This is a genomic window from Ruminococcus sp. BSD2780120874_150323_B10 (assembly GCF_015553695.1).
Lineage (GTDB): Bacteria > Bacillota > Clostridia > Oscillospirales > Acutalibacteraceae > Ruminococcoides > Ruminococcoides intestinale_A.
In genome coordinates this window covers 64,581-107,245 of sequence record NZ_JADNHD010000009.1, presented here as the reverse complement: position 1 = coordinate 107,245, position 42,665 = coordinate 64,581, and the positions used below count along the sequence as shown (strand labels likewise).

General features: G+C 36.6%; 36 protein-coding genes. 23 read left to right on the top strand and 13 right to left on the bottom strand.

The features are described from left to right. Nucleotides 1-594: 594 nt before the first annotated feature. Complete coding sequence (gene spoVAC / locus I2E21_RS07485) at nucleotides 595-1,050, bottom strand: stage V sporulation protein AC (RefSeq protein WP_195410894.1); 456 nt, start codon at nucleotides 1,048-1,050, stop codon at nucleotides 595-597. A gap of 169 nt (nucleotides 1,051-1,219) precedes the next feature. Between spoVAC and I2E21_RS07480 the strand changes: the two genes are divergently transcribed. From I2E21_RS07480 to I2E21_RS07460, 5 genes are read left to right on the top strand one after another with little or no spacing between them, the layout of a single operon-like run. Next, on the top strand, nucleotides 1,220-2,347 hold the full coding sequence (locus I2E21_RS07480) for a cysteine desulfurase family protein (RefSeq protein ID WP_195410893.1): 1,128 nt from the start codon (nucleotides 1,220-1,222) through the stop codon (nucleotides 2,345-2,347). A 19-nt stretch (nucleotides 2,348-2,366) separates the two neighbouring features. After that, nucleotides 2,367-3,551 (top strand): tRNA uracil 4-sulfurtransferase ThiI, encoded by a 1,185-nt coding sequence (gene thiI / locus I2E21_RS07475; protein ID WP_022234010.1) that lies wholly within the window; start codon nucleotides 2,367-2,369, stop codon nucleotides 3,549-3,551. Between the two features lie 48 nt (nucleotides 3,552-3,599). Further along, nucleotides 3,600-5,582, top strand: coding sequence for a class B sortase (gene srtB, locus I2E21_RS12290; RefSeq protein WP_195410892.1), 1,983 nt, complete (start codon nucleotides 3,600-3,602; stop codon nucleotides 5,580-5,582). After that, nucleotides 5,579-6,001 carry a hypothetical protein gene (locus tag I2E21_RS07465; protein ID WP_022234012.1) on the top strand — a complete coding sequence of 141 codons (423 nt, stop codon included), beginning with the start codon at nucleotides 5,579-5,581 and terminating at the stop codon, nucleotides 5,999-6,001. The genes srtB and I2E21_RS07465 overlap by 4 nt, the downstream gene beginning before the upstream one ends. A gap of 30 nt (nucleotides 6,002-6,031) precedes the next feature. Next, complete coding sequence (locus I2E21_RS07460) at nucleotides 6,032-7,291, top strand: aspartate aminotransferase family protein (RefSeq protein WP_022234013.1); 1,260 nt, start codon at nucleotides 6,032-6,034, stop codon at nucleotides 7,289-7,291. 614 nt (nucleotides 7,292-7,905) lie between these two features. Here I2E21_RS07460 and pulA read toward each other — a convergent pair. The 4 genes from pulA to I2E21_RS07440 all read right to left on the bottom strand — a co-directional run bounded on the left by pulA (nucleotide 7,906) and on the right by I2E21_RS07440 (nucleotide 14,449). Continuing rightward, nucleotides 7,906-11,616 (bottom strand): type I pullulanase, encoded by a 3,711-nt coding sequence (gene pulA / locus I2E21_RS07455; RefSeq protein WP_195410891.1) that lies wholly within the window; start codon nucleotides 11,614-11,616, stop codon nucleotides 7,906-7,908. Nucleotides 11,617-11,819: 203 nt separating this feature from the next. Further along, the gene (locus I2E21_RS07450; protein WP_195410890.1) at nucleotides 11,820-12,620 is read right to left on the bottom strand and encodes an ABC-2 family transporter protein; all 801 of its coding nucleotides are present in this window, start codon (nucleotides 12,618-12,620) and stop codon (nucleotides 11,820-11,822) included. A gap of 4 nt (nucleotides 12,621-12,624) precedes the next feature. Then, nucleotides 12,625-13,443, bottom strand: coding sequence for an ABC-2 family transporter protein (locus I2E21_RS07445; RefSeq protein ID WP_022233948.1), 819 nt, complete (start codon nucleotides 13,441-13,443; stop codon nucleotides 12,625-12,627). Then, a complete protein-coding gene (locus I2E21_RS07440) occupies nucleotides 13,436-14,449 on the bottom strand; it encodes an ATP-binding cassette domain-containing protein (RefSeq protein ID WP_195410897.1) in 1,014 nt (337 codons plus the stop codon). The genes I2E21_RS07445 and I2E21_RS07440 overlap by 8 nt, the downstream gene beginning before the upstream one ends. 570 nt (nucleotides 14,450-15,019) lie before the next feature. On the opposite strand from I2E21_RS07440, the gene I2E21_RS07435 reads away from it, so the two are divergent. The 13 genes from I2E21_RS07435 (at nucleotide 15,020) to I2E21_RS07375 (ending at nucleotide 28,024) form a co-directional block, all read left to right on the top strand. Beyond that, nucleotides 15,020-15,238 (top strand): DUF6514 family protein, encoded by a 219-nt coding sequence (locus tag I2E21_RS07435; protein ID WP_117705419.1) that lies wholly within the window; start codon nucleotides 15,020-15,022, stop codon nucleotides 15,236-15,238. Between the two features lie 59 nt (nucleotides 15,239-15,297). Next, nucleotides 15,298-16,164 (top strand): radical SAM protein, encoded by an 867-nt coding sequence (locus I2E21_RS07430; RefSeq protein WP_195410889.1) that lies wholly within the window; start codon nucleotides 15,298-15,300, stop codon nucleotides 16,162-16,164. Nucleotides 16,165-16,335: 171 nt separating this feature from the next. Beyond that, the gene (locus tag I2E21_RS07425) at nucleotides 16,336-18,027 is read left to right on the top strand and encodes a histidine kinase N-terminal 7TM domain-containing protein (protein WP_195410888.1); all 1,692 of its coding nucleotides are present in this window, start codon (nucleotides 16,336-16,338) and stop codon (nucleotides 18,025-18,027) included. Next, nucleotides 18,020-18,643 carry a response regulator transcription factor gene (locus I2E21_RS07420; RefSeq protein WP_195410887.1) on the top strand — a complete coding sequence of 208 codons (624 nt, stop codon included), beginning with the start codon at nucleotides 18,020-18,022 and terminating at the stop codon, nucleotides 18,641-18,643. Before I2E21_RS07425 ends, I2E21_RS07420 begins: the two co-directional genes overlap by 8 nt. 371 nt (nucleotides 18,644-19,014) lie before the next feature. After that, nucleotides 19,015-19,632, top strand: coding sequence for a BtrH N-terminal domain-containing protein (locus I2E21_RS07415; RefSeq protein WP_195410886.1), 618 nt, complete (start codon nucleotides 19,015-19,017; stop codon nucleotides 19,630-19,632). A 16-nt stretch (nucleotides 19,633-19,648) separates the two neighbouring features. Next, nucleotides 19,649-20,788, top strand: a complete 1,140-nt coding sequence (locus tag I2E21_RS07410; RefSeq protein WP_195410885.1) for a hypothetical protein — start codon at nucleotides 19,649-19,651, stop codon at nucleotides 20,786-20,788. Between the two features lie 150 nt (nucleotides 20,789-20,938). Further along, nucleotides 20,939-21,391, top strand: a complete 453-nt coding sequence (locus tag I2E21_RS07405; protein WP_195410884.1) for a peptidoglycan-binding domain-containing protein — start codon at nucleotides 20,939-20,941, stop codon at nucleotides 21,389-21,391. A 1-nt stretch (nucleotide 21,392) separates the two neighbouring features. Then, the gene (locus tag I2E21_RS07400) at nucleotides 21,393-22,250 is read left to right on the top strand and encodes a leucine-rich repeat domain-containing protein (RefSeq protein WP_195410883.1); all 858 of its coding nucleotides are present in this window, start codon (nucleotides 21,393-21,395) and stop codon (nucleotides 22,248-22,250) included. An 8-nt stretch (nucleotides 22,251-22,258) separates the two neighbouring features. Next, entirely contained in the window at nucleotides 22,259-22,684 is a 426-nt protein-coding gene (locus I2E21_RS07395) for a hypothetical protein (protein ID WP_022234029.1), read from the top strand. 153 nt (nucleotides 22,685-22,837) lie between these two features. After that, a complete protein-coding gene (locus I2E21_RS07390) occupies nucleotides 22,838-24,193 on the top strand; it encodes a sodium-dependent transporter (protein WP_195410882.1) in 1,356 nt (451 codons plus the stop codon). Nucleotides 24,194-24,487: 294 nt separating this feature from the next. Further along, nucleotides 24,488-24,865, top strand: a complete 378-nt coding sequence (locus I2E21_RS07385) for a heavy metal-associated domain-containing protein (protein WP_195410881.1) — start codon at nucleotides 24,488-24,490, stop codon at nucleotides 24,863-24,865. A 198-nt stretch (nucleotides 24,866-25,063) separates the two neighbouring features. After that, a complete protein-coding gene (locus tag I2E21_RS07380) occupies nucleotides 25,064-25,762 on the top strand; it encodes an ABC transporter ATP-binding protein (protein WP_195410880.1) in 699 nt (232 codons plus the stop codon). A 12-nt stretch (nucleotides 25,763-25,774) separates the two neighbouring features. After that, nucleotides 25,775-28,024, top strand: coding sequence for an ABC transporter permease (locus I2E21_RS07375; RefSeq protein WP_195410879.1), 2,250 nt, complete (start codon nucleotides 25,775-25,777; stop codon nucleotides 28,022-28,024). Nucleotides 28,025-28,064: 40 nt separating this feature from the next. On the opposite strand, the gene bsh is transcribed toward I2E21_RS07375, so the two are convergent. The 5 genes from bsh to mgtE all read right to left on the bottom strand — a co-directional run bounded on the left by bsh (nucleotide 28,065) and on the right by mgtE (nucleotide 33,254). Continuing rightward, nucleotides 28,065-29,039 carry a choloylglycine hydrolase gene (bsh, locus tag I2E21_RS07370; RefSeq protein ID WP_195410878.1) on the bottom strand — a complete coding sequence of 325 codons (975 nt, stop codon included), beginning with the start codon at nucleotides 29,037-29,039 and terminating at the stop codon, nucleotides 28,065-28,067. A gap of 115 nt (nucleotides 29,040-29,154) precedes the next feature. Beyond that, nucleotides 29,155-29,583 (bottom strand): RNHCP domain-containing protein, encoded by a 429-nt coding sequence (locus I2E21_RS07365; protein ID WP_195410877.1) that lies wholly within the window; start codon nucleotides 29,581-29,583, stop codon nucleotides 29,155-29,157. 231 nt (nucleotides 29,584-29,814) lie between these two features. Further along, nucleotides 29,815-30,057: a hypothetical protein gene (locus tag I2E21_RS07360; RefSeq protein WP_243240606.1), complete on the bottom strand. Its 243-nt coding sequence runs from the start codon at nucleotides 30,055-30,057 to the stop codon at nucleotides 29,815-29,817. A 173-nt stretch (nucleotides 30,058-30,230) separates the two neighbouring features. After that, nucleotides 30,231-31,589: an MATE family efflux transporter gene (locus I2E21_RS07355; protein WP_195410876.1), complete on the bottom strand. Its 1,359-nt coding sequence runs from the start codon at nucleotides 31,587-31,589 to the stop codon at nucleotides 30,231-30,233. A 270-nt stretch (nucleotides 31,590-31,859) separates the two neighbouring features. Further along, nucleotides 31,860-33,254: a magnesium transporter gene (gene mgtE / locus I2E21_RS07350; protein ID WP_195410875.1), complete on the bottom strand. Its 1,395-nt coding sequence runs from the start codon at nucleotides 33,252-33,254 to the stop codon at nucleotides 31,860-31,862. A gap of 585 nt (nucleotides 33,255-33,839) precedes the next feature. On the opposite strand from mgtE, the gene I2E21_RS07345 reads away from it, so the two are divergent. From I2E21_RS07345 to I2E21_RS07335, 3 genes are read left to right on the top strand one after another with little or no spacing between them, the layout of a single operon-like run. Next, nucleotides 33,840-35,165, top strand: coding sequence for an aminotransferase class III-fold pyridoxal phosphate-dependent enzyme (locus I2E21_RS07345; protein WP_195410874.1), 1,326 nt, complete (start codon nucleotides 33,840-33,842; stop codon nucleotides 35,163-35,165). Between the two features lie 41 nt (nucleotides 35,166-35,206). Next, nucleotides 35,207-35,380, top strand: a complete 174-nt coding sequence (locus tag I2E21_RS07340; protein WP_186935214.1) for an iron-containing alcohol dehydrogenase — start codon at nucleotides 35,207-35,209, stop codon at nucleotides 35,378-35,380. 1 nt (nucleotide 35,381) lies between these two features. Continuing rightward, nucleotides 35,382-35,906: a helix-turn-helix domain-containing protein gene (locus I2E21_RS07335; protein ID WP_195410873.1), complete on the top strand. Its 525-nt coding sequence runs from the start codon at nucleotides 35,382-35,384 to the stop codon at nucleotides 35,904-35,906. An 84-nt stretch (nucleotides 35,907-35,990) separates the two neighbouring features. Here the strand turns inward: I2E21_RS07335 and I2E21_RS07330 are convergent, their stop codons facing one another. Beyond that, entirely contained in the window at nucleotides 35,991-37,013 is a 1,023-nt protein-coding gene (locus tag I2E21_RS07330; protein ID WP_195410872.1) for an acyltransferase family protein, read from the bottom strand. Nucleotides 37,014-37,228: 215 nt separating this feature from the next. On the opposite strand from I2E21_RS07330, the gene ade reads away from it, so the two are divergent. After that, nucleotides 37,229-38,965, top strand: coding sequence for an adenine deaminase (ade, locus tag I2E21_RS07325; RefSeq protein ID WP_195410871.1), 1,737 nt, complete (start codon nucleotides 37,229-37,231; stop codon nucleotides 38,963-38,965). Between the two features lie 76 nt (nucleotides 38,966-39,041). On the opposite strand, the gene I2E21_RS07320 is transcribed toward ade, so the two are convergent. Next, on the bottom strand, nucleotides 39,042-39,929 hold the full coding sequence (locus I2E21_RS07320; RefSeq protein WP_195410870.1) for a LysR family transcriptional regulator: 888 nt from the start codon (nucleotides 39,927-39,929) through the stop codon (nucleotides 39,042-39,044). Nucleotides 39,930-40,053: 124 nt separating this feature from the next. On the opposite strand from I2E21_RS07320, the gene I2E21_RS07315 reads away from it, so the two are divergent. After that, nucleotides 40,054-41,388, top strand: a complete 1,335-nt coding sequence (locus tag I2E21_RS07315; protein WP_195410869.1) for a sodium-dependent transporter — start codon at nucleotides 40,054-40,056, stop codon at nucleotides 41,386-41,388. A gap of 300 nt (nucleotides 41,389-41,688) precedes the next feature. Here I2E21_RS07315 and I2E21_RS07310 read toward each other — a convergent pair whose 3' ends face one another. Continuing rightward, nucleotides 41,689-42,141, bottom strand: coding sequence for a hypothetical protein (locus I2E21_RS07310; protein WP_195410868.1), 453 nt, complete (start codon nucleotides 42,139-42,141; stop codon nucleotides 41,689-41,691). Between the last annotated feature and the right edge of the window lie 524 nt (nucleotides 42,142-42,665).

Sequence of the window (42,665 nt, the reverse complement as noted above, 5' to 3'; positions counted from 1 at the left end):
TTCCATTTATGTAGTCCATTACTACCTTCTTCTTGAATTCATAACTGTATTTTGACATAAAAATACCGACCTCCAAAATTAGATTTTTTAGGTCTAACTTTTGGGGGTCGGGTCATTTGTGTCATTGAGCGGTTTTGTTGTGTTTAAATTTAAAATTATGGTTTAGCGGAGTGTCGGTCGGGCATTGAAAATTAGCTAACGCTAAATTATCCTCCCAAAAAGCAAAAAGGTTTACTCAATTTTTTCAAAAATTGCGGGTTTGGGCAGCGCCCATAAAATTTTCCGATACTACAATTCTTCGGGCGCAAACAGCCACGCTGTTTGCGTGCTAAAACTAAGTTTGTTAAAACAGGCGACAGCCATTAAAAAAATATATTTTATTAATGAAATAACGAATTTCTTTTCTTGTTGCTATCGCATTTTTAAAGGCTAACGCCGTTGTGTTCAAGCCGCCAAACAGCGAGCTGTTCGGCTATCGTTAGATTGCGTAAACGGAAAGTATTTGTGGGCTTTGCCCACACCCACGACCTTTGAAAAGGTCGACCAACCTTTTATAATTGCTTGATAAAGCAATCAGCTAAACCATAATTTTTGCTAAAACAGCCGTACTCCGAACAAACTCAAAATCCAGAGAACAAATCCGTAAATTATTGATGCAGAAACTCCGTATACTATTACCGGACCTGCAATTATAAATAATTTAGCACCGAGTCCCGCTATATATCCCTCTGACTTAAATTCAATTGCAGGTGAAGATACTGCATTGGCAAAACCTGTTATCGGTACAAGAGTTCCTGCTCCTCCGTGTTTTGCTATTTTGTCATACACGCCAATTGCCGTCAGTAAAATGCCTATGAATATCAGCGTTACGGAACACAATGTTTTACTGTCTTTTTCTGCCGCACCGAGCATTGCGTATAAATCCGTAAATCCCTGCCCGATTGTGCATATTGTTCCGCCTATTAAAAAGGCTTTTATGCAGTTCACAAAAAGTTTACTTTTCGGTGAATTTTTCGTCACAATTTTATTGTATTCTTTTGGTGAAATCATATATACATTAACTCCGTTTCGTTTATAACTTGCTGATTAAATGTACTAATATTATGTGTTAAAAATTTGTTCTTATGTAAGATTAGTTTATGTAAAATAACAGTTTATTTTTGATGAAATATGATGTATAATGTTAAATGTATATTTATGTATTGTGAGGTGGAGTATCGTGGAGCATTATCTTGATAACAGCGCAACAACCGTTGCATCGCTTGCGGCGGCTAAAAAAGCGTTTGAGATGATGACGGAAAATTACGCAAACCCATCTTCACTTCATTACAGAGGAATGCTTGCGGAACAGGAGCTTGAAAAGGCGAGAAAGGCGGTTGCTAAGCAGCTTTTTGCCCAAACCGAAGAAATCATCTTTACAAGCGGCGGTACGGAGGCAAATAACCTTGCTCTTTTCGGCACTGCATATGCAAAAAAACGCAGAGGTACTAAGATTGTTACGACTTCCGTTGAGCACAGCAGTATTATGGAGTCTTGCAAAAGACTTGAGCAAGAGGGCTTTGAGATTGCATATGTAAGCCCAAGACAAGACGGAGTTGTGCATACCGAGGATATTCTTGCGGAAGTAAACGACAATACAGTTCTTGTTTCTGTTATGTATGTAAATAACGAAACGGGTGCTATTATGCCTGTTGCAGAGATTTTTGATGCGGTAAAGGGAAAAAAATCGGATATTATCTGCCATACAGACGCAGTTCAGGCTTTCGGCAAAATAGCCGTTAATCCTAAAAAACTCGGTGCAGACCTTGTAAGCGTGTCGGCTCACAAAGTACATTCTCCAAAGGGATGCGGCGCAATATATATAAAAAAAGGTGTGCGACTTGTACCGAGGACTTACGGCGGCGAACAGGAAAAGAAAATCCGCCCGGGTACAGAACCGTTGCCGTTGATTGCGGCATTCGGAGTTGCCTGTAATGAATTTGCAATAGAAAAGAATTACGAAAAAGTTGCCGAACTTTGCGAATACGCAAAAAATCAGCTTACAAAAATAGACGGAGTGGTTATAAATTCACCGCAGAACGCTTTGCCGTATGTTCTGAATTTTTCGGCGGGCAAGGTTAGAAGTGAAACTATGCTCCATTTCCTTGAGGAATACGAAATTTATGTTTCCTCGGGCAGTGCTTGTGCAAAGGGCGCACCGAGTTATGTGTTAAGCTCAATGGGATACGGAAGTTACAGAGCAGACAGCGCATTGCGTGTAAGCTTTTCAAAGCTGAATACAAAAGAAGATGTTGACGCACTGTGCACAACGCTTGCGCAGGGATTAAAAGTTCTTGTTCACAGATAAACTGAAAGGTAAAGAATTAATGAAAGAAATCATACTTTTAAAAGACGGCGAAATTGTACTTAAGGGTCTTAACCGTCGTACATTTGAGGATGTTCTCAAAAAGAATATCAGACACGCAATTTCACATTTGGGCAGTTTTGAAATAAAATCCGCTCAATCAATTATATATGTAAAACCGCTTTCGGACGATATTGACCTTGACGAGGCTTGTCTGAAAATTTCAAGAGTATTCGGCATTGTGTCATATTCGAGAGCGGCAATCTGCGAAGAAAAAACACTTGAATCAATTATTGCTACCGCACCTGTTTATCTTGAAAAAGAGTTAAAGGCTGTGAAAACCTTTAAGGTTGAGGCAAGAAGAAGTGACAAACGCTTTCCGTATAAGTCGCCCGAAATATGCGCAGAACTCGGCGGAGTTATTCTTGATAAATTCCCACATCTTAGCGTTGATGTTCATAATCCGGATCTTATCGTAAATGTAGAGGTTCGTGATTTTGGCGCTTATGTTCACGGTGCGGCGCATAAAGGTGCGGGCGGTATTCCTGTAGGTACAAGCGGCAATGCTGCTATTCTTATAAGCGGCGGTATTGATTCTCCTGTTGCCGCATATATGATGGCAAAAAGAGGTTTGAAACTTACAGCCGTTCACTTTGCAAGTCCGCCTTACACAAGCAAAAGAGCAGAAGATAAGGTAGTAAGACTTTTAAGACGAGTAAGCCGTTATGCAGGCAAAATGACAATGTACACAGTTCCTTTTACAAAGATTCAGAAAACTATAAAAAATGAATGTCCGGAAGAATTGTTTACAATCATTATGCGCAGACTTATGATGCAGATTTCTTCAAGAATTGCAGCGGATAACGATTGCACGGCGCTTATTACAGGCGAGAGCTTGGGTCAGGTTGCAAGTCAGACTATAGGTGCTTTAAGCTGTACAGATGATGCGGCAGACTTGCTTGTGTTCAGACCTCTTATCGGTATGGATAAGCAGGAGATTATTGACATTTCATATAAAATCGACACTTATGATATTTCAATCGAGCCTTACGAGGATTGCTGTACGGTATTTACTCCAAAGCACCCGAGAACAAGACCTGTTTTGAAGTATGTAAAAGAGGCACAGGAAAAAGCAAATTTTGAACCGATGATTGAAGAGGCTCTTGCAAATCTCAAGGTAACAGAGATTTCAGCAAAAGACGAATAACATATATACCAAAACAAAAATTACTGTGACACGAAAGGATGGACCTGCGTGGATATTGAAATTTTATTGGTAAACCAAAACGATACCCCTGCATTAGACAGCGGCGAACTTTCGGACAAACTTGCCGAAAACGGTTTTACGCTTACCTATATAACACCTGTCGACTTTAAAAGCAAAAAAATTATTTCCGCTCTTGACAAATGTGCGGATAATAATGAAAAGCCTTCTGTTGTAATTTTAGCAAACGCACTTTCGGATAAAGGTGCGGACAGCTTTAAAAAACATTTTTCAGAGGTAGTTGCACAGGCGGAAAAAGCCGAAAAACCCAAAGCTCCGAAAGACTATTGGAAAAAGCGCACAAAAGCACTGAAAAATGCTGAAAAATTGAAATTATCAGACGAAAGAGTGCAGGAGATAAAAGACAGTTTTAAGCTGTACAGAAAGAAATCCAAGATATTTAATCTCGGCGATTTAGGAAACGGCTGCAAAGGCTTTTGCTTTATGTACAAGGGTATGAAAGTCACAGCATTGCCACAGAAAAAATATTCGCTGAACAATATCGACGATATGATTTTGGCGGCGGCTCAAAAAACTGTTGAAGTGTTTGAAAATAACGAGGCGGAGTATCCCGGTGGATTCAGTAAGGTTGAGTATGTTCCTCCCAAAAAAGGACTGAAATACCGATTTATTCCGATGCGTGGCGACAGCGGTAAGGAAATTGCGCGAAAATCCGTTGCAATTGTTTCACTTGTTGTGTTTGTCGGCGCTCTTTCAATGCTGTTTTACAATATGGTTTACCTGAGTTATCAGAATAAAGAAAAAATGAATGATATTCAGATGATTTACCATAATACAACTGATGATAATACTTCGCAGGGCGGAGATAAAAAACCGTCAGAAGAAGAAAAAGTGGATTGGGCAAAACTCAAAGATATTAATAAGGAAATTGTCGGTTGGATACAGATTAACGATACCGGAATCGACTATCCTGTGCTGTATCACGAGGGTGACAGCCGTTCTTCTCAGTATTATCTTTACCGAGATTACAGAGGCAATCCTGATGATTGGGGCAGTGTATTCATAGACTATCGAAGTACCGAGAGCACAAAGAGCAAAAATGTTATTATGCACGGTCATCATATGAATGACGGTACAATGTTTGCGGGGATGCTCAAATACGGCAGATACTCCATAGATATGGATTTCTACAAAAAAGCTCCGACAATTACATTTAACACTCCCGAAGAAAATGCGACATACAAGATAATTTCCGTGTTCAAGACAAACACATTGTCAAGTCACGGCGAATTCTTTAACTATATGATAGGTTCATTCCAAAACGATAAGGATTTTATGAACTATGTTTATAATGTCAGAGTTCGTTCAATGGTGAATTGCCCTGTTGATGTTAACGAAGACGACAGCCTTATCACACTTTCAACCTGTTCGTATGAATATACGGATTTCAGAACAGTAATTGTTGCAAGAAAGGTAAGGAACGGCGAATCGGCAAAGGTTGATGTTTCACAGGCATCTGCAAATAATAATGCAGTATGGCCACAGGTTTACTATGACAGAAACGGCGGTACACGTCCAAAGGTAACAGATTTCTGTACTGCATATGAAGCAGGTCAGATTGACTGGTACAGCGGCGATTATGACTTTAAGGATCAGAAAGTGGTTGAGGCAACTACCGCACCTGCTACAACAGATGCACAAGGCAATACAGTAAAACCGACACAACAGCCAACAACCGCTCAACCTACAACTAAGGCTAAGGTTTATGTAACAGTCAAGTTTATTAACTATGACGGAACACAAATCAGCGAACAGAAAGTTGAAGTAGGAAAGTCGGCAAAAGCACCGGCTGATCCCGTAAAGCCGAGCGATGATTATTACGACTATGTATTTAAAGGCTGGCAGCTTGATTTCAGCAAGGTTTACAGCGATATGACAATCGCACCTAACTTTGAGCCTGTATTAAAACAGCAGGCTACCGATGCTCCTGCAGAGGAGGTAGCGGCAGAATGACAGGTGAACTGATTTTTTACGCCGCTCGCAAAACATCACTTTGCGAAAGGTCGTTAAGAAAGAGCTTTTCGGAGCTTGATTTAATTGCAGATGAGGCAAAATTTGCTGCAAACTGCAAAACTCTCGGAGAGCTCGTTGTAAGTTCACTCAAAACAAACGACATAGTTTTTGTTACGGGTGGCTTAGATATAGGCGGAGAAAGCGACAGCCCAAGTGTTTTTGCAAGGGCTTTTGCGGATAATCCGCCGTTGGAAATGAAAAGGTTAAAAAATTCCTCCGGCAGTGACGGTTATGTATTTGCATCGGATTCGCAGGCAATAATTCTTTTGCCTGATGATCCGCAGCAGATAGAAAACATAATGAACGGCGCTTTAAGAGGATTTCTAAAAAGGTATAGGGAAAACAAATTGATTGCTTAAATGCAGCAAAGAGGAAAGGAACAGCATTTTATGAAAACAGAAGCATTTGAAAAATACGAGTCATCAGTACGCTCTTACTGCCGACACTTCCCGACAGTTTTTACAACTGCAAAGGGTTCAATCATCAAAGATGAAGAGGGCAACGAATATATAGACTTTTTCTGTGGTGCAGGTGCGGTAAACTACGGTCATAACAATGAATACATCAAAGCAAAGACTCTTGAGTATTTTTCAACAGACGGAATTATTCACGCACTTGATATGTACACAGTTCCAAAGCGTGAATTTATTGAAACACTTGAAACAAAGATTCTTGAGCCAAGAGGATTTGACTACAGAATTCAGTTCCCGGGCCCGACAGGTACAAACGCTGTTGAGGCTGCATTAAAGCTTGCAAGAAAGTATACAGGCAGAAGAAACATCTTTGCATTTATGGGTTGTTTCCACGGTATGACACTCGGTGCACTTTCCGCAACATCAGAAATGTTTGCGAGAAACGGCGCTATTGCATCTCTTACAGATTGTACACACATTCCTGCTCCTTATATGGTAGAGGGTCTTGATGTAGTTAAGTATATGCAGATGCTCATTGATGACGACCATTCTGCAACAGATAAGCCTGCGGCTGTTATTATGGAAACCGTACAGGCAGAGGGTGGCATCAGAGTATTTGATGTTGAGTTCTTAAAGGCTGTAAGGGAGTTCTGTACAAAGAACGATATTCTTATGATTGTTGATGATATTCAGATTGGTTGCTGCCGCAGCGGCTCATTCTTCTCGTTTGAGCGTGCAGGTATTCAGCCTGACATTGTTGTAATGTCAAAATCAATCGGCGGTATCGGTATGCCAATGTCAATTGTACTTCATAAGCCTGAAATTGATGTATGGAAGCCGGGAGAGCATAACGGCACATTCAGAGGCAATCAGCTTTCATTTGTTGCAGGTAAGGCTGCTATTGAGTATCTTCTCGAAAACAATGTAGAGGCTGAAACAAAGCGTAAGGGTGATATTGTAAAGAACTTTGTTGAAAAGGAAATTCTTCCGCTTAACGATAAACTTGAGCTTAGAGGTATCGGACTTATGTGGGGTATTGACTGCTCAAAGATTGATTCTGCTCTTGCATCTAAACTTTCTGACCTTTGCTTTACAAAGAATCTTATTTGCGAGGTAGCCGGCAGAAATGGCAGCGTATTGAAAATTATGCCTGCTCTTGTAATTGAGGACGAACTTCTCTTAAAGGGACTTAACATTGTTAAGGAAGCATTTAAGGAACTTCTTGCTGATTATTAATATTTAATAGATGTAAATTAAGCCTGTTCGGTTTTCACTGAACAGGCTTTTTGCTTAGAGAGTTTTATTAAATTTTGAGGTGAATTAGGGTTTAGCTGATTGCTTTATCAAGCAATTATAAAAGTTTGGTCGACCTTTTCAAAGGTCGTGGGTGTGGGCAAAGCCCACAAATACTTTCCGTTTATGCAATCTGACGATAGCCAAACAGCTTGCTGTTTGGCGGCTTGAACACAACGGCGTTAGCCTTTAAAAGTGCGATAGCACCAAGAAAGGAATTCGTTATTTCATTAATAAAATATAGTTTTTTAATGGCTGTCGCCTGTTTTTCAAACTATGTGCAAGCACGCAAACAGCGTGGCTGTTTGCGCCTGATAAATTGTTGTATCGGAAGATTTTATGGGCGCTGCCCAAACCCGCAATTTTTGAAAAAATTGAGTAAACTTTTTTGCTTTTTAGGAGGATAATTTAGCGTTAGCTAAATTTCAACGCCCGACCGACACTCCGCTAAACCATAATTTATTCCAATTTTTCGATAAAAAGCCAAAAGCAATCCCTCCGAAAATATCGGAGGGACCGCTGCGTGACTATCGAATATTTAATTAATATCTTAATTATCACCAAGTACCTACATTATAGCCTTTATCTGTCTTTGTTGTTTTAGCATAGTAATTGGTGTCTTTTGAACCTGTGTTAATATCAACAGTCTGTGAAGAACCGTTAGTAAAGATTACGCTGTCGCAAGAAGTCGGAACAGTCAATGTATAAACTGCCTGACCGTGGTCATTATTCTCTACGAAATTCATTTTTGTGCCAGGCCAAGCAACTTCACCCTGACTGCCGCTTGTCCAATAATAACAGTAAATTGTACCTTCCCAGTTAAGTGAGTTTGCAAATGTTACTGTGTATGTATCGCTTGGAGTTGTTGTAGGCTCTGTTGTCGGTTCTGCAGTTGTAGGCTGTGCTGTAGTTGGCTGTGTTGTCGGTGCCGCTGTACTTGCTTGTGTTGTTGGCTGTGTAGGCTGTACAATATACTTATACTGACCTACTAAACTGCCGTCTGCAATATTATGAACCAAGTACATCTGAACAAATGTAGCGTCAATTACATCAACACTGCCGTCATCATTTGCATCTGCCGCAATAAGCTGTTTATCTGTCAATGTTGACTGCTCACTGATAAATAACTGTATAACAGATACATCATTGATTGAAATGTTGCCGTCTGTATCAACATCGCCTATCAATACTTTATCAGACGGTGTTGTAGGAATTTCTGTTGCAGATGTTGACGGCTGTGCTGTGGTAGGTTGTGTAGTCGGTGCTGTTGTAGGAACTTCACCTGAATCGTAAAGATATACAACATTGATTACGCCTGAGGAATAATTGCCTGTTGCATTTAAAGGAGTAATTACATTTTTACCTGCAACTGCAGAAGTTGTGTATGTGTCGCTTGAAGTAACCTTTGTTTTCTCGCTTACAACATCAGAGGCAATCTTTTTGCCTGTTGCAATATCAATATGGCTTGTAATTACTGTAGCGGCAAATGTGATAGCGCCGTTATTAATCCATACTTCGCCGGATGCGGCATAACCGCTTGCACCCTGACCCGGCTCCTGAGCGATATTTGAAGTTGGGTGGAACATTACATAGCAAGCTGATGCAGGAACTGTACATTTGTACCAACCGTCGCCCTCGCTTGTCATTACTGTAGCGGTATTCCATTCGCCTGTCGGATTTTTGCCATCGTCTGTATATGAATAGCAACGAACATCTGACCAGCTTGACGGTTTTTTGTAGTGAACTACTGTGCTTGTAGAATTAAGCTTTTTGTACTTAAATGTAATAGTTGTGTCAGTACCTGAGAAAGTACCGCTTGTGTTTGCAGGGAAACTATCTGTATCAAGCTGATAACCCTGAATTGTTGCAGGACTTACAGAGTATTCATCTCCGCTTCTCATTTTGTTCTTAACAGAGTCTTTAACCTTTGTGCCGTTTGCATTTACATAGTTTACTGTAAGGTAACCTGAGGAAATACCTGAAGATTTGTATGTAAATGTTACAGTGTATGTCTTGCCGCTTTCAACTTTACCTGTTGTTGTGCCTGTTGTATTAACAAGATTATAGTCATAAAGAAGTGTTGTATCAGGTAAAGCACGGTATGTTGTACCTGTCTTATAAGTAGCTGATGTGCTCTTTAAAACATTGCCGTTTTCATCAACATGGTTTACATTAAGTGTACCGTATGTAGGCTCTGCATTCTGAAGATTACCGAATGTAGATGACTGAACAAGTACGCAAGTACTTCTTGCAGGGATAGAATATGATTTGCCCGAAACTGTGCCAAGACTTTCAAGCCCTGCCTTTGTGCCGTTTGCAACAACTGTCCAGCCACTGTCGTCAAGATCGATTGTGCAAGCCTGTGTACCGCTGTTTACGAGTACGCAAACCTTGCCCCACTCGCCGGCTGTGTTATTGGAATATGTATAAGCAACAACATTGCCGTATGATGACTGGAATGTAGGAGTTGAGAAGTTACCTCCCTTGAGCGGTGTGTAATTCTCTCTGATTTTAAGAAGGCCCTTATAATAATCGGCTGTTTCAGAATATGTCTTTAAACGAGTCCAATCAATGGCATTGATTGAATCGGCTGATTTATAACTGTTGTGGTCGCCCTGCTTTGTACGGCAGAATTCCGAACCTGCTGTCATAAATACTATGCCCTGTGAAGTCATGAGAAGTCCCATTGTGGCTTTCATCTGATCTGTAAGCGAAGAGGAAGTAGAGTTCCAATCCTTACTGCCGTTACTAAGCACCATCTTATCCCACATAATAAGGTTATCGTGGGCATCGGCATAAGCAATTGTCTGTGAAGGAGCTTTTGCACCGAAGCACTGACCCTTTACACCGTTTACAACTGTGTAAGTTTTACCATTATTACCCTGAATAAAACCGGTTGATGCATCGTTTGTACCACCCTTAATAGCATCACGGTATGAGTCGCAGAACATACCTACTCTTGCATCAAGCTGAGAAGCTTTGCTCTGAAAACAACCGTCGCTGATTGCGGTTGAACCGCCTGTCCAAGGCTCACCGTACATAAGAATCTTCTTACCCGAACCGTCCGAATAAAGGTTATCAAGACTTGAACGAATCTGATTCATAGTTGCAATGTCGTGAATTCCCATAAGGTCAAAACGGAAACCGTCAATGTGGTACTCGCTTGCCCAATAAAGAATTGAGTCGATCATATACTTTCTGTACATAAGTTTATCGGATGCAGTTTCGTTACCGCAGCCCGAACCGTTTGAATAAACGCTTGAACTTGTTTTTCTGTAATAGTAGTTAGGAACTGTATCTGTAAAACACGAACCCTCTGTTACATATGTATGGTTGTAAACAACATCCATTACAACGGAAATACCTCTGTCATGAAGTGCCTGAATCATCTGCTTAAATTCAGTGATTCTAACATTACCGTCATATGGGTTAGAAGAATATGAACCCTCGGGAACATTGTAGTTTACAGGGTCATAACCCCAGTTTCTGTTTGTTGACGAACCTGTGATTGTTTCATCGACAGAACCGAAATCATATACAGGCATTAGCTGAACGCAGTTAATACCCGACTTTACAAGATAATCTGCAGCAGTTGATACAGAGCTTGCGCTTGTATCCGAATTAATCTTTGTGCCGCCCTCGGTAAATGCGAGGTATTTACCTTTATTGTCATCACTGACGCCCGAAGTGTCCGAAATTGAGAAGTCACGAACATGAACTTCCCATACAACTGCCTCCTGTGCATTGTTGAAAAGAACATGGTTATCGCTGTCCCAACCGTCAGGATCTGTTGAATCAAGGTCAACAACCATTGAACGGTTACCGTTTACACCTGTTGCTTTTGAATAAACATCCTGTGTTTCATTTGTTGTACCGTTTACGGTAACAAGATAAGTATAGTATGTGTTCTTAAGGTCACCGTTTACAGTAACCGACCACATACCTGTAGAGCTGTTCTTTTTAAGGTTATAAGTGCCGAGAACAGCTGCACCTGATTCGGAATCGGAACCTGTTGCATAGAGTTTAACCTTTACGGCAGATGCCTCCGGTGACCATACCTTAAACTCTGTTGAGCTTTTGCTGTAGTTTGCACCGAGATTCTGTTCGTTGTAAGCATTGCTTGCATAATTTTCAAGATAACTTGCATTGTAGTAATTACCTGCCGACACTGCTTCTGTATCTGTGGTTGCCGCTGTTGTTGACAACGATGTCATACCAAAGAGCATTGTAGCGCTAAGTAAAACTGCAAGCGTTCTTTTTAAAAACATTTCTTTCTCTCCTTTTTTCAATTTACTTTATGTATCAGTAATTAGATTTTAGCAAATTTTGCAAAGTTTTAATTTCTTTTACAGAAAATAAATAAGCACATTAAACCAAAGTTTTACTGTGCTTATTGTGTATAATTAACAAAATTGTTTTCTGTCCAAAAAATCAGTCAAAATCAGATTTTTTACGACAAAATAAGTTAAAATCAACTGCCTGCCGATTCGTAATTTTTTATGCCTATATTCCAAATAACTATACCAATCGCCATAACGATAACGGAAACAAAAACAGTCAGTCCGATGTTTAAGAGTGGATTTTCTCCTGTCATAAAATACATGGCAGGAAAATAAGAAGTGAATGCAAACGGAATTATATATGTTATAAGATTACGGATAAAATTATTGTAGATGTCAACCGGATATTTTACAAAATCATTCATCATATAGAACATATATGTAATGTTTCCGCTGCGCTTGGTCCAGAAAGAAATTGCAGCAGTACCAATTTTTATTCCCGTATAAATAAACGAGGCAAAAAACATTGCGATAAGCGTAAGCAACACCCTCAAAAAACTCCATTCAATCGCAATATGAGGCACAGCTGTAACTATAAGTCCTATGCCGACTACAAGCTCGCCAAATGCGTCAACCTGAAATTTCTCTGCCATCACATGAAACATAGGATTAATCGGACGAGTAAGGTACTTGTCAAAATCTCCTTTTCTCACAAGCCAATGCCCCATTGCCCAAAGGTTATCAAAAAACATATGATCTATTCCCTTAGGGATAAGTGAAAAACCGTAAATAAACAGAATTTCATAGAAACTCCAGCCCTTAAGATTTGGAATTTGACTGAAAATAATATTCAGAAAAAGAATATTAAATACCTGTACTATCAAAAAGCCGATTACACTTGTAAGAAAGTCACCTTTGTATTCCATCATTCTTTTAAGTTCCTGAACAATAAAAATACGGTGCATTTTCATAGCTCTTCTTAATTCTTTCATAACATCAACCTCCCTGTACACAGAGGTGCTTTACAACCGCTTTCCATATAAGTTTTGACATACCCCAGAATGCGATGCACCAAAATATCTGCAAACCGAGATAAAAAACTATATCCCAACCTGTATACATACCCATATATATCATAACAGGTGTGTATGAAAGCGAGGCGAAAGGGAGTACAGAAAGAACATTTCTGAAAACTTCGGGGAAAAATGCAAGCGGAATCGTACTGCCCGATAAAAAGCCGACTATACAATTTTTTAGCAGATTTGAGCCCCAAAGATTTTTAAATACAAATGCTGTAAAACCAAAACTGATATTAAAGAAAAAGTTAATAAGATAAGCAAACACACAACAGACTAAATAAAGCAAAAATTGTGCAATATCAAACTGCAATGAGCCTGTAAGGAAAAAACGGTAAATTTCAACGCCTGCCACCAGCGGAATAAAAATTATGCCAATTTCCATAAGCTTATTGCCAAGCTCCTGAAAAAGGAAAGTTGAATTATAACTTATCGGCTTTATCATTCTCATAGCGATAGTGCCGTCTTTAATCTCCTGTCCTATGTCATAAGTACCACCGCTGCCTATAATCTGACCTGTAAGAAATGTAAGGAAAATATACACAATCATATCTCCCTTATCAAATTCCATAAAAGACTCTCCGCCGTTTGAAATAAACACTGCCTCCCATACAAAGAAAGACACAAAACAGCCGATTACATCACCAAGTATGTAAAAAAGCCAGTTAGCACGGTAGGTAGATGCCTCTTGAAGCCCTGCGTTTACAAACGGCAGATACATTCTTAGTTTTTTAAGCATCAACCTCCACCTCCTTTTTGTAAAGGCGACGGATAATTTCCTCAATATCGGCGTCTTTTACGCTTATGTCCTTAACATTTACTTTTGAAAGTGTGTAAGAAAGCATATCGCCGACTGGTACAACTGAAGAATTAAATCTTATCTTATAAGAACTGCCGTCATTTTCAGCAACAAGGTCATCGCCTGTAAGGTTAAGACTGTTCGCATAATCAAGCATTTCAAGCACATTCGGGTTTTCGGATACAAAAGCAAGCTCTCTCATTTGTCCGAACTTTTCTTTTAATTCGGTAATCTTGCCGTCAAATACTTTACTGCCCTTGTCTATCATAACAATTCTTTTTGCAAGCAGCTCAATGTCCTCAAGGTCATGAGTGGTAAGAATTACCGTTGTATGCTCTTCGGCATTGATTTTTTCAATAGCCTTGCGTATGTTATCCTTTACTACCACATCAAGTCCGATTGTCGGCTCGTCAAGAAAAAGCACCTTTGGATTGTGCAACAGTGATGCCGCAATATCGGCTCTCATTCGCTGACCGAGCGATAATGTACGAACAGGACTTTTTATAAAATCCTGTAAATCGAGTACCTCGTTAAAAAACTCCATTCGCTTTTTAAACGAAGCGTCGTCAACCTCGTAAATTTCTTTTAATACCGTATAAGTTTCCGTAAGCGGTAAATCCCACCAAAGCTGGGTGCGTTGTCCGAATACCACACCGATTTCTTTTACATATTTTTTCCTGTTATCCTGCGGGTTCTGTCCGTTAATAACGCAAGTACCCGAGGTTGGAGTAAGAATACCCGTAAGCATTTTTATTACAGTTGACTTTCCCGCTCCGTTAGGTCCGATAAAACCGAGTATTTCGCCTTTTTCAGCCGTAAACGAAATATCCTTTACAGCCTCTACGATTTCAGATTTTGGGTTAAAAAAGGACTTTATACTGCCTTTAATTCCCGGTTCCTTAATAGTTTTCTTAAATTCCTTGCGAAGATTTTTTACTGTAATCATATTTTCCAAATTTGTCATCTCCATTTGATTGTAAAATCCCATGAACAGACACGAAATTCGGCAATCGAATAATTTTTATACGGTTGCACAAAGGATTTCAAAATCAGTAATAAGCTGCATATCAGCCGAAAACACAGATTTAACGGAAATAAGTATTTTCTTGTTCTATACGCAAGAAATATCGTTGCATTTAACACGGCACAGCAACAATAAATACAGAACTGATTTAATTATATATGACAGCGTTCACTAAGTCAACACATTTCAAACATTTGTTCCGAATATTATTTATGTAATTAACAAATTTGTATAGCATTTTAACTATAATAATCGTCAATGATATTTTTTGTGGTTACAAATCTATACTTTTTTGTTTATTTCTGTATCTGAAAAATGACAAAAAATTTACAATAAATCTACATAAAAAACAAAATTGTATTTTGTTAAAATATACAAAGATAAATATATACCTATACTTTTGTGCGTATTTGCCTTGACTTTTATCGTAAAACGATGTATTATCTTGCTTAAGGGTGATTAGTAATCACAAAGAAAGGTTACTTTTATTTTATGTTACTGTTCAGAATTAATACTTATTCTAACAATGCTAATATTACCTACGGTATTGATGTAATTGACAAAGAGCGAACTGTCAGGCAATATGCCAATCTGTCCGATAATGCGGAGGAGATAAAGAAACTTGTTATTCTTTGCAATTCACTTGATATTGAGGAATGTCACATTGACGATATAGTAGAAGATTTTTTAACTGATTTCAAAACATATTAATATAGCTATTTTCTTGCAGATGTGCTATACTTATATCATAACTTATTAGGGTGATATCAGTGATATGTAATTTATGTCCAAGAAAATGCAATGCACAAAGAAGTGAATCAAGCGGCGGCGGCTTTTGCCGAATGGGAACAAATCCTGTAATAGCGAGAGTTGCACCTCATTTTGGCGAAGAGCCTTGCATCAGCGGAGCAAACGGCAGCGGTACAATTTTTTTCAGCGGTTGTACTCTCGGTTGTGTTTATTGCCAAAATTACGAAATTTCTTCTTTACACAGAGGCAGAAAAATTACACCGCAGGAGCTTGCCGACTGTTATAAACGACTTGAAGAGCAGAATGTTCATAACATCAATCTTGTTACAGCAGATCATTTTGCGCCTGCAGTTGTAAAAAGTTTTGAAATTTACAAACCGAAAATTCCGATTGTGTATAATTGCAGTGGTTATACAAGTCCTAAAATCTTAAATATGCTTGACGGAATAGTTGACATCTATCTTCCTGATTTCAAATACAGCAATAATGAGCTTGCACTTAAGTATTCACTCGCACCAAACTATGTAGAAACTGCAACTGTAGCAATTAAAGAAATGCTGTTTCAGGTTGGGTTTCCACAGTTTGATGACCGACAGATGATGCAGAAAGGCATAATAGTAAGACATCTTATTCTTCCGTCACACACAAAGAACAGTATGGAAGTTCTTGATATTCTCAAGAAAAACTATGGCAATCAGATTCTTGTCAGCCTTATGGGGCAGTATATCCCCATGGGCAACGCTAATAAATATGAAAAGATTAACCGTAAAATTACAAGGCGGGAATATCAGAAAGTAAAAGATTACTATATGATGCTCGGCTTTGACGGATTTACACAAGAACTTGACTCTGCCGACCGTAAATATGTTCCCGACTGGGATTTTTAATATTGTGTAAGAATCAAATTTATTGATTAATATCGATATTCATAATATAAATCAAATTTTTAAGCGACAGTTAGTTTATGCTGTCGCTTGTTTTTATTCGGTTAATTCTTGTTGCCATTCAATTTTATGCGTGTTATAATTTAAAAAATTACAGAGTATCAGGGAGTTATTATGGACACATTACTTACCCTTGGTTTAAACCTTGTTTCTTTAAGCCTAACGATTATAAGTACCGTTGTATTTATACAAAATTCATACAGTCAAAAGATGTCACGATATTTTACCGCCTGTCAGATTTTAATTATAAACTGGATAGTATGCCATATTTTTGACATTTTCACCACAAACCTTTCGGTAAAAATAATTCTCAGCAATATCGGCTACTTCTCCGTATGCACTATAGGAACTGTGTTTTTGATTTTTGCTTTGCATTACACAAAAGCCACTACAGTAAAAAGTAAAATTTTTAAATCAGCCGTATTTCTTCCGTCAACAATTCTATTTTTACTAAAAATCACAGATCCTATTTTTCATTTATTTTTTAAAAGTTATCAGAGCAACGAAGTAATCGGCGGAAACGGATTTTACATAACGGTTGCATATAATTACTTGTTGCTGATAATATCCGTTTGTTTAATGGTAGGAAAAAATATTAAATCTTTTAAAGAGAATTTCCCACAGATACTTTTGATTTCGCTTTCGGCAATAATTCCCATTACTTTCAACTTAATTTCTTTGCTTGATGTTTTTTCAATAAGATATGATTTTACTCCTGTATCTTTTTCAATAACTTCTTTACTGATATTTTTAGCTGTTTATAAATACGAATTTATTACCATTCCCCCGCTTACCGTAAAATATCTTATGAGCTCAATAAACGAAGGAATAATTGTTACAAATCAAAAACATAAAATTACCTATATTAATGACGCAGTAAAAAAAGCCTTTAATCTTGATGACAGTATTTTACATAAAGATTGTATTACAGCATTTATGCGTATTGCGGAAATCACAAACAGCGATATTTCAAAATTCAGCGATTTACTGAATAAAAACTCAGGTTCATTAGATGTTTCCGTTTCGGAAAACAAATACTTTGAAATCAGCAAAATGCCCGTTTGCAACGAAAAAAGAACCGTATCCGAAATATTTGTTTTTTATGATGTAAGTACATATTTTATGCTGAATAAAAAACTGTCAGAAAAAAATCAAGAACTTACAAAAGCAAATACACAGCTTGCTAAGATGAATGTAATAGAAAAGCGACTTGCCGTTGAAAAAGAACAGACAAGGATTGCGCAGGAACTTCACGATTCTGTCGGTCACAGCCTTGTTTCAATTATGACATTGCTAAAGCTGTCGCTGATTGACAAAAACAATTCTAATGAAAATACAAAAAAGGCTTTGCAAGCCTCCGAATTATTACTTAATGATGTAAGAAAATGCGTTGTCAGCATTAAAACAGATACAAAATCAAGCATTTCTGCCAGAATACAAGATTTTATATGTAATTACAATTTAGGAAACAGCTGTATTGAATTTACTGAAATGGGCGAAGAAAAATCATATCACGGTTTTGCATCCGACACAATTTTCAGCGTTGTTCGTGAGGCTGTCACCAATTCAATCAGACACGGAAATGCAAACAAAATTGAAGTTATACTTAAATTTTCAGAGGATTGTATCAGACTTTATATAATTGACGACGGTACAGGCTGTGATAAAATTGTTCCTGATTTCGGACTTAAAGGAATGAAAGAAAAGATTAATTCTATCGGCGGAAATATTGAGTTTTCTTCATTACCCGGTAACGGATTTTCCGTAAAGGCATATATTCCCGTGGAGGTGATAAATTATGATTAATGTTATAATTGCAGACGATGATGAAATTTTCAGAAACGGTTTAAAGATAATTATTGAACAGGACAAAGATATAAAAGTATGCGGTCTTGCAAATAACGGAAATTCGGCATATGATTTATGCAAAACAGAAAAGCCCGACATTGTACTTATGGATATGCAAATGCCTTATTGTGACGGCTCAAGTGCTACTTATAAAATAAAGCAGGACTTTCCGAATATTAAAGTGCTTGTATTAACCACATTTGACGATAAAGCCACAGTAAGCAAAGCATTGACAAGCGGAGCGGACGGATATGTGCTCAAAGATGTTGATGAAACAAAAATAGTTAATGCTATAAAAAGCACGATGCTCGACATAAATGTTTTTGGAAAAACTGTTTTTGACAGCTTGAAAGAAAAAATTGTTAAAAATAATACTCACGCAGTAAAACTTACAAACAGAGAAACCGAATTGCTTGTCAATGTGGCAAAAGGACTTAGCAACAAAGAAATTGCTAAAACTATGTTTTTATCAGAGGGAACAGTGAGGAATAATATTTCTGCATTGCTTCTTAAATTAAAACTAAGAGACAGAACTCAGCTTGCAGTTTATGCAGTGAAAAATGATTATATATAGTTGGTCATAAATAGATTATTAAATATAGATTTGGGCTCATTTTCATTTTGTGAAAATGAGTCTTTTTGCATTAAGTATGAAAAATAATGACAAATGTCATCTAGTAATAAGAAACAATATATGATATATTTTTTATAAAAAGAGAACGATAATTGAATTTGTTTTTTTGTTGAACGCATAGATAGTTTGTATTTGTAGTTTATAAATAATAGTAACTATAGCAGACAAAAATATAAGTGTTATTCGAGAGTTTTCTAGTTAACATTTGACACAGAAAATATTTTACCGAAAGTGAATTATGGGCAATGTTGTGACATATTAGTTGCCATAAAAATTAATAATTAATTGTAATAAGTTTTGAGGGCAGCTGTATGAAAAAAAGAATTTCCTTAGATAGCACAATTAAATATTCGTTAGATAAAGTATCTTGTTTTGAAAGGGCTGTTGCTAATCAACTAAATCATAAAAATGGATATTATGGTGATTTATTTATTATTTTGTCAAAAATATACCAGTTTTACTTCTTACAAATCAGTGTGGATTCTCGTGAAAAAATAATTGAACTAAGCAAAAGACTATTAAACTTAGAGATTAAGCACATTCATAAAAATAACTTTTCAAAAAATATTCAGAATTATATTAACAAGGGTTATGTGACTGTTTTGGGCGGAAATCTAATATCATTGTTTTATTCCGAACAGTACATGGAAAAGGATTGGCCGCATTGGTTTATAATTACCGGATATGATACAGATAAAAAACTTTATTATGTTATAGATGATATTCAATATGCACATGAAGATAAAGTCTATGGCGATGTTTGTTTAACAAGTAAAATGTTAAAATCTATTTATAAAAAATATATTTCAAAATATGGCATCAAATGGAGTTGCTTTGTTTTAGAGCCACAACAAGAATTATTTTTATCTGAAGCGTTAAGAAAAATATTAATGTTATATACATATACAAAATATGTTTCAACGAAATAAACTGGGAGGGTTACTAATGAAAAAGATTATAATATCAATTATATTTGTATTTACTCTAATTATTGGCTGTATAGTCTATGTTGCATCAGCTAGTGTAGATAGTTTAAATGATATTGAGGCTAACACAGAAAAACTAATAGAAGCAGAAAGGACAGTTGTAACACATTCAGCAACAGCAGAGAATATAATCGAACAAGTTTATGAAGCTAATGGTTTTAGTGAGGACGATAGGAGAACTGATATAAAGTTGAACATATCAACGAGTATCAATAGAGTTAATAGCATATCTAATGTTAGAAGTAGTGACAGTATTAATAGTGAAACGAACAAATCTTATATTTATGATAGAATGTTGAATTCAATTGATTATTTTAACTCATTACAGGCTACCTACTATCATATTCCTTCGACAGGTTACTCATATTATTCCACATATTGTATTCAGCAGGGTGAAAATCCGAAATCAAAAGAATTGATATATAACGAAAATGGGGAATTAATATCAAGTTGCTCATTTGATGGAAAGTACTCTGCCAATGTAAATGGTGATGCAGAAAATATAAAAGTTGACGCTGATATACAGAAGCAAAAAACCAAAAGCATAAATAGCATTCAAAATAAATCTATTGAAGAAAGAATTATAAATGATCGAATTAATATTTCTGCGAAAGAGATAAAATCCGAAAATGAGAATAATATTTATGAGAAATTGCCGGTTGATATTGAGTCAAGCAAGAAATTGGATTTTGTATCCTTAGTTGACTCAAAGAAAAGAATCAAATATTTACCCGAAGAGAGTGAAGACTGTTATTATTATAGAAATAATCTTCCTCAATTACCAATGTCGAATACGCAATATTTTTCACAAGCATTTGCTTTTGGTTTTTTATCAGACTTTAAAAAATGGAATATAGACAAAATAGATGAAGTTTTAGACAGAGAGTGCTTTGTAATTTCAGGTGAAATAGATGGTGATTATTCTGAAAAAATAAAGACTCAAAAATTTGAAATGTGGGTAGATAAGGAGATAGGAGCGTTATTAGCCCTAGAAGGTTATGATGAAAATGGCGATTTATCCATTCTTTTAACTACATCTGAATTTGTTGTTGATGAATCTATTGATCAATCTGTTTTTGATGATTTATCTAATTTGTAATAATTCAAATTTGGCTTGATTGTGTTTGCTTCATTCAAGGCTAATGAAGCATTTAGTTGTCTTAAAGTTTTAATAATATTTTGTAGTGAGATCCTAATTTATTTATAATACTACTTAATATAATGAATTTGCAGGAGGGGTGGAATAATTATGATAAAAAAATCGAAAAAAGTTTTAAGTTTCACATTATCCATATTAATATTTACTAGTATATTTTTTAGTTTTCCGATAACAACTAATGCGGCTGTTGTTGAAGACTCAGAGGTCGGAGCTGGAAATCAGAATGTTATTGATGCACAGACATGGCTAAATAATACATATTCGGGCAGAGCAGGATATACACCCATTGATGTTGATGGAGTGTCATATTCAACAACTTTTATTACATTAGTAAAAGCGTTTCAGATTGAACTAGGATTTCCAGAGTCTAAAATTACCGGAACTTTTGGTTCGCAGACGAAGGCAGCAAGTCCGACATTTGAAATTAATAAGACAAACAATAATAATATGGTGAGAATCTTGCAATACGGATTACGCTGTAAAGGGTATTATGATACAAATATAACTGATATTATTTTTATAATATTTATTTTACCAAGGTGATATGATGGAGAAAATAAAAAAATATAGACTACCTATCGGTATATTTTGTGTAGTGTTAGTGATATTTATATTGTTGCAAAGTTGTTCAAGTGAACATTGGTGGTTTGGGTACACATATGAAACCGATGGATATACAAATAATTCGGCAACAATTGTAAAGATAAACTACCCATCAGAGAAAGTTGTAATTCCTTCAACAATATTTTTCCATAAAGTAAATGCTTTAGGCGGATATATTACAGGACATAATTTGTGGGGTGCGGAAAGAAAAGGAATGTTTGAGGACAACGATATAGTAAAAGAGATTGTCGTTTCTGAAGGGATAGAGTATATAGGTGACCGTTGCTTTACTAATTGTATTTCATTAGAAAGCATTCAACTTCCAAGTACCATAAAACAATTCTCTATTATTAATTGTGAAAGCCTGAAAAATGTTAATTTTAATGGTGATGTGAAAAAAATTGAAAGTTTATCATTTGAAGGCTGTTCTTCATTAGAGACTCTTGTAATTCCGGATAATATTACTATTAGAGGTATCGCGTCCGGTGCTTTTGATGGATGCACATCTTTAAATAGCATAAATATTCCTGATAATATTAGAATTATAGAAGATTATACATTTAGTGATTGTACATCCTTAAAACAATTGTTTTTGTCCAGAAATATTTCACATATTTATTCGAGAGCTTTTGAAAATTGCACTTTGTTGGAGAAAATTACTATCTATGATAAAATTGAGTATATTGCTGATAATGCCTTTGAAGGCTGTGATAAGCTCACAATCTATGGAATAAAAGGTTCATATGCAGAACAGTATGCAACCGAGCATAACATACCTTTTACGGAAATAAAGGAATAATTAAAACAATGGATAAGGAAATAATTAAAGATAACAAAATAAAACTCATCATATGTATTATACTTTCATTATCAATTTTCAGCATATATATTCCTATTAATACAGGCGGATATTTTACAATAATAATGTGGTTTGTTCAAATTATCATACCAATTATTTTCGGAGTGCTGATAAAGGAATATAAAAACTTTTGTATTTGTATAGCCGGTCTGACTTTATCAAATATACTAAGCAGTATTTTTATATGGATATGGGTACAAAACCAAATTACAATGGTAAAAGAATCAGTTAAAAACTATGGAGCAGTATTTGCAATTGCCGCATTCGGTATAATTGCAGATCTTTCAATTATATTTACTGTCTTTGTATGCATAGAGTGTATTATATACTTTATTGTACGATATAAAAATTACAAACAAAAATTAAACAGCTGACTTTAACTGACAGACAACAGATTTACCATAGTCTTTGCCTGTCAATTTTTTTATATTTTGTTTTTAAAAAAAATAATATTCATTATGTATTGTTTTATTTATAGAATTATGGTATAATCAATTAAAAATTTCTTAAATGAGGGATATACTATTATGGAAAAGAAAAGAAGTAACTTTTCCGGTGGCCTGGGATTTGTATTTGCTGCGGCAGGCAGTGCAGTAGGCCTCGGAAACATCTGGCGATTCCCCTATCTTGCCGCACAGTACGGCGGCGGTATTTTTATTTTGGTTTACCTTATATTAGCCGTAACCTTCGGTTTTGCAATGCTTACCGCTGAAATTGCTATCGGAAGAAAAACAAAGTTAAGCCCTGTACTTGCCTATAAAAAGCTCAACAGCAAATTCGGCTTTTTGGGCGTACTTGCAGTTATAGTTCCTATCATAATCTGCCCTTACTACTGTGTAATCGGCGGTTGGGTAACAAAGTATGTTACAGTATATGCACAAGGTCTTGCTACACAAGCGGCAGGAGATAATTATTTTTCCGACTTTATCGGTAATCCGTGGTCACCGCTTGTATTCTTTCTTATATTTATGGGATTAAGCGTATGCGTAATTTTGATAGGTGTTAAAAACGGCATTGAAAAAATCAGTAAATTTCTGATGCCTATGCTCATTATTCTTACAATCGGAATTTCGGTTTATGCACTGACACTTCCGGGTGCGCTTGACGGTGTTGCCTACTACCTTGTACCGGATTTCAGCAAATTCTCCTTAATGACGGTTGCAGGTGCTTTGGGACAGCTTTTCTACTCAATGAGCCTTGCAATGGGTATTATGGTTACCTACGGTTCATACACAAAGAATGAAATCAACCTTACCAAATCTGTAAACCAAATTGAAATTTTTGACTCTGCCGTTGCACTTCTTGCAGGTCTTATGATTATTCCTGCCGTTTATGTATTCAGCGGTGAGGCAGGTCTTTCAAAAAGCGGCCCGGGTCTTATGTTTATGACTCTTCCAAAAGTATTTGACCAAATGCCCGGCGGCGATGTTGTTGCTCTGTTGTTCTTTATTCTCGTATTCTTTGCGGCAATCACAAGTGCCATTTCAATTATGGAAGCTATAGTTTCCTCACTTATGGACAAATTCCATGTAAACAGATGTGTTGGCTGTCTTATCGTAATCGGACTTTGCTTGTTGATGGGTATTCCGTCATCACTCGGAAACGGAATCTGGTCTGATTTTAAAATTTTCGGAATGGATATTCTGACATTCTTCGATTTCTTCAGCAACAGTATTCTTATGCCGATTGTAGCGTTCTTCACCTGTATTCTTATAGGTTGGGTTATCAAACCAAAGACTATTACAGATGAAGTTACACGCAACGGCGAAGCTTTCAAAAGAAAAGGTTTGTTTAATGTAATAATTAAATATGTTGCTCCGATTTGCCTTATCATTATTCTTGTAACATCAATTCTTACTCAATGCGGAATTATTACTATCTGATTTTAACAGAAACTGCATCTTGTCATATGACAGGGTGCAGTTTTTTTGATAAGGTTTTTTATAAAAAGTTGGGGTAATTTATAGTTTAGCACATAATTTCAGTTGAATTTTATAATTTCTTCGGGAAGAATTTTGTTACCTCTAATCTGCAAAATTTTACTCGAAATCTTAAATAAGAGTTTTTTATATTTAACAAAAACAGAACTGTTTTAAGATAATATTTTTATTTGACAAGGAAAAAGCAGAGTGATATACTAAGGTTAGAAGAAACTAACTTACAAGGGGGTTGTTATTATGGAATCTATTATTTCTACAATTATTGTTTGTGCGGTTATCGCTGTTATATGTGTAATCGGTGTTTTAAAATACATCAAAAACCTTAAAAGCGGTTGCTGCGGTACAGGCGGCGACAGCATAAAAAAAGTTAAGCCGCAGGACAGTAATGTGAATAATTACAGATTTGAATACAAAATAAAAATCGACGGTATGACTTGCAAAAACTGTGCAATACGAGTGGAAAATGCTTTTAACTCAAAAGAAAATTATCTTGCAAAGGTAAAACTTTCGGAAAATTCCGCTTATGTAAGAACAAAGCAGGAAATTCCCGAAAAAGAATTGAGAGATATTGTAATAAACGCAGGATATATTCCTATGAAGACAGAGAAAATCTAAAACAGTCTGCTGCGTCGGCAAAATGCATACACAGCAGATAATTTTAACGACTTAGGTTAGTTAAAGCTAACTAAATGAATTTTTAAAATAACTTTTATTTATTTTTTACTTGACAATATTTGCTTTGTATGTTAAATTCTTATTATTGAACATATGAACAAATAAACATATATTCATATAAATAGCAGGAGGTAGTTTATGTTTCTTGAAATTAAGAGTATAGAAAAGTATTACGGTACAGGGGAAAATCGTACAAAGGTATTAAAAGGTATTACCACCGGAGTTGAGAAAGGCAAGATCTGCGTTTTGCTCGGTCCGTCAGGTTCGGGTAAGTCAACCTTGCTCAACATTATCGGCGGAATAGAAAAAGCCGATGGCGGCAGCATTGCCATTGACGGCAGTAAAATCGAAGATATGAACGAAAAGCAGCTTTCGCTTTACAGAAGAAATCATCTCGGTTATGTATTTCAGTTCTATAATTTAATTCCGAATCTTACTGTAAAAGAAAATATAGAGGTAGGAGCATTTTTAAGCAAAAATCCTCTTGATACAGATGAACTTTTGCATACTCTCGGCTTGTGGGAACACAAGGATAAAGTTCCGAGTCAGCTTTCGGGCGGTCAGCAGCAGAGAACATCAATAGGCAGAGCAATTGTAAAGAATCCCGATATTTTACTCTGTGATGAGCCGACAGGTGCGCTTGATTATAAAACTTCAAAGGATATTTTAAAACTTATCGAAAACATTAATCAAAAGTACGGAAACACCGTAATTATCGTAACTCATAACGACGCTATCAAATTGATGGCAGATAAGGTTATCAAACTCAGAGACGGAAATATTCGTAAAGAATATGAAAATACCGAAAAAGTTAATGCCGAAGAGCTTGATTGGTAAGGAGATGAATTTATGAAGAATCCGCTTAATAAGCGACTGCCACGAGAACTTAAGGGAGATATCGGAAAGTATATTGTTATTTTTATATTCTTAGTGGCTACAATCGGAGTTGTATCAGGATTTTTGGTTGCCGGTACAAGTATGAAAACCGCTTTTGACGAAAGTTTTGATAAAAATAATATAGAGGATGGTAATTTTGTTCTTGAAAGCAAGATGACCGATGACCTTAAAACAAAACTTGAAGATGAAGATTTAACGCTTTATGATAATTTTTATAAAGAAGAAACCTATAAAAGCTCTACATACAGAATTTATAAAATGAGAAATGATGTAGATAAGATAGAACTTTTTGACGGAGAATTTCCAAAGGCAGACAATGAAATTGCACTTGACAGATTGTTCAGCGAAAATAATGATATAAAAATCGGCGATAAAGTAACGCTTGACGGCAAGGAATACAAAGTCAGCGGTTATGTTGCTTTTTCCGATTACACATCATTGTTTAAAAGTAATACAGATATGATGTTTGACGCTCAAAACTTTACTGTTGCAACTGTAACAGATAATGCTTTTGACAAAATTTCCGATAAAAATTTAAACTATTGCTATTCCTACACTTTTAACGATGCTTCATATTCAGAGCAGGAAAAGCACGATAAAAATACCGATATAAAAGAATTGATTGCAAAAAATGCAGAGCTCAAAAACTTTATTGCCGAACCCGATAATCAGGCAATCCATTTTTCGGGTGATGATATCGGTTCGGATACATCTATGATGATAACTCTTTTATATATCGTTATTGCTATTATGGCATTTGTATTTGCAGTTACTACTTCAAATACTATTGAAAAAGAGTCTGCTGTTATCGGTACACTCAGAGCATCAGGCTATACAAGAGGCGAATTATTAAGACATTATCTTGTTTTGCCTGTAATTGTTACTCTTATCGGTGCGGTACTCGGTAATATTCTCGGATATTCGGTATTTAAAAATGTTATAGCAGATATTTATTACGGAAGTTACAGCCTTGGCCCGTATGTTACATTGTGGAATGCATATGCTTTCTTTATAACAACCGTTGTGCCTTGTATAATTATGGTACTTGTCAATATATTTATTCTCAGCAAAAAGCTTTCGCTTTCGCCTCTTAAATTTTTGCGTCATGACCTTAGCAAAAAAGAGAAGAAAAAGGTTGTGAAGTTACCTGATTTTAAATTTATGACAAAATTCAGACTTCGTTTGATTTTTCAAAATAAATCCGGCTACATTGTTATGTTTATAGGTATTTTATTCTCGAACTTTATTTTAATGTTCAGTCTTTTATTGACACCATTGGTAAATAATTTTAAGACAGAAGTAATCGATAATATGATTTGTAATTATCAGTATGTTTTAAAAGTTCCTGTTGAAACAGATACTAAGGGAGCGGAAAAGTACGCTGTAACCACACTCGAAACCGATTTTGAAAATTCGGACAATTCGGATGAAATTACCGTGTATGGTGTGGATAAGGATTCGGACTATGTAAAAGCAGGTTTTGTTGACAGAAATTCTGTTTTTGTATCCGAGGGTGTATTGGAAAAATTCGGATTAAAAGTCGGAGATAATCTTGACTTAAAGACAAAGTATGATGATAAAACTTATCGACTGACAATAAGCGGTACATATAAATATCCCGCATCACTTGCAGTCTTTACAGATATAGAAAATTTCAGAAACGAATTTGAAAAAAGCGATGATTATTTCAGCGGATATTTTTCGGATAATGAAATAACCGATATTGATGATAAGTACATTGCAAGCAAAATTACTCAAAAGGATTTGACTGTTGTTTCCGACCAAATGACAGATTCAATGGGCGGAATGATTCCTATAATTGTAGTATTTTCCGTTGTTCTTTATATGTTGCTTGTTTACCTGATTTCTAAAGTTATAATCGAAAAGAATGCAAATTCCGTTTCGATAGTAAAAATACTCGGCTATCAGAACGGAGAAATCACAAGACTTTATATTATGTCAACAGCGATTGTAGCCATTCTTTCGGTAATAATCAGCTTGCCGATTTCGTATTTGTTTATGAAAGCTATATATTCCGAAATTATCAGGAGTTTTTCAGGCTGGCTTACTTTCTACATTGACCCTATGGTTTATGTTCAAATGCTTGTTTTAGGCATACTTGCATATGCTGTTGTAGGTGCGTTGCAGTTCAGAAAAATCAAAAAAATTCCTATGGAAGAGGCTCTTAAAAACGCAGAATAAAAGTACAGACCGATACATTTTGATGTGTCGGTCTGTTGCTTTAGTTTTGAAAATTGATTTGTTGTTCCGTAATTAACGGATAGCGTATAAGTTCTGTACCGTCAAGATTTTCTCTGTGCATATCTACGGCGGAAATCTGATGATTATTATAGGTTGTGTAGTAATAAATTCCCTTTGCGGCATTACAGCAGGAAGTATAAATTGTAATTTCATACTTTCCTTCGCTGACTTCACAACAACCTCGTTGCTGATCTACAGAGCCGAGAATATGGAAAAATTGGCTTACACTTTCGTTTTCACTGTCGGCAGAAATTGAATTCATTTTTGTAAACGCAACTCGTGCAAAGCGTGAGGCAGAGGAGAGGTCACCCGGAAGTCCGATTGCCCCCATACCACGGCTGTACGAATTAAGTGTAAGTCCGTTTGCAAATGTATTCTGCGGTTGTTTAGCGGAGAGCGACATATAATTGTTCAGCAGAAACATCTGGGTTTCAAACGGTGGATTGTTAGTGAGTACACCGACAGGATTATCGTAAATATGAAGTCCGTCCGCAACGGATTCAACGGTTATAGATTCGTTTTTATCTGCAATTATCCAGTGAAGCCCAGCGGTCGGAAGTTTATCGCTGAACGGAGTGCCTGTGAGATTAATTTTTGCAAGCAAGTTTTTTGCATCGCTTACACTCGCACATTTGCTTAAAATATACGGTATAAATTCAAATTGCGCCACATTTTCCTTACTGTCGTCAGGTTCGGCATAAACGGCATTTCCGACAAAGTTAAGTCCTGCCATTCCAAGCCCTTTTTCGTTGATTGCATCATAGTAAAGCGGATAATTACCTGCAATATGAGCCATTCCGATTATTGCATAATGGGAGCTGCAAGTGCTTGTATGACGAAAATCAAAGGCATAGTTTCTCGGTGTAATTGTAATTTCATCACCGTAAGAAAATTCGTAATCAAGAGTTCTTCCAAAATAAAAATCTTTTGTTTTGTATGTTGCGGCAGTACACATATATATACCTCCTTGTATTATTATTTTCAAAAAATAATTTAATATGTAAATGTTCAAAAATAACATCAGACTCCATGCCTGCTGACAAGGAGTCTTTTGTTTTTTAATCGGATTATTACCACTTAAGTTCGCCGTCACCGCCCATAAGTTTTGTCATTTTCTCAATTTTTTCAAGCGGAAACGGGGGAGATGATACGGGTTTCATTGCAATAGACATAAGTTTCATCGGGTTATCGTCAGCGGCAATTCTGTTTGAGCTTAATGTTCCGCAGATTTTGCAGCGGTGAATAATCGTCCATTCGCCGTTTTTGCGAACCCATACTGCGACAGGTTCCATTGCTCCTCCGCAGTCAGCCTCACGATCACCCGGTTCAATATCGAGGTGCATACTCGTAAGACAGTAAGGGCAGTGGTTGCGGTGGTCACTTCCTGCACCGTTTGGCACAACAAGTCTGCCACATACCTTGCAGGTAAAACTTTCGTTGCAGGCGTGTGATTTATAATAACCTTTTTTATATGATTTTTTCTTGTTTTCTCTATTCATAGAGCATAATCCTCCAAAAAGTAAAATCAAAAACCTTTTGGGAGGTTTGTAGGTAAAAGTAGCAAACCTCCCGATTATGCTACTATTACAGTTGTATTAGTCTTTGTCAAACACTAATCTCCTTATTAAAATATTTATGAAAAAGCCAAGGCTTAGTCAACAATCGGTATTTTTATTATATCAACATATAAAATATTTTTCAATATACATCAAGTGAATTTTTGTATAAAATTATATTTTAATTTTCTCCCACTCTGTCCTTGTGATTCCGTACACAACAGTTGTTTCATTTTCACTGTCAATAAATTCATCAAGTTTTTTACAACCGTATGACACAGCGACAGCGGCGGAGGGAATGTTATCTTTTAAGCAAACTGCCCACAAGCCAAAGCCGAAAATATTGTATCGCTCAATGCTTTTGTCAATCCAATTCATTACTCTTGTTTTATCAAATGTATATGGATAGTGTTGCATTATATCCGAATCTGCCAAAATATAGTGCACTGAAATCATCTTTTGTTAGCTCACGAAGAAATAATCGTTCTGTTTCCGTAATCATAAAATCACCATCAATAATTTTAGTTTTTATATATGTAAAAGTCAACAAAAATCAAAGGGAACTTCTCGGTTGAAAAGTTCCCTTAATTTCATGCAAGTGCTTTTTTATTTTTAAAGCCTTTCATTTTTATATAGTAAACCGCAAGCATTAACAGCATACTTGCCGTCCATGCGGCAGGACCTGCAACGCAGATTGATATATAACCGATTATTGAGCTTAAAATAACCGGTGCACATATTCTCATAAGTACCTCGATAAGCGAGCCGATCATCGGAATAATGCCGTTTTTAAGACCCTGTATTGTGCCTCTATAAATGAACAACATTCCGAGAGTAATTTCAAACGGGCAGTTCCAGAATATGAATTGTACGGAATAATCTATTGTTTGCTGAGAGCTGTTGCTTGTGAATATTCCCGTAATCGGTGTGGCAAACAACATTGTTAATGCGCCAACTGCTATTGCGTATGTTATGCAGAGAATAAGGCAGTAGTTTACGCCTTTTCGTATTCTGTTATATTTTCCTGCGCCCTCATTTTGTCCCGCAAAGGTAGCAATTACCATGCTCATTGAGTTCATCGGATTTTGAACAAGCATCTGCACTCTGTTGCCGATAGTATATCCTGCAACCGCATATGAGCCGAACTGATTTACAAAATACTGCAAAACCATCATACCTATAGAAATTACAGAGTTTTGAAGTCCCATAGGACAGCCGACTTTAAGTTCGTCCGCAACCATTCTGCCTATACTTGTAAAACTTTCTTTGGTCGGCAAAAGAAGTTTAACTTTAAAACATATGTAAATACAGCAAAGCACTGCGGAAATTAATTGTGAAACTACAGTTGCTATTGCCGCACCTGCAACATCCCATTTGAATACTACTATAAACAGCAGGTCAAGTCCGACATTCAGAACAGAAGAGAACAACAGTAAATACAACGGAGTTTTGCTGTCGCCGACCGATCTGAGCAATGATGCTGTAAGATTATAAAGCATAGTTGCCGGTATGCCGAGGTAGATTATTGTAAGATACCGGCTTGCGTAATCAAAAGTTTCTTTTGTAGTGCCGAGCATTGTTAAAAACGGATTTACTAAAAATACAAAAGCAACTGTAAGTACGGCAGATGATATAATTCCGATTAATATATGTGCGGCAACACTTTTTTTGATTTGCTTAATATTTCCTGCACCGAAGTGTTGAGAGGTGATTACCGAACAGCCTGCCGATAAACCTATGAAAAAGCCGAGCGCAAAAAAGTTAAGAGAGCTTGTAGAGCCTACCGCCGCAAGTTTGATTTCGCCAAGCGTTTGCCCCACTATCAAGGTATCAACTACATTATATAATTCCTGTAAAAGGTTTCCTATAATTACGGGAATGGCAAAAAATAAAATCTGACTGAATATTTTACCCTGCGTCAGATTTCGTACGGATTTTGAACCGGTCATAATAATTCACACTTCTTTGTTAAAATTTATTGTAAAGAATAATTATGGACTACAATATCCTTGAATTCGTATGAATTATAGCATAGCAGAATAAAAAAGTAAATCCTAAAATTTTGAAAAATACACTGATGTTTACTTAAAAAATTTTTACAAAATGCACAGTTGTGTTTATAAGAGAAAAGTAAAATTACAAGATGTTTAGTTGTAGTGTGAAATATTTACGCAAACAAAAACAGGCGAAAAAATTACGCCTGTTTATCGTAAAAATATTTAGGTTAAATGTAAAATGTTAATCAAAAGCAGCCATACCATACCGTAATATGTCACAACTGCAACAAGGTCGTTTATGGTTGTAATCAATGGGCCTGACGCTACGGCAGGGTCGATTTTCATTTTGTTGAAGAACATAGGAACAAGTGTGCCGATAAGGCTTGAAATTACCATAGACGCCAAAAGCGAAAATCCTACGCAGCCCGATACAATAAACGAGTAGGCAATATCGTTTCCTTTAATAAGGAAAATATACAGACCGACAAAAATCACTGCCATTACACCGAGGAGAATTCCGTTTGAAAATCCGACTTTCATTTCTTTGACGGTGAGTTTTAATTTGTCTGACGCTGTCAGATTTTCATCCATAAGTACACGGATTGTAACCGCAAGCGATTGAGTGCCTACATTTCCCGCCATATCAAGTATGAGCGACTGAAAGCATATAACTATCGGAATAACGGCTACCACCGATTCAAAAATGCCTACCACCGAAGATACTCCCATACCGAGAAAAAGCAGAATAATTAGCCAAGGCAATCTTTTCTTTGTGCTTTGAAAAGTGGTTTCGTTTAAATCTTCTTCTGCGGTCAAACCACCGAGTTTTGCGTAATCCTCACCGAGTTCCTCGTCCACAACCTGAACAATATCATGGGCGGTAATAACGCCGAGAATATGTTTTTCGTCATCAAGCACAGGGATAGAATCCTCTGCATAGTCTTTTAATTGTTCAATACAATCCGTAATTTTTTCGTGTGCCTTTACAAAAGGATATGACTTTACTATGATGTCATCAAGATTTTGATAATTCCTTGCAACAATTAAATCTTTCAAATCAATAGCACCGAAAAAACAGTTGTTGTCGTCAACAGCGTAAATTGTATTGATGTTATCATTTTCACCTGCCTGCGAGATAAGTTCGTGTCTGGCTTCTTTTATAGAAAGATTTTTGCTTATAACGATGTAGTTGGTAGTCATTTCACTGCCGATTTCATCATCGTCATAAGATAAAATCATTCGTACATCTTGTTTTGCATCGTTGTCAAGCAAGGCGACTATTCTTTTTCTGTCATCATCGCCGAGCTTTTCAAGAATATCTACCGCATCGTCGGAGTCCATTTCCGAAAGCAGATTAGCAATTTTATCGGAATTAATTTCTTTCAGATACTCTTCCGAATCTTCAATGTAAGAAAATATTTCCGCAACAAGTTCCACACCGAGAACAGGGTAGAGCTCTTTTCTTTCGTCGGCAGTCATTTTTTCAAGAGCGTCGGCAATATCGCTTGTATGGTAGTCGGAAATTTTTTCTATAAGCTCGTCTTTTGGAAGTCCGCTCCTGAAAATCTTTACGATTTCGTCTGCATACATTGGTTTGTTTAATACTTTCTCTGTCATATCATTACCTCCCATTTGCCTCAAAAGGGCATAAAAATACCACCGCTATTCCCACAGCAGTTTAACAATTGATTGTTGAGCAGTATAGGATAATATTCGGTGGAACAGAAAGTAATATTATGTTTACAAAAGGCTAAACTTCAGTCAGAATTTAACAGACAGCCTTACATTGAGTATTTCCGTAACACCTGTTTGAATACTTCGACCAAAACTACTGCAACTGTCCATTAAATCTCACCTCCGATTAAACTTCATCATATATTAATTTATCACCTAAATATATTTATGTCAAGTAAGTATAAGAATTTAGATTTAAAATTTACAATCCGATAACAATATTATGCACAAGTTGTTTGCGGCTTATAAAATATTATGAATTGTGACAGATTTCCCTATAAAAAGTGATGCTTTATATTTGCGATTTGTGCCGCAGCACAAAGAAATTTGTGCATAAAAGTGTTGCGCTCATAAAATATCGTGGTATAATAATGGCATAAACAAAAGAGATTTCAAAGCAATGGGGCTTCGTTGAACACGAAGTCCCATTTGTGATTTGATAGGGTATGATTTGAAAGGATGATAATTATGACACCTGAAAAAATTGTTGAAAACCATAAGAAATATGTACTTCAGTCATGGAGCAAGCAGGGTAACTTAAATCCTATTCCTGTTGCAAAGGCAGAGGGAATTTACTTCTACGATTTTGACGGTAATAAATATACAGATATGTCTTCACAGCTTGTAAACCTTAACTTAGGTTACGGTAACAAAGCTATCGGAGATGCAATTAAAGAACAGGTTGATAAGTTTTGTTTTGTAGGTCCGTCATACGCAACAGAGGCAAAGTCAACACTTGCGGAAATGATTATTAATCTTCTTCCGGACAGTTTTGGCAAAGTATTCTTTACAAATGCAGGTGCAGACGCAAACGAAAACGCAGTAAAGATTGCAAGAATGTTTACGGGCAGAAACAAGGTATTCAGCCGTTACAGAAGTTATCACGGTTCTTCATTCGGCGCAGGCAACCTTACGGGCGAGCCGAGAAGATATCCGCTTGAGCCGGGTATTCCGGGATTTGTAAAATTTTTTGATCCGTATGTTTACAGAGAGGCTGTTGAATTTGAATCCGAAGAGGCAGCTACAAAATATTATCTCACTAAATTGAGAGAGCAGATTATTTACGAAGGCCCTGACAGTGTAGCCGCAATCGTTATGGAAACAATTACAGGTTCAAACGGTGTAATTATTCCTCCTAAGGGTTACTTACCGGGAGTAAGAAGGATTTGTGATGAGTTCGGTATTCTGATGATTTGCGATGAGGTTATGGCAGGTTGGTGCAGAACAGGTAAAATGTTTGCATTTCAGAATTTTGATGTAGTTCCCGATATTGTATCATTTGCAAAGGGCGTTACCTGCGGCTATGTTCCGCTCGGCGGCGTTGCGGTATCGCAGAAAATCGCAGATTACTTTGACGATCATCTTCTTTCCTGCGGCCTTACATACAGCGGTCATCCGCTTGCTTGTGCGGCAGGTGTTGCCTGTGTAAACTACTACAGCGAGGCTAACATTCTTGACAATGTAAACAAGGTTGGCAAGGTGCTCGGTGAAATTCTTGAAGAAATGAAAGAGAAACATCCTTGTGTAGGCGATGTAAGATATATCGGTTTGTTCTCTGCTATTGAACTTGTAAAGGACAAGAAAACAAAAGAACCGTTAGTTCCGTACGGCAAGGATGAAAAAGGCATTATGGGCAGTCTTGTAGGAATGTTAAAGAAGAAAAAGTTTATGACTTATTCACACGAAAATATGCTCTTTGTAAATCCGCCGCTTATCATTACAGAAGAACAGATCAGGGAAGAAATGGTAAAGATGGACGAAGTTCTTACATATGTTGACAATGAATTGATTTGATACTATAATAGTAAAATTCTAAAATAACAGGAGATATTAAAATGTCACATTTTGTAGTTCCAAATCACATAGTAGTCGGCAAAGGCGTGCTTAACGAGGCTGCACCGCTTTTAAAAGAAATGGGCAGAAAGGCTTTTATCGTAACAGGCAGACACATTGCGGTTTCGGATATGATGAAAAAACTAACGGCATTGCTTGACGAAGAGGGTAGATAATATGCTGTTTTATGTGCTAAGCAATTTTACAAATGCGGAAATCGAAAGTTTGGTTGAAAAGTTGCAGGCAGAGCAGGAGAAGTTTATGAGTGTTAATAAACTTTATATTGCGGTCAGTAAAACCGATTGTAATATAAAGACGCTGTCAAAAGCATATCAGATTGTGCTTAAGATGCTCAAACTTTCTCAACGCAGAAATATCAGTCCGATGTTTTATGAAAAACTTGAAATCAAAAAACTCATTCTTGCCGTAGACGATAATTCGCTGCTTGAGAGCATATACAATGAAAACCTCAGGAAACTTGAGATTTACGACAGAGATAACGGAACCGATTATCTGAATTTTTTACGGTTGTATCTTAAGTATGACGGCAGTGTGCAGAAGGTGGCGGAAGAAACATTTGTGCACCGCAATACAATAAATTATCAGCTTGCTAAAATCAAAAAAATTCTCGGCAATAACCTTAAGACCTTTGAGGAACGCTTTAAACTCATTTTGGCTTTTGAGATAAAAGATGTGCTGTGATTTTATAAATTATTTTGTCATAAAATACAAAGCTGACATTGCAATGCAAATTAGCAATGTCAGCTTTGTTTATTTTAATTGTGATTATATATGCAATAATCTTAATACGGGAAATCCCTTCTTTAGTGCGTTCCAGATTAATATCAGTGCCGAGCAGGCGAGAATATCAACTATTGTCATAATCCACCAACAATAGCTTATACTTTGCAGTACAGGAGTATTGCTCCAAATTTGGTTTGAATAACTGTTTACTGCGTAATTTAAAGCCATAATAATTATGGTGTTTTTGCCTAAGAATGCTAAAAATTTAAAATTATTCACATATTTATAGCAAATAAAAAGTATGGCAACAGAAACTGTGATTGAACCCAAAAATGTAAGGAAAGTGTTGTTAAGTGTATTGTTGCAGAGGTCAACTCTTGGGTTTGTTACTATGCATAATGCACCGAGAGCTATCATAGAAAATATAAAAGATATACCGTGGGTGATATTCTTCAGCAGATTTGATTCTTTGATTTTAAGTCCTATGAACATAAATGCCATACCGATTAGAGCAACATTGATGTGCCAAGGTAATTGAATATTTATAAATAAGTACAAGATATAGTCAAGTGTTACAGACAATATACAGATAACTGTCTGTATGGCTGTGTTGTTTATTTTATTGAGAAAATAAAAGAAAATACAACAAATGAAAATACACGGCAAAAACCATAACGGAGTGCAGTTAGGCATTTTATCTATTGCGCCCCAAGAGTAAAATATCCATTGTAAATGATTCATTGTTGAGTCAAATAATTCCTGACCTTTCAGACCTTTAATTTGTTCAATCGGTATATTTATGAGTAAATTGAAAAAAGCCAAAATAAAGTAAGGCACTATGTAAGCTTTAAATTTGGATACTGTGAATTTTTTGAAACCGAGTTCGGACCATTTTGCTTTATTATATAAAAATCCGGAAAGTATAAAGAAGAATGGCATATGAAAGCCGAAAATTGCTTTCACAAGCGGGTCAGGTGCATTTGCGTGACCTATCAGCATTAAAATAATTACAAATCCCCTTGCCACATCTATATAAGCCAATCGTTCGGTTTTGCTGTTTTCCATCATATTTCCCCACACATTTTCATATTTTTCATTTTACATAACTACTATTATACCTCTGATTTTTCGTTTTTCAAGTTTGTAATAATATTTTGGCTTTTCTGATATGATTATTGAGATAGAAAAAGAAAATATTAGTATAAATGTCTTTTAATATTAAATTATTATGATATAATTATTAAAAAATAAAGATTAATATTTTGCAAGGTGGTGCTTTTATGAAAGAAACATACGAAGAGAAAATAAACAGACGATTAGGTGTAAAGCAGAGAATCATTGCGGTTGCTTCGGGCAGAGAAAAGGCTGACCTTGTACTGAAAAACGCAATGTATCTCAATGTCTTTTCAAATGAATTTTTGCAGAGCGACATAGCCGTAGCAAACGGTCTTATAGCCGGTATCGGAGAGTATGAGGGAGAAAACGAAATCGATGTAAACGGCAAACTTGTCTTACCCGGTTTTATAGATGCACACATTCACCTTGAAAGCTCAATGGTAACTCCGAGTGAGTTTGCAAAAGCGGTTGTTTCTCACGGAACAACAACCGTTATTACCGACCCCCACGAAATAGCAAATGTAATGGGAACTGACGGCATTGAATATATGATACAAAGCTCGCAGAACCTGCCTGTTGATGTGCATTTTATGTTGCCGTCCTGTGTGCCTGCTACCGAGTTTGACGAGAGCGGTGCAGAGCTTGGCTACAAGGATATTGATTCGTATTTTGAGCATAAAAAAGTCCTCGGTCTTGCCGAGATGATGAACTATGTCGGAGTGATAAACGGTGACGATGATGTGGTTTCAAAAATAGTTGCCTCGCAGGCTCACCATAAAAAGATAGACGGACACGCTCCCGAACTTTCGGGAAACGACCTTAACGCTTACATAGCCGCAGGTGTTTACTCCGACCACGAATGTTCAACATTTGAAAATGCACTTGAAAAGCTTAGAAAAGGTCAGTTTATTATGATAAGAGAGGGTACTGCCGCTCACAATCTAAAGGCGCTTATGCCGTTGCTGAATCAGCAATATTATGCACGCTGTATGTTTGCCACTGATGACAAACATCCGAGTGATTTGCTGTATGGAGGACATATTGATTACATAGTAAAACAGGCGCTGAAAAACGGAGCAGACCCGATAATCACATTAAAAGCAGCAACTCACCATGCCGCAAGATATTTTGCGCTTAACAATAAGGGAGCAATTGCACCCGGTTATCTTGCCGATATGGTTGTTGTAGACAATTTGACGGATTTTAATGTGGAAACTGTTTTCAAGCGTGGTAAAGTGATTTTTGACGGTGAGGTAAAGGAGTTTGAAATCCCTGCCGCAGATGACAGGCTTATCGAAAAATGTCATAACACATTCAGCCTAAACGAAGTTATGCCAGACAGTTTTAAAGTTGACGGAAAACTCGGTCTTATCGGACTTGTCGGTGGAGAACTTCTCACGCATAATCTCGGAACAGCCGATAAAATTGATGTGGAAAACGATATTTTAAAAATCGCCTGCATTGAGCGCCATAAAAATACGAACCACATCGGTGTCGGCTATGTAAAGGGATATTCTTTAAAATCGGGAGCGGTTGCAACTTCCGTTGCACACGACTCACATAATATTATTGCGGTAGGCTGTACCGACAGTGATATATCCGTTGCCGTTAATGCGGTCAGAAACAGTAAAGGCGGTATAGCGGTTGTCGATAACGGAAAAATTAAGGCATTGCTTGAACTCCCGGTTGCAGGACTTATGTCGGAAGAACCTTTAGAAAAGGTAAACGAAAAACTCGAAAAAGCAAAAGCCGAGGCATACCGCCTCGGTGCGGATAAAGGCATAGACCCGTTTATGACGCTGTCATTTTTAAGCCTGCCTGTAATCCCGTCACTGCGAATAACCACAAAAGGTGTATTTGATGTTGAAAAATGCGAGTTTGTTGAGAAAAATAAAATTTAATTATAAATTAAACAACAACTCTCCTATCACGGTAATAATGATAGGGGAGCTGTATTGTGTAATATATCAGAAGTTTTTATTTACCGATAACCTCTCTGTAAAAATCTATAAATGCGTTTAGGGCAGGGGAGCACCATTTGTTTTTGTGTATTAATAATTGAGTCCATACAGAAACATCACAATCAGCAATCGGCAGATGTTTAATATATCCGTTGCGGTATGCGTCTTCCGTAATAAAATCAGGTAGAAAGGAAATCATTTTGCTGTTTTCTATGAGTGAGCAGATTTGCAGAGGATTGCCGATTTCAAGAATCGGGAGAATTTCCAACGATTGCGTGGCAAGCTCATGATTCAGAAGTTTTCGGTAGCTCATATTGCTTTCTGTAAGCACAAAATCTTCGGAGCATATTTCTTTTAACAATAGTTCGTTTCGCTGTAAAAGCGGATGCTCTGTGGCGGCTATAAAGTGGACTTCCTCTTTATGTTCGGCACAGATAATAAACTCCGAATCGTAAATATGGCTGTCCAAAGTAAATATTAAGTCAACTTCGTTTTTCCTTAGCATATCAAACATTTGCTCTGTACCGCTCTCCAATACAACCAAATGAATATCGGGAAACTGTTTGCGAAATTTCAGAAAATCATCTTTAAAATAACGATTACATACCGAACTTGACATTGCAAGTCTGATATTTCCTTTTATTATTTCGGGAGTTTTAAGTTCTTCAAGCATTTTTTCGTGAGATTCGAGTATATTTCTTGCGTGCTGCAAAACGATCAGCCCGTCCTCTGTAAGGTTTATTCTGTGATAAAACCTGTCAAAAAGAACAGTGTCAAGCTCATTTTCCAATTGCTTTATTTGTGAAGAAACCGTAGATTGTGTATAACCGAGTTTATCGGCAGCCGCTGAAAAACCCGAGTATTCGCATACGGCAACAAAAGTTTTTAATACATTGGTATCCATATTATTTATCCTTTATAAACGATATTTTCGTTATTATAACATAATATTATCAATTTTACAAATAATACAATTTTTGCTATACTATAAATTATATTGTGTTTAATTTTAAAGGAGATTTACTATAATGAAGCGTGAACAACTTGGAAGCAGACTTGGCTTTATTATGCTTTCGGCAGGGTGTGCAATCGGATGCGGAAATGTTTGGAAATTTCCGTGGATGTGCGGGCAAAACGGCGGCGGAAGTTTTATGCTGGTATATATAATTTGCTTAATTGTACTCGGTATTCCGTCTTTGATTATGGAATTTGCCGTCGGAAGAGCGGCGCAGACAAGTCCTATTCATATGTATAAAAAATTAGAAAAGCCGGGACAAAAGTGGGGCGGCTTCGGTTGGGTTTGCCTTTTGGGCAACCTTGCGCTGATGGCGTTTTACACAGTTGTGTGCGGATGGATTATCTACTATTTTGTCAATTTTCTTATAGGGAATAATGCCGACCTCGGCTTTAATTCTATGATTTCTCAGCCGTCTGTAAATGTTATTTTTCTGCTGGTTACGGTAGTTATTGCTTTTGTAATTCTTTCGTTCAATATTCAGAACGGACTTGAAAAAGTAACAAAATATATGATGTGCGCATTGCTTGTGCTGATGGTAGTTTTGGCGGTAAACAGTCTGTTGCTGAAAGGCGCAGGAGAGGGAATGTCGTTTTACCTCAAACCCGATTTTTCAAAGATTGACGGCTCGGTTATAGTGGCGGCAATGAATCAGGCATTCTTTACATTGTCAACAGGTATGGGCGGAATGGCTATTTTCGGAAGTTACATAGGCAAAGACCATTCCCTTATGGGCGAGGCTGTTAATATAATTTCTTTGGATACTCTTGTTGCCATTCTTGCAGGTGTAATAATTTTCCCTGCATGCTTTACTTATGGTGTTGAAGTAAATTCAGGCCCGAGCCTTTTATTTGACACTATGGCAACTGTGTTTAATAATATGGCAGGCGGCCGCATATGGGGAACTCTCTTTTTCCTGTTTATGGTTTTTGCAGCTTTGTCAACCGTTCTCGGTGTGTGTGAAAATATCCTTGCAATGATTAGAGATTTAACGGGTTGGTCACGCCGCAAAGGAAGTTTGATTTGCGGAATTGTTGTATTTGTCCTTGCGCTTACAACGGCGCTCGGTTTTAGTGTGCTTCATTTTCAACCGTTTTCCGAAGGAACAACATGGCTTGATTTCTGGGATTTCATAGTATCTACAAATATTCTTCCGCTGGGTTCGCTTGTTCTTGCTCTTTTCTGTTGCAATAAATTCGGCTGGGGTTGGGATAACTTTATCAAAGAGGCCAACGAGGGCAAAGGACTTAAGATTAAGTCGTGGATGAAACCGATTTTTAAATATGTTGTACCTCTGTTTATAGGATTTATTTATGTTTACGGTTTGATAACTTTCAATTGGAGATAAGCTGCGAAAAATTTACACTTTTTGTCGGTTTGACAAAAGAATAGCGTATAAATTATAATATCAAAGTTTATCGGTGATGATTTGATGTATAATCCGCAAATTGAAACTTTTATAAGAGCTACAGACGCAGGCAGTTTTAATAAATCGGCGGAAGAAGCAGTTAAAACTAAAAAGCAGTTATAACCTTTAAGTATATACAGATGAACAAAAACAAGACTTCTCATGAGGTCTTGTTTTTCTTATAATATAAACAGAAAAAATATTTGGAAATGTAGCTATGAATGAGCCGCCCCCAAAAAGTTAGACTAAGAATCTAACATTATTTTTAAGACAAAAGTCAATAAATCCGTTGACTTCATTTCCTGTAATTATCGCAGAAAAAGAGAGAGTATAAAATTTAAATTTTCCCGATCTGTGTCCGTTATCTATATAAACTATGTCTTTCGGCACACTATACGATAAGTTGAGTTTTATATTGTCTTTGTATATTTCTCCGTTTTTTGCTGTGAGTGTTATTATTGTTGGTTTGGCGGATTCTTTTCTGATTTTTTTCGACCTTTTTACCGACCATATTCCCATAGGTATTACACTTATAAATTCAAGCAGGAACGGTATCACAAGAATATATAAATCAAATACGCACATCAAAATAAATGTGGCAAAAATTAAAACTGCCCATGACAATGCAGGCACTGCCTGTCGAAAAGTATCTTTGCCGCTTAGAAATTGAGGTGTAACTGTTACTTGATACATTCTTTACCTTCCTGAAAATTATTGTATATTTTAATTTTTTGCAATAAATACATTGTACCTTATGATACAAGCTTGTTTTCTTCCGTATTATGATATTTAAAACTGTATTTTCCCTAATAGTGTTTAGATTTTTTGTTATCGTCATAGTAGTTGCCTTATATTGCGGTATGCATAAAACATTAAATGTGTGGCGTTGCGGAGTTTTTATGGCTTTTGAAATATATATGTTTTCATAATATTTAATTCAAGGTTACAACCTGAACGAAATTTTGCGTTGGATATGTTTCCGTAAGATATAGCTGGGTATTTACATTAGTTGTGCGTATAATTTAAACTGCTGCAAAAGTCAGCAAACAAGCCGCATTATAGATTGTTTGATTATTTCCTTGACATCAATACTATGGTTTCAATATGCTCGGTTGTTCAACGAAAAACATACTCACCCCCTATTGTACACGGGAATGGCGGAACGCACCTTTTCCCTTGAAATCCAGTGGTTCGAGCCTGTGATAACCTTGAATTGC

Excerpts from the sequence above, each read along its gene's own strand:
- spoVAC (WP_195410894.1), bottom strand. The coding sequence starts at position 1,050 with ATGATTTCACCAAAAGAATACAATAAAATTGTGACGAAAAATTCACCG.
- thiI (WP_022234010.1), top strand. The coding sequence starts at position 2,367 with ATGAAAGAAATCATACTTTTAAAAGACGGCGAAATTGTACTTAAGGGT.
- I2E21_RS07465 (WP_022234012.1), top strand. The coding sequence starts at position 5,579 with ATGACAGGTGAACTGATTTTTTACGCCGCTCGCAAAACATCACTTTGC.
- I2E21_RS07460 (WP_022234013.1), top strand. The coding sequence starts at position 6,032 with ATGAAAACAGAAGCATTTGAAAAATACGAGTCATCAGTACGCTCTTAC.
- pulA (WP_195410891.1), bottom strand. The coding sequence starts at position 11,616 with ATGTTTTTAAAAAGAACGCTTGCAGTTTTACTTAGCGCTACAATGCTC.
- I2E21_RS07450 (WP_195410890.1), bottom strand. The coding sequence starts at position 12,620 with ATGAAAGAATTAAGAAGAGCTATGAAAATGCACCGTATTTTTATTGTT.
- I2E21_RS07445 (WP_022233948.1), bottom strand. The coding sequence starts at position 13,443 with ATGCTTAAAAAACTAAGAATGTATCTGCCGTTTGTAAACGCAGGGCTT.
- I2E21_RS07440 (WP_195410897.1), bottom strand. The coding sequence starts at position 14,449 with ATGATTACAGTAAAAAATCTTCGCAAGGAATTTAAGAAAACTATTAAG.
- I2E21_RS07435 (WP_117705419.1), top strand. The coding sequence starts at position 15,020 with ATGTTACTGTTCAGAATTAATACTTATTCTAACAATGCTAATATTACC.
- I2E21_RS07425 (WP_195410888.1), top strand. The coding sequence starts at position 16,336 with ATGGACACATTACTTACCCTTGGTTTAAACCTTGTTTCTTTAAGCCTA.
- I2E21_RS07420 (WP_195410887.1), top strand. The coding sequence starts at position 18,020 with ATGATTAATGTTATAATTGCAGACGATGATGAAATTTTCAGAAACGGT.
- I2E21_RS07415 (WP_195410886.1), top strand. The coding sequence starts at position 19,015 with ATGAAAAAAAGAATTTCCTTAGATAGCACAATTAAATATTCGTTAGAT.
- I2E21_RS07410 (WP_195410885.1), top strand. The coding sequence starts at position 19,649 with ATGAAAAAGATTATAATATCAATTATATTTGTATTTACTCTAATTATT.
- I2E21_RS07405 (WP_195410884.1), top strand. The coding sequence starts at position 20,939 with ATGATAAAAAAATCGAAAAAAGTTTTAAGTTTCACATTATCCATATTA.
- I2E21_RS07400 (WP_195410883.1), top strand. The coding sequence starts at position 21,393 with ATGATGGAGAAAATAAAAAAATATAGACTACCTATCGGTATATTTTGT.
- I2E21_RS07395 (WP_022234029.1), top strand. The coding sequence starts at position 22,259 with ATGGATAAGGAAATAATTAAAGATAACAAAATAAAACTCATCATATGT.
- I2E21_RS07390 (WP_195410882.1), top strand. The coding sequence starts at position 22,838 with ATGGAAAAGAAAAGAAGTAACTTTTCCGGTGGCCTGGGATTTGTATTT.
- I2E21_RS07385 (WP_195410881.1), top strand. The coding sequence starts at position 24,488 with ATGGAATCTATTATTTCTACAATTATTGTTTGTGCGGTTATCGCTGTT.
- I2E21_RS07380 (WP_195410880.1), top strand. The coding sequence starts at position 25,064 with ATGTTTCTTGAAATTAAGAGTATAGAAAAGTATTACGGTACAGGGGAA.
- I2E21_RS07375 (WP_195410879.1), top strand. The coding sequence starts at position 25,775 with ATGAAGAATCCGCTTAATAAGCGACTGCCACGAGAACTTAAGGGAGAT.
- bsh (WP_195410878.1), bottom strand. The coding sequence starts at position 29,039 with ATGTGTACTGCCGCAACATACAAAACAAAAGATTTTTATTTTGGAAGA.
- I2E21_RS07365 (WP_195410877.1), bottom strand. The coding sequence starts at position 29,583 with ATGAATAGAGAAAACAAGAAAAAATCATATAAAAAAGGTTATTATAAA.
- I2E21_RS07360 (WP_243240606.1), bottom strand. The coding sequence starts at position 30,057 with ATGCAACACTATCCATATACATTTGATAAAACAAGAGTAATGAATTGG.
- I2E21_RS07355 (WP_195410876.1), bottom strand. The coding sequence starts at position 31,589 with ATGACCGGTTCAAAATCCGTACGAAATCTGACGCAGGGTAAAATATTC.
- mgtE (WP_195410875.1), bottom strand. The coding sequence starts at position 33,254 with ATGACAGAGAAAGTATTAAACAAACCAATGTATGCAGACGAAATCGTA.
- I2E21_RS07345 (WP_195410874.1), top strand. The coding sequence starts at position 33,840 with ATGACACCTGAAAAAATTGTTGAAAACCATAAGAAATATGTACTTCAG.
- I2E21_RS07340 (WP_186935214.1), top strand. The coding sequence starts at position 35,207 with ATGTCACATTTTGTAGTTCCAAATCACATAGTAGTCGGCAAAGGCGTG.
- I2E21_RS07335 (WP_195410873.1), top strand. The coding sequence starts at position 35,382 with ATGCTGTTTTATGTGCTAAGCAATTTTACAAATGCGGAAATCGAAAGT.
- I2E21_RS07330 (WP_195410872.1), bottom strand. The coding sequence starts at position 37,013 with ATGGAAAACAGCAAAACCGAACGATTGGCTTATATAGATGTGGCAAGG.
- ade (WP_195410871.1), top strand. The coding sequence starts at position 37,229 with ATGAAAGAAACATACGAAGAGAAAATAAACAGACGATTAGGTGTAAAG.
- I2E21_RS07320 (WP_195410870.1), bottom strand. The coding sequence starts at position 39,929 with ATGGATACCAATGTATTAAAAACTTTTGTTGCCGTATGCGAATACTCG.
- I2E21_RS07315 (WP_195410869.1), top strand. The coding sequence starts at position 40,054 with ATGAAGCGTGAACAACTTGGAAGCAGACTTGGCTTTATTATGCTTTCG.
- I2E21_RS07310 (WP_195410868.1), bottom strand. The coding sequence starts at position 42,141 with ATGTATCAAGTAACAGTTACACCTCAATTTCTAAGCGGCAAAGATACT.